Genomic DNA, 57,671 nt, shown 5'->3' on the forward strand with positions numbered 1-57,671 from the left:
CCCCGGCCATTCCTGCGACTTTCCCGCCGATCCGTGGGCGGAGGCGGCGCCCGCTCGGCTGCTGGCCCCGCCCGCCGGCGCCGGTGACGGGCCGGCTGAGGGCGGGAGCATGCCGACGTGGGCGCGGCATGCGGTGACCACGCTGATCGAGGCCGCTCACCGATGGCCCCACCTGGCGCGGCAGCAGTTGTATCCGCTGCTGGCCGCCGCCCCTGACCTGGCTGTGCACGCCGGTGGCGCCGCTTTGACCAGGCTGGCCGACCTGGACGACATCGATGCCCGGCTGCTGGCGGCCATCGCGGCGAGGCTGCCCGGCCATCGGCATATCGATCTCGACATCGGGGCCGCCGCGGTGGTTTCCCGTCTAACCGAAAACCGTCTGGCCGACGCCACCGACCCGGCCACCCGTGCCCGCCTCCACGAAGCCTTGGCCATCCGCCTGTCCTATGCGGGGCTGTGCACACGCGCGCTGGCCGAAGGCCACCAGGCCGTCGGACTCTGGCGCCGGCTCGCCGCGCTGAACCCGGACGCCTACCTGCCCCTACTGGCCGACTCGTTGAACAACCATGCGAACCGGCTGACGGAGGTCGGACAGTGGGGCGAGGCGGTCCCGGTCAGTGAGGAGGCCGTCCGCCTGCGTCGCGAACTGGTCGTGCTGAACCCAGACGCCTACCTGCCCGACCTGGCCGTCTCGGTGAACAACTACGCTCTGCGGTTGACGGAGGTCGGGCGGCGGGCCGAGGCGCTCCCGGTCAATCAGGAGGCCGTCCGCCTCTTCGGTGAGCTGGCCGCGCTCAACCGGGAGGCCTATCTGCCCAACGTGGCCGGCTCGCTGAGCAACCAGGCTGTCTTGCTTGGGGAGGTCGGGCGGCGGGGTGAGGCGGTCTCGGTCGGTGAGGAGGCCGTCCGCCTCTACCGTGAGCTGGCTCAGCTCAACCGGGAGGCCCACTTGCCCGGCCTGGCCTCCTCGTTGAACAATTACGCTCTGCGGTTGGCGGAGGTCGGGCGGCGGGCCGAGGCGGTCCCGGTCGGTGAGGAGGCCGTCCGCCTCTACGGCGAGCTGGCCGCGCTCAACCGGGACGCCTATCTGCCCGACCTGGCCGGCTCGCTGACCAACCACGCTGCCTTGCTGGGGCGGGTCGGGCGGGGGGTCGAGGCGGTCTCGGTCGGTGAGGAGGCCGTCCGCCTCTACGGCGAGCTGGCCGCGCTCAACCGGGACGCCTATCTGCCCGGCCTGGCCGTCTCGTTGACCAACCAGGCAGCCTTGCTGGGGCAGGTCGGGCGGGGGGTCGAGGCGGTTCCGGTCAGTGAGGAGGCTGTCCGTCTCTTCGGTGAGCTGGCTGCGCTCAACCGGGAGGCCTATCTGCCCGACCTGGCCGGCTCGTTGCAGAGCAATGCTCTGCGGTTGGCGGAGGTCGGGCGGCGGGCCGAGGCGGTATCGGTCAATCAGGAGGCCCTCCGCCTTTTCGCGGAGCTGGCCGCGCTCAACCGGGAGGCCTATCTACCCGACCTGGCCTCCTCGTTGAACAACCACGCTGCCTTGCTGGCGCAGGTCGGACGGGGGGTCGAGGCGGTCCCGGTCAGTGAGGAGGCCGTCAGCCTCTACGGCGAGCTGGCCGCGCTCAACCGCGACGCTCACCTGCCCGATGCCCTGAGAAGTCTTACGGCTTGGGGGTATGTGCTGATCGAGAACTCCCGGTTCCGCGCCGCCGTCACACCGCTTACCGCGGCGTTACTGGCGGCGCGGGAACTGCCCGAGTACGTCGCCCAGAGCATCATCGGCTCGGCCGCCGACCTGCTCCGTCTCGCCTATGCGGGAGACGCCGCCGCTGTGGCCGACGAGTTCCGCGTGGTCACCGGCCAGGAGGTCCCGACCTGGATGAAGGAACCACCCTCCGCCACCGAAGGCTGACGAGAGCGACCTCCACAGCCTCCGTGATCCCGGATCCGACTGATCCCGATGTCACGTGCCGGGCCGGATCAGGCCGCTCTCGTAGGCCAGGATGACCAGCTGGACCCTGTCGCGCACGTTCAGCTTGGCGATGGCCCGGGTGATGTGGGTCTTGGCGGTGAGCGGACTGATGACGAGGCGCTCGGCGATCTCCTTGTTGGAGAGCCCGAGCGCCACGAGCCTGACCGTCTCCAGCTCCCGGGAGGTGAGGACGGTCAGCCGCCGCCCCGCGTCGGGCGTGAGGTCCTGCCGGTGGGCGAACTGCTCGATGACGCGGCGCGTCACCCCTGGAGACAGGAGCGCGTCTCCGTCGGCGACGGCGGCGACCGCCCGGCGGAGTTCGGCGGGTTCGACCTCCTTGGTGAGGAAGCCGCTGGCTCCGGCGCGCAGGGCGGCGAAAACGTGTTCGTCGGTGTCGAACGTGGTGAGGATGATGACTCGGCAACCCGGAGCGCCCGGGCCGGTGACGATGCGGCGCGTGGCGGTGATCCCGTCGGTGCCCGGCATGCGGATGTCCATGAGGATCACGTCGGGGCGGGTGCTCGCGGCCAGCCGTACGGCTTCGTCGCCGTCCTGGGCTTCGCCGACGATCGTGATGTCCCGGGATCGGGCCAGCAGGCTGCGGAAACCGGCCCGTACGAGTGCCTGGTCGTCGGCGAGGAGCACCTTGATCGTCACGCTGTCGAGCCTGCCACAGGGATGTCGGCCCGCACGGCGAAGCCGCCGGAGATCGGCCCTGCGGTGAGCGTGCCCCCCAGTGCGCTCACCCGCTCGCGCATGCCGGCCAGGCCATGGCCCTCAGTGACATCGGCGCCGCCTGGAATGCTGCCGCCGTTGTCTGTGATCTCGACGGTGACCGAGCGAGGCCGGTAGCCGATCGTCACCTCGGCCTTGCTCGCCCCCGCGTGCTTGAGCGTGTTGGCGAGGGACTCCTGCACGACGCGGTGAACGGCGATGGCGGTGATGGCGGGGACGACCGCGCGGTCGCCGTGCTCGTCGAGGGTCACCTCAAGCCCGGCGGCGCGGGTGTCGGCGATGAGAGCGTCCAAGGAGGCCAGGTCCGCCTGGGGTGCGGTGTCGGCGGGGTCGTCGCGCAGGACCGTGATGAGGGAGCCGAGGTCGGCCATCGCCCGGTTCCTGACGTTCTTCGCCAGGCGCAGCGCGGCGGCGGCCGCGGCCGGGTCCTCCTCCAGAGCGTCGGCGGCGACATTGAGCTGGACGCCGACGACGGCCAGTGTGTGGGCGATGATGTCGTGAACCTCGTGCGAGACACGCAGCCGTTCCTCGGCCGCGCGCGCACGGCTGTCGGTCTCGCGCAGCCGCTCACGCCAGCGCATCGCGGCGGCGTACGTGAGACCCGCGGCGACGAGGACCGCCAGGAGCAGTCCTTCCCCCGCGACGTGGATCAGGTAGCGGATCGGGTTACGGTCCAGGATCCAGCGGGCGTCGACGGCGGAGTAGACCAGCTGGGCCAGGCCGAGGGCGGGCACCCAGCGCACGCGTGACGTGGTGGCGGCGGTGAAGTAGGCGACCGCGGCCGGCCAGATCCAACCGGCGGGAGACCAGTGTCCGGTGAGGTGATAGACGAGGATCCCGCCGATCGACAGCAGCAGCACGGTCATCGGCCACCTGCGTCTGACCAGCAGGAGCGCTCCGAGAAGCAGACCGAGAGGGATCGTGCCCTGCCAGGGGTCGTGCACCCCGGTGGCGAGGGCCACGGCCACGAAGAAGACCAGCGTGAGGGCGGCGAGCGTGATGTCGGTGATCCGGGCGATGTGCCGGACGGGAGCCGGTTCGCGTCGTGGGGGCAGAGCGGCCATGCGGAGGCCCTTTCTCGAGGGACGACGGATATGAGACCGGGCCGCGTCGCCCAGACGGTCAACTGGGCGACGCCGTGGGCATGTCCGGCTTTCCGTAGCCGCGCGGACCGGCGGACTCAGGGGCTGCGGAAGCTTCGGCCGTCTCGACGAGAAACGCTAGGCCGGGCCGCGGCGGGAGCGCGTCGTCCGTCGATCGTCACCTGGCCTTGCACCGTTCGCCGTACGCGCTACACCGAACGGAGTAGGCATCACGCCTCGACCGGCCGCACGAGGCCGAGGCTCTCAGGGCTTCAGGACGGGCACGTCAAGCAGTGCGGAGGAAGGTCAGGATCACGGGGCCAGCCGGGCGACCGCTCCTGTTTCCAGGGCGGTCCACACAGCACCGTCCGGGCCGACGGCGATGCCGTGGGGTTCCGACGAGGGGGTGGGCAGGTCGTACTCGGTGATCAGCCCGGCGGGGGTGACGCATCCGACGCGGTTGGCGCCCCATTCGGTGAACCAGCACTCTCCGGAGGGCGCCGTGGTGATGGCGTGGGGCCTGGCGCTCCGATCGGGCAGCGGGAACTCCTGGATCGTGCCGTCCGCACCGAGCCTGCCGATCTGCCCCGCGGCGATCTCCACGAACCACACCGCGTCGTCGGCCCCGCACGTGATGCCCACCGGTGCGGCGCCGTCGGTGGGCAGTCTGTGGAGCGTCACCGTGCCGTCCAGGTCGAGCCGGCCGACGGCGTTGGCCTGGTTGAGGGTGAACCACAGTGCGTCGCCGGGGCCGGCGGTGATCATGGAGGGGAACGCTCCCTGTGCGGGGAGGGGGAAGTGGGTGATCTGTCCGTCCGTGGTGATGCGGCCGATCCGGTCGGTGTTCATCTCGGTGAACCACAGGGCGCCGTCCGGGCCCGCGCAGATGCCGAAGGGGCCGGCTCCGGGTTGGGGCAACGCGAACGCCGTGAGGGTTCCGTCGACGGTGACCCGGCCGATGTGGTCGTCCGCGGACCGGGTGAACCACAGTGCCCCGTCCGGGCCCGCGGTGATGATGCTCGGCCTGCAGTCCGCGGAACCCGCGGGATACCGGCTGAGCTCACCGTCGACGGCCAGGCGGGCGATCTCACCGCTGTGGACCAGGGTGAGCCACAACGCGGCGTCGGGCCCGGTCGTGAGGCCGTAGGGGCCGGCCTTCGCATCCGCGACCGGGAGTTCCCGAACCGATGAACGATCGGAGTGTTGCAACTTCTGCTCCAGGGTCAGGGCGCTCGTGCGGCGTCGGGAACGAGGCGGTCGTCGACACCCTGCCCGTCAGCACCAAAGCACGGCAACTCGTTAAAAAGGCCGTTTATGCGATCGGCGACAATCCCCATCGTGACGCCTCCCGATGTGACCATGTGGCTGGCCGGTCCGCGCGGCACGCGCGTGGAGTTGCGACGGCGAGGGTGCCGGGTCAGCGAGCGTCACGGAAACAGAGCCGAGGTGCTGATCGACGACGTGGACGAGGACGTCGCCGCCGTGCACTTCGAACTGGCCGTGGACCGATACGTCGCCGGCGGATACTCCCCCCGGACGCAGGAGGCCGCGCGCAGCGTCCTCGGCACCCCGGCGGACGACGCCGGATACGCGTTCGCGTTCGCCGCGAAGGTCGGCGGCGCCCGGGGCGAGCTCATCAGGGCACAGGCGCTGCGGCTGTGGGAGGACGATCAGGCGGCACGGGACGCCGAGCGGGCGGCGATCGAGGCGATCGACTCCCCGGTGTCCTTCTACGGCCTGCTGGACGACCACCTCCTCCTGATCCCGGACGGACCCGCGATCCACGCGTACGTCGACGGGCACGATGTGGTCTCACTCGTCGACGGGCTGGCCACCGCCAAGGGCATGACACCGGGCCGGCTGGGCTTCGACCCCCGGCGCGAGCCCTGGCGGATCGATCTCACGGGACGGCACCGGCTCCGGAGCCTGCTCGCCGGCGAACACATGAGCCGGCTGCGCTCGCTCCGGATCCGCACCTGGGGTGGCACCGCCCGCCTCGACCCGGTCCTGAGCTCCTACTCCGCCGGTGACCGGCTCAGCCACCTGTGCCTGCCGAGCCAGCGCGACGACCTCGCCGAAGCGCCGGTCGCGGGGCGATACCCCGGCCTGCGCGCACTGGAGTGCCCCGCGTGGCAGGTGGCGCCGCTGCTCCGGGACGGGGCGCCCCGGCTGCACACGCTCGTGGCGTACGGCATCGACGAGCGCGCGCCCTCCCTGCTGGACATGCTGGCCGGCCTCTCCCTGCCCGCCCTCCGCCACCTCGCCCTGTGGGAGACACACGTGGATCCCAGGGGCCTGGGCACCTCTCCGGTCGTCGCGAGGCTGGCCACCCTCGACCTGTGGAAGGTCAACGACGCCCACCGGTTCGACTTCCCCGCCCTGCTACGGCAGCGGCGGGAGCTGGCGCATCTGGAACGGATCGTCCTCCCCGGGCACTGCGTCCCCTCCACCATCCGCAGCCGCTTCGCCGACTGGCCGCAGGTGACCTTCGCCGGCCATGACCGCCGCGAGCTGCTCGCGCTCGACCTCGACACCCGGGGATACCCGCTCGCCATGTGATCCGGGCTCACTCACCGCCGACTCCTCAAGGGCAGGTCAGCGCTGGTTCCGTTCGGTCAGTCGCAGGGTGAGGCCGTGCGGCTCCAGGTGCAGTCGTGGCCGTGGGCGTACGGAGCCGGGGCAGGGGAGCAGGCGCCAGGACCGGATGATGCCGGCGAGGGACAACGTCAGGTCCATGAAGGCGAGTTCGTAGCCGATGCATTTCGACTCTCCTGCCCCGAAGGGCAGCCAGCCCTTGACCTGGTGCGGGTCACGTCCGTCCCACCTGTACGGATCGAAGGCCTCCGGGGAGGGGAACAGGTCGGGCCGGTGGTGCAGCACGTACGGGCTCAGCAGCACCTGCGCGCCGGCCGGGATGCGCCGGGAGCCGATGGCGGTGTCGGTGACGGCCACCCGCGGGAAGATCCAGCTGGGAGAGCGCATTCGCAGGACCTCGGCGACGACGCCTCGGGTGCGGGGGAGCCGGGCCATCACGTCGGCGGCGGTGTGCCCCTGGCCGAGCCGGGTGACGGCCTGCGCTTCGTGGGCCACTTCGGCGTCCAGCGCGGAGTCCTGGGAGAGCTGGTGCAGGGCCCAGGCGTGGCCGACGGCGGTCGCGGTGATCCCGCCGAGGAGCACGGTCATGGCCGTGTCGCGCACCTCCTTGTCGCTGAGCCGGTCGCTGTCGAGGGCGGTGGTGAACATGGACATCAGGTCGCCGTGGTCCGCGCCGTCCCGGCGGTAGGCGGCGATCTCCTCGTCCAGGAAGCGCAGCAGCCTGGCCTCGCTCTCGCGATAGCGGTGATTGCGGCGGGTGGGCAGGCGGTTGAGGCCTGGGGCGATCATCCGCAGGATGGTCTGGTGGTCGACGAAGTCGGTGACGGCCCGCCGTAGCCCGGCGACTTCGGGGCCGAGATCGCGGCGGCAGAACATGGTCGCGAGGGTGGAGCGGGTGGCCAGCGACCGCATCTCCGGCAGTACGTCCAGGATCTGTCCGTGGCGCCAGGTCGCGGTGACAGCGCCAACCTGGGCCTGGACGGTCCGGGCATAACCGGTCATCCGGCCGCTGTGGAAGGCGGGCTGCGCGAGCCGGCGGAGTCGTTTGTGCTTGGCCAGGGGGCAGGTGGCCATGCCGTCACCAACGATCGACCGCATGTTCTCGTAGAACACGCCCCCTTTGTCGAAGGCGTGGTCGGAGTTCCTGAGCACGCGCTGGGCCGCCTCCGGCGAGCACACCACATAGGTCGGCGTCCGGCCGAACCGCAGCTCCACGACCTCCCCGTGGCGTGGCAGCGCCGCCAGCAGGCCCAGCGGATCGGTGAGCAGGGGTTTCATGTGGCCGAGCAGTGGCCGGCCGCCCGGTGCCCTGGGCGGCCGGCCGGCACGTTCCGGCGCCTTCCCGCGCTCGGGTAGCCCGTCGTGATCGAGGCCGCCGCGCGGGGTGCGTCGAAGAGGGGAGCGCATGATCCTCCAGCCACCCTGAGGTCGCTCATCGCCATAGCTCGGCGACTCCACGTAATCACCGCCAAGTCCGGCCGGGAACTGGCGGCACGGTGACAGGCGCATGGCGGGCAGGTCCCGGCCCGTTGCCGCGTACGGGACCCGCCGCCGCCCACCGGCCACCCCGGCGCCGGAAGCGACCCGCCGCACCCTCGGTACCGGGAGCGACCCGCCCACCCCCGGCGCCCGGAGCCGGCACGAGAAATCGGGATGACGGCACCGGTAGCATCGGAGGCATCGGAGCCGCCGCCTCTCCGCGTGCGCGCTACATCGACACTGTCCTAAGGAGCTACCGTGTCCGCCGCCCTTGAGATACGCATCACCCTCGCCGGAGCCGAGCGCGTGGTGGCGGCGGGCACGACGGCCGGGGAGGCGCTCGGCGCCGACGGACGGTCGGTGATCGCCGCCCGGATCAACGGAGAGCTCCGCGACCTCGCCGCCGAGGTGGCCGAGGGCGACCTCGTCGAGCCGGTCGCGATCGACAGCCCCGACGGGCGGGCGATCCTGCGTCACTCGACCGCGCACGTCATGGCCCAGGCCGTGCAGGAGATCTTCCCCGAGGCGAAGCTGGGCATCGGCCCGCCGGTGGAGAACGGCTTCTACTACGACTTCGACGTCCGCGAGCCGTTCACCCCCGACGACCTCAAGCGCGTCGAGAAGCGCATGCGCGAGATCGTCAAGCAGGGGCAGACCTTCCGCCGGCGCCCGGTCGGCGACGACGAGGCCCGCGAGGAGCTGGCCGGCGAGCCGTACAAGCTGGAGCTGATCGGGCTCAAGGGCGGCGCCGCCGAGTCGGCCGACGGCGCGGACGTCGAGGTGGGCGGCGGGCAGCTGACCATCTACGACAACCTCGACCCCAAGTCGGGCGAGCTGTGCTGGAAGGACCTGTGCCGCGGGCCGCACCTGCCCAGCACCCGGGTCATCCCGGCGTTCAAGCTCATGCGGTCCGGCGGCGCCTACTGGCGGGGCAGCGAGAAGAACCCGCAGCTCCAGCGCATCTACGGCACCGCCTGGGAGACCCGCGAGAAGCAGGACGAGTACCTGCGCCTGCTGGAGGAGGCCGAGAAGCGCGACCACCGCAAGCTCGGCGCCGAGCTCGACCTGTTCTCGTTCCCCGACGAGCTGGGCTCGGGGCTGCCGGTCTTCCACCCCAAGGGCGGGGTGATCCGCCGGGTGATGGAGGACTACTCGCGCCGCCGGCACGAGGAGGCGGGATACTCCTTCGTCAACACCCCGCACATCACCAAGGACAACCTGTACAAGATCTCCGGGCACCTCGACTGGTACGCCGACGGCATGTTCCCTCCCATGGAGCTGGAGGGGGCGCGTTACTACCTCAAGCCGATGAACTGCCCGATGCACAACCTGATCTTCCGGGCGCGCGGGCGGTCCTACCGTGAGCTGCCGCTGCGGCTGTTCGAGTTCGGCACGGTCTACCGGTACGAGAAGTCGGGCGTGGTGCACGGCCTGACCCGCGTACGCGGCCTGACCCAGGACGACGCGCACATCTACTGCACCCAGGAGCAGATGCGCGACGAGCTGAAGTCGCTGCTGCGGTTCGTGCTCGACCTGCTGCGCGACTACGGCCTGGAGGACTTCTACCTGGAGCTGTCCACCAAGAACCCGGAGAAGTCCGTCGGCGACGACGAGACGTGGGAGCAGGCCACCGAGACACTGCGGGAGGTGGCCGAGTCCGAGAAGCTGGAGCTGGTCCTCGACCCGGCCGGCGCCGCCTTCTACGGCCCGAAGATCTCCGTGCAGGCCCGGGACGCCATCGGCCGGTCGTGGCAGATGTCGACCATCCAGCTCGACTTCAACCTGCCCGAGCTCTTCGGCCTGGAGTACCAGGCCGCCGACGGCACCCGGAAGCGGCCGGTCATGATCCACCGGGCGCTGTTCGGGTCGATCGAGCGGTTCTTCGGCGTGCTGGTCGAGCACTACGCGGGCGCCTTCCCCGCGTGGCTCGCGCCGGTGCAGGTCGTCGGCATCCCGATCGCCGACGCCCACGCGCCGTACCTCCAGGACGTCGCCAAGAGGCTGCGCGAGCAGGGCATCCGGATCGAGGTCGACGAGAGCGACGACCGCATGCAGAAGAAGATCCGCAACGCGCAGAAGGCCAAGGTGCCGTACATGCTCCTCGCGGGCGACGACGACATCGCGGCCGGCGCGGTCTCCTTCCGCTACCGGAGCGGCGAGCAGAAGAACGGCGTGCCGGTCGACCAGGCGATCGAGGAGATCGTCGACGCGGTCCGCCGCCGCGTCCAGGTCTGACGCCTGCGGGCCCGGCTCCGTCGAGGCCTGGACGGAACGTCGTACGGCGAACCCGGGCGCCCCCTCCGTGGGGACGCCCGCTGCGCCCGATGGCGCTCCGGTACGGTGAACCCGGCGGGCCGGGGGAGATCCGCCGGGTCATATGCTGCTGCACAGTACTGCCGGTGCACAGTGCTGATGGTGCACAGTGCCGCCGGTCGTCGTACGGGCGGCAGCGGCGGTGGCCTGGCGCAGGGGACGGACCGGAGGGAAGCGACGACCGTGGATTCAGAGCCGATCGAGCAGGCCGGCGCCGGGGTTCCGGACAACTTCCAGCGCCTGTGGACTCCGCACCGGATGGCCTACATCAAGGGCGAGAACAAGCCCACCGGCTCCGGCGCGGACGACGGCTGCCCGTTCTGCGAGATCCCCAAGCTCTCCGACGAGGACGGGCTGATCGTGGCGCGGGGATCGGCCGTGTTCGCCGTGCTCAACCTCTACCCGTACAACTCCGGGCACCTGATGGTCTGCCCGTACCGGCACGTGTCCGACTATGCCGACCTCGACGGGCCCGAGACCGCCGAGCTCGCCGAGTTCACCAAGCGCGCCACGCAGGCGCTGCGCAAGGCGAGCGGGGCGCAGGGCTTCAACGTCGGCATGAACCTCGGCGGCGTGGCGGGCGCGGGCATCGCCGCCCACCTCCACCAGCACGTCGTGCCCCGGTGGGGCGGCGACACGAACTTCATGCCGGTGGTCGGGCACACCAGGGTCCTGCCGCAGCTGCTGCGCGACACCCGCGACCTGCTCGCCGGCGCCTGGCCCGCCGACTCCTGACCGCGCCCCGGCCACCGGGGCTCAGCCCGCCAGACCCGCCGGGGGGATCGGCGCGGTGGCCGCCGGGGCGGGCTCGCCGTACTGCAGGGCGCGGATCCCCGCGCTGAGCACCAGCGGTACGGCGAGGGCCAGGGCCATGGACAGCACGGCGGCCCCGGAGTCGTTGACGAGCATGCCGACCACCCCGCTCACGAGCGCGCCGAGCAGGCCCGCCTTGAGCGTGGGCGCCCGCTCGAACGCGACCGGCAGCACCCCGGCGCTGGCCGTGCCGGGGCGCAGCAGCGCGAAGACGAGGAATGCGAAGGCGGCGATCACCACCGGCATCAGGTTGGGGCTGAGCAGCGTGGCGAGCATCGCCCCGAGCTTGCGGGAGATCACCGGCAGGAACGTGCCGTCGGCGACCTGCCCGGCGAACCGCCCGAGATGCGTCTGGCTGGCCGGGGGACGCAGGTAGTCGAGGTAGGCGATCGTCATCACCAGCACGCCGCCCGCCGCGCAGAACGCGCCCAGCTTGACCACCGACACCCGCCTGCCCGCGACGATCATCGCGGTGACCGCGATGCCGGGGACGAAGGCGATGACGCCGCCGAAGTCGCTGCCCACGCCGGGCCAGCCGTCCAGCAGCATGGCGAAGGCCCCGAGCACGGCGATCAGGGCCACCGCGACGGACTTGCGGCCCGACCGCACGAGCCGGTCCGCGACGGCCGTGGTCACGAGCAGCACGGCCGTGGCCAGCAACGCGAAGGGGATGTTCCCCAGGCCGTAGTAGCGGGCGCCGACCACTCCCGTGTAGCCCATCAGGCTGTTGAGCTGCAGGGGCGTGCCGGTCAGCAGGTCGCCGAGCAGCACGGCCGCGGTCACCGCCGCGATCACGGTCAGCGGCCCGAGCACGGCGCGCCGCCACGGCCCAGCGAGGGCCACGAGGGTCAGCGCCGCCGCGATGGCCGCGATCGAGGCGAAGAGCGTGAGCACCGGCTGCGCCGTACGGGCCCACGGGAGAAGGTTGACCAGATAGGTCGAGGCGGGGATCGCCGCCAGCGCCACGGCCGCGGACCGTACGGCGGGCAGCCGGTCGCGGCGGCGCAGCAACAGGAACGCGGTCAGGTAGAACAGCACCTGGAGCACGGCGAGGGTGGTGAAGAAGACGCCGGTGGTGTTCCTGATCGTCTGCCCGGCCACGTCGGCGGTCCGCAGGGCCGCGACGCCCTCCGCGAGACTGCCGCCGCCGGTCCCGTGTGTCTCGACCGGGACGCCGACGACGTTCGGGGGAGCGGCCACTCCGGCCCGGGCGAGGATCGTGGCGGTGAGGTCCGGCAGGATGATCATGTCGTCACGGTGGGTGGACCTGGCGCCGAGCGTGCGTCCCGGCCCGGTCGCGCCCGCGCCGTCCAGGCCGGTGGCCGGGGCGGAGTCCGGGCCGGTTGTGGCCGGGCCGCGCAGCATCGCCACCCGCAGGTGCGGCACCGGCCCGTGGTCACCGACGCCCGCCACCAGCACCGTCGCCTGTCCCAGGCGGGGCAGGAGCGCGCCGAGCTTCGCGTCGGCCGCCTGCGCCGCCGCCCGGCGCGCCTGCGGGGACACCGCCTCCGGCACCTCGCTCAGCCGGTCGGCCGAGATGTAGGGAGCGATGAGATCGGGGATCTCCACCGCGACGACGTCCGCCCGGGTCCAGTCCGAGACCTGCCCGGCGTCGGCGGCGTAGACGTCCACGCGCCCGGCGCGGTCGGCCAGCGCGAGCGCCGCGCCCGGGCCCACGGCCATCGTGGTCCGCCCGGCCGTGTGCAGGGCCTGTCCGAGGGTTCCGGCGTCGCGCTGCTCGCGCACCTCCCACAGCCAGGAGAACTCGGGGACCACCGCGCCCGCGCCGCTCGCCTCGGGCGTGGGCGCCATGCCGCAGCGTCCGCCCACCGCCGAGCGCACCCCGGCCGAGACCGTGAGCCACCCGTCGTAGGGGCAGGTGCCGTCCTTGCGGACGGTCCGGGCGGACAGGGAGCCGATGGCGGACTCACCGGCGAGCCGCCACAGGGCGGGGGTGTCCGCCGGGGTGACGTCGCTCCACATCAGCCCCGGGATCCCGACCAGGACCATCCGCTCGCCGGCCGTCTTCTCGCCGGCGGCCGTCCCGCCCTGGCCGGGCCTCTGCTCCGGTCCGGCCGCGAGTCCGGCGTACGCGGCCGTGGTGGGCGCGAGAGTCACGACCGACACACCGAACACGACGGCGACGAGCGCGCGCCTCACCCACGTGCCACTCACCGGCGACCCCCAGGCCCGTACATGATCTTGGAAAAACCCGCGACCACGCTACCGGACCCGTGGACGTCCGCGCAGCGACTCGGTCCGTCCCGGGCGGCCCGGATCAGGCGGACGGGATCGGGCCGCCGGAGCCGGGCGTACGGGTCATGTCGCCAGGGTGGCGGCGCTCTCGTTGCCGAGGCGGTCGAGCGTGGTGACGTAGTAGGCGCCCGAGCCCGCTGCGGCGTACTGCGGCGCGGCCGAGGCCGGCACGACGGCGAGCAGGTTGCGCGCGTCGGCCGTGGCGCAGGAGGCGTCCTTGCCGGTCACCCGGTACACGGCGTACGCCTGCGCGCCGGGCTGGGCCTGCCAGGTCAGCGCCCCCGAGGCGGCCTTCACCCCGCGCGGGGCGGCCGGCGCGGCGGTGGACCCCGTCCTGAGCACCGGCGGCAGCGCGGGCCGCGTGTAGTGCTCCTTCACGATCCGGTCGAGCACGCCCAGGGGGTTCCGCACGAGCTGGGCGGCGCTGAAGTAGACGTCGCCGGAGATCTCCGGGTGCTTGCGGTTCAGCGTGAGGTGCGCGGGCAGCTCCCCGGCCTTGGTCCAGGCCGGGGTGTCGGTCGCGCCGACCCGGTAGAGCGCCTGCCCGATGTAGAGATCCACGTCGGTGCCCTTCACCGCGTCGGCCCACCACTTGGCGAGGACGGTGTAGTCGGCGGCGGCGAAGCCCCGGGGCCAGTAGAGCTGGGGCATCACGTAGTCGACCGAGCCCTTCTTGATCCACGCCTTCGCGTCCGCGTAGATCGAGTCGTAGGCCGACATGCCCTTGGTGGCCGACCCCGCCGGGTCCTCGGCCTTGTTGCGCCAGATGCCGAAGGGGCTGATCCCGAAGACGGCGTACGGCCTCGCCGCGTGGACCGCGTCCGAGACCTGGGCGACGAGGTCGTTGACGTTGCGCCGCCGCCAGTCGGCGAGGCTCAGGCCCTTGCCGTACTTCTTGTACGCCGCCTGGTCGGCGAACCTCGTGCCCCGGCCCGGGTAGGGGTAGAAGTAGTCGTCGAAGTGGACGCCGTCGACGTCGTAACGCTGCACGACGTCCGTCACGACCTTGGTCACCCAGTCGCGCACCTGGGGCAGCCCGGGGTTGTAGTAGAGCTTGCCCTCGTGCTTGACGACCCAGTCGGGGTGCAGCCGCGCCGGGTGCCCGGCGGGCAGCTTCGCGGTGGCCGAGTCGGCCGCCCGGTAGGGGTTGAACCACGCGTGGAACTGCAGCCCCCGCTTGTGGGCCTCCTCCACGAGGAACGGCAGCGGATCCCAGCCCGGGTCCCGGCCGGCCGTGCCGGTGAGCCACTGCGACCACGGCTCCAGCGACGAGCGGTAGATCGCGTCCGAGGCGGGACGCACCTGGAAGAACACGGCGTTCAGCCGGCGCTTCACCGCGTTGTCGAGGATCCTCAGGTACTCGGCCTTCTGCCGGTCGGGCGACAGCCCGGGCTTCGACGGCCAGTCGACGTTGTGCACGGTCGCGATCCAGACACCGCGGAGCTGGCGCTTGGGATATTTCGCGCTGGTCGCGCAGGCGCCCGTCGCCGTCAGCGTCTCCGCCTTCACCACCTGGGTCCGCCCGTCCTTCGCTTTCGCCGTGCTGCCGACCTTCTCGGCCTGGGCCCCGGGGCCGAACGTGTAGGCGGCGCCGATGGCGGCGGCGGCGATGACGGTGGTGGCGATCAACGGGCGGACGACCTGTCTCCGCTCGGTCACGTGGCTGCCCCTCCGATTTGCCGGTAAGTCCGGCGACCAGTCTTACATCGGCATAAGAGCGGTTTAGCCAGAAAAAACGAAACGCACTTGTGATGCGGATGTGACGCGGGGCACGTCGTGAGGCTCCCCGGGCGGCTGTCCGGTCAAACCCGGCGGTACGGATGAGCTGCGCGAACGGCCCGTCCGGCGGCGGCGCGGCCCGTCCCGGCCGGACGAGGGGCCGCCGGGGCGCGGGGGAATGGTTGTGAGGCGGATTGGTGACATCCGCACGCCCGGCGGCGGGAGGCGTGCCGCCGGGCGTCCGTGTCCGATGGTCGTCCGGACAGTCGTCCAGCTGATCGTCCAGACGGTCGTCCGAGCCGTCGCGCGATGCGGGCCTACTGCTCGCCCGCCGCGGCCACCTTGTCGACCAGGTGCGCGGGCAGCGGCTCGTACCGCAGGAAGGAGCGGGTGAACGTGCCCGTCCCGTGGGACAGCGAGCGCAGGTCGACGGCGTACCGGGTGATCTCCAGCTGCGGGACCTCGGCGCGCACCAGCGTGCGGCCCGTGCCGACCGGCTCGGTGCCGAGCACCCTGCCCCGGCGTGAGGACAGGTCGGACATCACGGCGCCGACGTAGTCGTCGGGCACCAGCACCGCGACCTCGTCCACGGGTTCGAGCAGGTGCGTGGCCACCTTCGCCGCGGCCTCCTTGAGCGCGAGCTGACCGGCGATCTGGAAGGCCATGTCGGAGGAGTCCACCGAGTGGGCCTTGCCGTCGTAGAGCGTGACGCGGATGTCGACCATCGGGTAGCCGGCGACGACCCCCCGTTCCATCTGCGCGCGCACGCCCTTCTCGACCGACGGGATGAACTGCCGCGGGACCACCCCGCCCACGATCTTGTCGACGAACTCGAACCCGCCGCCCGACGGCAGCGGCTCGACCTCGATGTGGCAGATGGCGTACTGCCCGTGGCCGCCGGTCTGCTTGACGTTGCGCCCCATGGCCTGCGCCCGGCCGCCGAACGTCTCCCGCAGCGGCACGCGCAGGCCGACCTTCTCGACCTCCACGCCGTGCCGCTTGGCCAGGCGGTCGAGCAGGACGTCGGAGTGCGCCTCGCCCATGCACCACAGCACGAGCTGGCGGGTTTCGGCGTTGTTCTCCAGCCGCAGTGTCGGGTCCTCGGCGACGAGGCGGCCGAGGGCCTGGCTCAGCTTGTCCTCGTCGGCCTTCGACCTCGCCCTGATCGCGACCGGCAGCAGCGGGTCGGGCATGGTCCACGCCTCGACCAGCAGCGGCTCGTCCTTGGCGGAGAGCGTGTCGCCGGTCTCGGTGCGCGACAGCTTGGCGACCGCGCAGACGTCCCCGGCGACGCACTTGCCCACGGTCCGCTGCAGTTTGCCGAGGGGCGAGGACAGCGCGCCCACCCGCTCGTCGACGTCGTGGTCCTCGTGACCCCGGTCGGCCAGGCCGTGGCCGGAGACGTGGACCGTCATGTCGGGCCGCAGCGTGCCGGAGAAGACCCGGACCAGGCTGATCCGCCCGACGTACGGGTCGCTGGTCGTCTTGACGACCTCCGCCACCAGCGGGCCGTCCGGGTCGGCGGTGATCTCCTTGCACGGCTTGCCGTCGATCGTGGTGATGTGCGGCAGCGGGTGTTCCAGGGGCGAGGGGAAGCCCTGCGTGACGATCTCCAGGAGCTCCAGCGTGCCGACGCCGGGCGCGGTGGCGAGCACCGGGTAGAAGCTGCCCCGGGCCACCGCCTTCTCCAGGTCGTCGATGAGCACCTTGGTGTCGATCGTCTCCCCGGAGAGGTAGCGGTCCATGAGGGACTCGTCCTCGCTCTCCTGGATGATCCCCTCGATGAGGTCGCCGCGGTACTGCTCGATGAGCGCGAGCTGGTCCGAGGCCGGCTCCCGCTCCGACCTGCGGCCGCCGCCGTAGTCGAACAGCCGCTGCGACAGCAGGCCGAGCAGGCCGGTGCCGTCCACCGGCAGGTAGAGCGGCGCCACGCCGTCGCCGAACGCGTCCTGGCAGGTGGCGAGGACGTCGTCGAAGGCGGCCCGCTGGTGGTCGATCTTGCTGATCACCACCGCGCGCGGCATGCCGACGAGCGCGCACTCGTCCCAGATCATCCGGGTGAGCCCGTCGACGCCCTCGACGGCCGAGACCACGAACAGCGCGGCGTCCGCGGCGCGCAGCCCGGCCCGCAGGTCGCCGACGAAGTCCGCGTACCCCGGGGTGTCCAGAAAATTGATCTTGATGCCGTTGTAGACGACCGGGGCGACCGACAGGTTCACCGAGCGCTGCTGGCGCACCTCCACCTCGTCGAAGTCGCTGACCGTGGTGCCGTCCTCGACCCGGCCGGGACGCTGCACGGTGCCCGTCTCCGCGAGCAGCGCCTCGATCAGGGTCGTCTTCCCGGCTCCGGAATGGCCGACCAGCACGACATTGCGCACCATGTCCGGCCGATCGGCCACGGGTGCCCTGCCCGCGGCCCCTGTTGTCGCGCCGGTTGATCTTTCGGCCACATCGCCTCCCGAATCTCGGAGCGGCGGAGAGGGGGCGCACGGACGCGCCCCGCGCCGGCCGCTCGTGCCGTCGCTTCCCGCGCCCGGGGCCCGCCCTCTCACGACCACACGACGGGGTTCACCTCCGCGTCATCTCCGTGCGGTCCTGCGGGCGCGTGCTCTTCACCCTTTACCCATGTGGCGCATATCACAAGACTTTTCGGCGAATGTGCTTGCGAGGTGCGGCGGCCCTGGATGGCCTACGATCGGACGGCGATGTTGAACATCCTGCGCCCCGCCGTCACCCGAGTCATGACCCCCCTGGGACGGGCCCTCGCCCGCCGCGGGATCTCGCCCGATGTGATCACCACGGTCGGCACGCTCGGAGTGGTGGCCTCGGCCCTCGTCTTCTACCCGTCCGGACATCTGTTCGCGGGATCAGCCGTCATCACGTTCTTCGTGCTCGCCGACGCCCTTGACGGGGTGGTCGCCCGGATGACGGGCAAGGGGAGCACGTGGGGCGCCTTCCTCGACTCCACGCTCGACCGCCTCGGTGACGCCTCGATCTTCTCCGGGCTGATCCTCTACTTCGTCCTCGAGGACGAGCCCGAGATCGTCCTCGCGGCCGTCGCGCTCTTCTGCCTGGTCGCGGGAGCATTGGTCTCCTACGCGAAGGCCAGGGCCGAGGGGCTCGGCATGACCGCGAACGTGGGCATCGCCGAGCGGGGGGAGCGCCTGGTGGTCGTGCTCGTCGCGGCCGGACTCTCCGGCCTCGGCGTGCCGTACATCCTGGCGGCCGGGCTCTGGCTGCTCGCCGCGGCCAGCGCCGTCACGGTCGTCCAGCGGATGGTGCACGTCTACAGACAGGCGGTGGACAGATGAGCGACACGGGCGGCCCGCCCGGCCCGCCCCGGCGGCCCCCGCGGCCCCACGGGACGCCGCTCGCCGACCGGGCGGTCGCGGCCGCGTACGCCGCCGGCTGGGCCGTGGTGCGCCACGTGCCGGAGCGGACGGCCGCCTGGTTCTTCCGGGCGCTCGCCGACCGGCTGTGGCGCAGGCGCGGCCGGTCCGTGCGCCGCCTGGAGGCCAACCTGGCCCGGGTCGTCGGCGCGGACTTAGCGGACCCCGCCGTACGGGACCTGAGCCGGGCGGGCATGCGCTCCTACTTCAGGTACTGGATGGAGTCGTTCCGCTTCACCGCCTACACCCGGGAGCGGATCCTCGAACGCACCCGGTTCACCGGCGCCGAGGGCATCTTCGACAACCTCGCCCGGGGCAGGGGAGTGGTGGTCGCGCTGCCCCACATGGGCAACTACGACCTCGCCGGGGCCTGGCTGGTGCACATGGGCCACCCCTTCACCACCGTGGCCGAGCGGCTGAAGCCCGAGTCGCTGTTCGAGCGGTTCGTGGCCTACCGCGAGAGCCTCGGCATGGAGGTGCTGCCGCTCACCGCCAAGGGCGGCGGCAGCGCCATGGCGTTCGGCACGCTCGCCAAGCGCCTGCGCGAGGGCCGCCCCGTCTGCCTGCCCGCCGAGCGCGACCTGACCGAACGCGGCATCGAGGTCGAGTTCTTCGGCGCGCGGACCCGGATGGTCGCCGGGCCCGCGCTGCTGGCCATCCAGACAGGCGCCGCGCTGCTGCCGGCCGTGCTGTGGTTCGAGGAGGACGGCTGGGGCATCCGGGTGCACGAAGAGGTCCCGGTGCCGGCCGAGGGGACCCGGCAGGAGAAGGTCGTGGTCATGACCCAGGCACTGGCGGCGGTCTTCGAGAAGGGGATCGCCGAGCACCCGGAGGACTGGCACATGCTCCAGCGCGTCTGGCTCGACGACGTCGAACCCCCCGCCGGGGCCGGGTCGTGAAGGTCGGGATCGTCTGCCCGTACACCTGGGAGGTTCCCGGGGGCGTGCAGGCGCACATCAGGGACCTCGCCGAGGCGCTGATCGAGGACGGGCACGAGGTGTCCGTCATCGCGCCCGCCGCCGACGACGCCGAACTGCCGGCGTACGTGACCTCGGCCGGCCGTGCCGTGCCCGTGCCGTACAACGGCTCGGTGGCCCGCCTCGCGTTCGGCTTCCTGTCGGCGAACCGGGTGCGCAAGTGGATCAGGGAGGGCGGGTTCGACGTGCTGCACGTGCACGAGCCCGCCGTGCCGTCGCTCGGGGTGCTCGCCTGCTGGGTCGCCAAGGGGCCGATCGTGGCGACGTTCCACGCCTCCTACGAGCGCTCGCGGGCGATGTCCGTGGCCGCGCCGATGCTGCAGAGCGCGCTGGAGAAGATCACGGGCAGGATCGCGGTCTCCGACGCCGCCCGCAAGACGCTGGTCGAGCACCTCGGCGGCGACGCGGTGCTGATCCCGAACGGCGTGACGGTGCGCCGGTACGCCGAGGGCGAGCCGCTGCCGGGCTGGGGGCCCGACGGCAACGTGATCGGGTTCCTCGGGCGGATGGACGAGCCGCGCAAGGGCCTGCCCGTGCTGCTGGAGGCCTTCGCCATGCTCGCCGCCGAGCGGCCCGCGCTGCGGCTGCTGGTCGCCGGCCCGGGGGACGCCGACGACGTGCTCGGCCGGGTGCCCAAGCCGTACCGCGACCGGGTCGGGCTGCTCGGCATGGTCAGCGAGGCCGACAAGGTGCGCGCCTACCACTCCGTCGACGTCTTCTGCGCGCCCAACCTGGGCGGGGAGAGCTTCGGCATCGTGCTCACCGAGGCCATGTCGGCCGGGGCGCCGATCCTCGCCAGCGACATCCCCGCCTTCCGGCGCGTGCTGGGCGAGGGGCAGGCCGGGGCGCTGTTCGCCACCGGCGACCCCGCCGCCCTCGCCCGGGAGGCCGCCCGCTTGCTGGACGACCCCGGGCGGCGGGCCAAACTCTCCGACGAGGCGCGCCAGGCGGTGTGGAAGTACGACTGGTCGACGGTCGCGCGGGAGGTCGTCCGCGTGTACGAGACCGTCGCCCACGCGGAGGCGGGAGTCGTGGAGGACGCGCTGCCGTGACGTCGACCCTGATCACCGTGGTGGCCGTGGCCCTCGTGGCCGTCGTGCTGTTCGCCGTCTACGTCTCCTGGCGGGCCGGGCGGCTCGACCGGCTGCACATCCGGCTGGAGACCGCGCAGGCCGCCCTCGACGCCGCGCTGCTGCGCCGCGCGGCGGTCTGCCTGGAACTGGCCGGCTCGCGCATCCTCGACCCCGCCACCTCCCTGGTGCTCGCCGCGGCCGCCCACGAGGCCCGTACGGCCGGGCCGGACGAGCGCGAGCACGCCGAGAGCGACCTGTCGCGGGCCCTGCGCGTGGTCGCCGACCAGGAGCGGTTCCGCGAGAGGCTGGCGGAGCACCCCACCGGGGAGGCGCTGCTGGAGGAACTGGACACGGCGGTCGCCAAGGTCGTCTACTCGCGCCGGTTCTACAACAACGCCGCCGCGGTCACCCGTACGGCGCAGCGGCGCTGGCTGGCCCGCGCGCTGCACCTCGCCGGGCACACCGACCCGCCCCGGTTCTTCGACATCGACGACGAGCCCCCGGAAGCCCTGATGGCCGCATAGTCGCTATTTGACGGGCATTAGGGGTATTCCCGGTAAGCTCATGCCGTTTCATTGCCATGCTGGGCGACGGTCCGCGTGCCGGTCGCGTCATGCCCGGTGACGGGGGCTCTCCACCGGGAGGAGCGGGACGGTGCGGGCAGGGATCGGCTTCACACTGGCCATGGCGGTCGTCCTCACCGGAGCCGCGTGCTCGGGTGACGACAGGCCCGCCGCCCAGTCGGAAGGGGCCGCGAGCCCGGTGGCCTCGCCGTCGCCGACGGCCCCTCCGGAACACCCGTTCACCGGGCGCCCGGTCGGCTCCCGCAGGCCGGTACTCGCCGTGAAGATCGAGAACACCCACGCGGGCAAGCCGCAGATCGGCCTGCGCAGCGCCGACGTCGTCTACGTCGAGCAGGTCGAGGGCGGGCTCACCCGGCTCATGGCGATCTTCTCCTCCAAGCTCCCCGCGCAGGTGGGGCCGGTCCGCAGCGCCCGGATCTCCGACCTGCACATCCTGCCGATGTTCGGCAAGCCCGCCCTCGCCTACTCCGGCGTGCAGACGAAGATGATCCCCTTCGTCCAGAAGGCCTCGCTGTTCGACGTGTCCGACAGCCGCGCCCCCGGCGCGTACGTCCGCGCGCCGGGCCGGGTCGCGCCGTACAACCTGGTCGGCAGCCCCAGGAAGCTGCTGGCCAAGGCGCCGCAGGCGAGCAAGGCGAAGGACATCGGGTTCGTCTTCTCCGACGAGCCGCCCGCCGGGGGGACGCCGCAGAAGACGGTCAACGTGCGCTACCCGGCCGCCCGCTTCGCCTTCACCTGGTCGGAGGCCCAGAAGCGCTGGCTGGTCACGCAGGACGGCGAGAAGGACATGGCCGCCGAGGGCGGCCAGCAGGGCGCGCCCACGATCGTCGTGCAGTGGGTGAAGACCGATCGCTCGGAGTTCCACGACTTCACCGGGAGCTACACCCCGCTCGTGCACACCGTCGGGAAGGGCACCGGGGTGGTGCTGCGGGACGGCCAGGCGTACCGGGTCAAGTGGTCGCGCGCCTCGGAGAAGGAGGGCACCGTCTACACCACGGCCGACGGGAAGCCGATGCCGTTCGCCCGGGGCCAGGTCTGGGTGGTGCTCGCGTCGCGCAAGCCCGTCGCCCCGTGAGCTCGCGGCCGTGCCTGCACGGCCGCGCCCGGGGTTCGACCTGACGGACAAACGGCGTGATCGGTTTCGACACGTGGGCACTGCAGTCGCGGGAGCGGCCAGCACCTACCATGGAGAGGAATCCGTAGGCCCGCCGTCGTGAGGTAGCACCGTGTCCAGCAGCGCCCCCGAAGTCAACGAGACCGCCGCCGTCGGCACCGCCCGCGTGAAGCGGGGCATGGCCGAGATGCTCAAGGGCGGGGTCATCATGGACGTCGTCACCCCCGAGCAGGCCAAGATCGCCGAGGACGCCGGCGCCGTCGCCGTCATGGCGCTGGAGCGCGTCCCCGCCGACATCCGCGCCCAGGGCGGGGTGTCCAGGATGAGCGATCCCGACATGATCGAGGGCATCGTCAACACCGTGTCCATCCCCGTGATGGCCAAGGCCAGGATCGGCCACTTCGTGGAGGCCCAGGTGCTCCAGGCGCTGGGCGTCGACTACGTCGACGAGTCCGAGGTGCTGACCCCCGCGGACTTCGCCAACCACATCGACAAGTGGCAGTTCACCGTGCCCTTCGTCTGCGGGGCGACCAACCTGGGCGAGGCGCTGCGCCGCATCACCGAGGGCGCCGCGATGATCCGCTCCAAGGGCGAGGCCGGGACCGGCGACGTGTCGAACGCCACCACCCACATGCGCAAGATCCGGGGCGAGATCAAGCGCCTCACCTCGCTGCCCGAAGACGAGCTGTTCGTCGCCGCCAAGGAGCTCCAGGCGCCGTACGAGCTGGTGGCCGAGGTCGCGAAGACCGGCAAGCTGCCGGTGGTGCTGTTCACCGCGGGCGGCATCGCCACCCCCGCCGACGCCGCGATGATGATGCAGCTCGGCGCCGAGGGCGTGTTCGTCGGGTCGGGCATCTTCAAGTCCGGCGACCCCGCCAAGCGGGCCGCCGCCATCGTCAAGGCCACCACCTTCTACGACGACCCCGACGTGATCGCCAAGGTCTCCCGTGGCCTCGGCGAGGCGATGGTCGGCATCAACGTCGACGACATCCCGGTGCCGCACCGCCTCGCCGAGCGCGGCTGGTAGGCGTCGCCGGCAGGCACGGCGTTTCCCGAAAAGGCAAAAGAGGGTCCCGGCGGCGGCGTGTCGGCCGCGGGGGACCGGCGGTGAGGCGATTCGCTCGGCTGGGACGTCCCGGCCGGGCGTTTTCGCTGTGTGCCGGCGATCGCCGAGGCCACGGGCGTCCCACCCGCTGATCGTCTCCCCGCCGATCGTCCCAGGGAGCCCAGTTGCCCGGCCTCGATCGTCGTGCCTTCCTCGTCACCGGACTCGCCGCGGGACTCGGCGCCGCGATTCCCAGGCCCGCCTCGGCGACTGCATCTCCTGAGATCCCTCCGTTCCCGATGCCCGGGGCGAGTGCCGCGCGCGGCCTGTGCTCCGACCCGTTCACGCTCGGCGTGGCCTCGGGCGACCCCGACCACGCGGGTTTCGTGATCTGGACCCGGCTCGCCCCGCGGCCGCTCGCCGAGGACGGCCTCGGCGGCATGCCGCCGGTCGTCGTCCCCGTGGAGTGGCAGGTCTACGACGACGAGTGCTGCCGCCGGATCGTACGGGCGGGCGTGGCCGATGCGAGCCCCGAGTGGGGGCACAGCGTCCACGTCGAGGTCGGCCACCTGGCGGCCGGCAGGGAGTACTGGTACCGCTTCCGCGCGGGGCCGTACCTCTCGCCGGCCGGCCGGGCGCTGACCGCCCCGCACCCGGCGTCGTTCGGCGGGCCGCTGACGATGGCGTTCGTCTCGTGCGCCCAGTACGAGCACGGCTACTTCACCGCCTACCGCCGCCTCGCCGAGGACCACCCCGACCTGGTCCTCCACCTGGGCGACTACCAGTACGAGTACGCCCGGGACACCTACGTCGCCCCCAGCGGCAACGTGCGCGACCACGAGGGGCCGGAGACGGTGACACTGGCGGACTACCGCCGGCGGCACGCGCAGTACAAGACCGACGCCGACCTGCGGGCGGCCCACGCCGCCGCGCCGTGGCTGGTCGTCTTCGACGACCACGAGGTGGACAACAACTGGGCCGGGGAGACGCCGGCGCACCCGGACGAGGGGCCCGCCTTCCGGCGGCGCCGGGAGGCCGCGTTCCGCGCCTACTACGAGAACATGCCGCTGCGCCGCACCTCGATCCCGTGCGGTGCCGGCCTGCGGCTCTACCGGAGGGTCGAATGGGGCAGGATGGCGAGCTTCCACCTGCTCGACACCCGGCAGTACCGCGACGACCAGGCCTGCGGCGACGGCTACAAGAACTGCCCGGAGGCGGCCGACCCGGCGCGGTCGATCCTCGGCGCCGAGCAGGAGGCCTGGCTGCTCGACGGCTTCCGGCGCTCGCGGGCGCGGTGGGACGTCATCGGCCAGCAGGTGTTCTTCGCCCGGCGCGACAGCGACGCCGGGCCCGGCACGCGCACCAGCCAGGACGCCTGGGACGGGTACGCGGCCTCGCGCCGGCGCGTCACGCGGGGCTGGGTGGACGCCGGCGTGCGCAACCCCGTCGTGCTCACCGGCGACGTGCACGCGCACTGGGCGAGCGACCTGAAGCTGGACTACGACGACCCGGCCGGGCCCGCGGTCGGCTCCGAGCTCGTCACGACCTCCGTCAGCACGACCGGCGACGGGGCCGACTCCGACCCGGCCGACCACCCCTTCCTGCGGATCAATCCGCACCTGAGGTTCTACAACAACCAGCGGGGTTACGTCCTGACCCGCGTCGGGCCGGAGGCGATGACCGCGGACTTCAAGGTGGTGCCCCGGGTCAGCGTCCCCGGCGCGGAGGCCTGCACCAGGGCCACCTTCGTCGTCGAGGACCGGGTGCCCGGGGTCCGGCAGGCCTACCTGCGCCCGTACTCGCCGCCGATCGCGGCCCGGACGGCGGACGTCACGGCCGAGGACACGATCCGGCAGGAGACCGAGCGCCCCTGAGCGGCGCGGCCGTACGGCGGTGTCCTTCCGGGCGTGCTCCCGGGGGTCCTCCCCGGCTCCTCGGGGAGACGTCCTCGCGGAGACGCCGCCCGCGTCGTTCCCCGGCGGCGGCGTTATCGTGACCGGCTATGACGACCGACGACACCGGGCGGCTCGCCGAGCATCTGTCGCGTGAGCTGCGTCACCTCGTGATGCTGCTGCGCCGTACGACGGCCGGGCAGCCGGTCACGGCCCAGCAGTACTCCGTGCTCGGCTCGCTGGAGGAGGCGCCCCGCCGGATGACCGAGCTGGCCGAGGAGCACGGAGTGCAGCTCCCGACGATGAGCGTGCAGGTCAACCGCCTGGAGGAGGCCGGCCTGGTGGCGCGGGGCACCGACGCCTCCGACGCCCGGGTCCGCACCGTCGAGCTCACCGACGAGGGCCGCGACCGCCTGCGGGCCGTACGGCGGGCGCGTATCGCGTATCTCTCCCGCCGGCTCGGCGCGCTGACCCCCGAGGAGCGCTCGGCCATCGAGAGCGCCCTGCCCGCCCTGGCCAAGCTGGGACGGACATGACCGCGTTTTGGGCGGGGGAGGCCGGGGCCATACCCTGAACGGGTCACCACAGGAGGGGAAACCGTGACGTCCGCACCGAAGATCGGCGTGCTCGCCCTGCAGGGCGACGTGCGCGAGCACGTCCGCGCACTGGAGGAGTCGGGGGCGGCCGCGGTCCCGGTGCGCCGCCCGGGGGAGCTCGCCGCGGTGGACGCGCTGGTCGTCCCGGGCGGGGAGTCGACCACTATGTGGAAGCTCGCCGTCACCTTCGAGATGCTCGACCCGATCCGGCTGCGGATCAAGGAGGGCATGCCCGCCTACGGGTCCTGCGCCGGGATGATCATGCTGGCCGACCGGATCGAGGGCGGCGTCGAGGGCCAGGAGACCCTCGGCGGCATCGACATGGTGGTCCGCCGCAACGCCTTCGGCCGCCAGGTCGACTCCTTCGAGGCCGATCTCGACTTCGCCGGGCGCGGGGAGATCAGGGCCGTGTTCATCCGCGCGCCCTGGGTCGAGTCGGTGGGGCCGGACGTCGAGGTGCTGGGCCGGACCGCGGCTGGGGATAGGATCGTCGCGGTCCGACAGGGACCGCTGCTCGCGACGTCCTTCCACCCGGAGCTGACCGGCGACGCGCGCGTGCACTCGTATTTTGTCGAAATGGTGAGGGAGTTCTAGGCGATGTCCGGCCACTCCAAATGGGCGACGACGAAGCACAAGAAGGCGGCGCTGGACTCCAAGCGCGGCAAGCTGTTCGCCAAGCTCATCAAGAACGTCGAGGTCGCGGCCAGGACCGGCGGGCCCGATCCGGACGGCAACCCCACGCTGTACGACGCCATCACCAAGGCCAGGAAGAACTCGGTCCCGATCGACAACATCGAGCGGGCCCGCAAGCGCGGCGGCGGCCTGGAGGCCGGTGGAGCCGACTGGCAGACCATCATGTACGAGGGCTACGCCCCGGGCGGTGTCGCGGTCCTCATCGAGTGCCTCACCGACAACCGCAACCGCGCGGCGTCCGAGGTGCGCGTGGCGCTGACCCGCAACGGCGGCTCGCTCGCCGACCCGGGCTCGGTGTCGTACATGTTCAACCGCAAGGGCGTCGTGCTCGTCCCCAAGGGGTCGCTGAGCGAGGACGACGTGCTCATGGCCGTCCTCGACGCGGGCGCCGAGGAGGTCAACGACCTCGGTGACAACTTCGAGGTGGTCTCCGAGGCCTCCGACCTGATCCCCGTGCGCAAGGCGCTGCAGGACGCCGGCATCGACTACGAGTCGGCCGAGATGAGCTTCATGCCGACCCTCAACGTCCCGCTGGACGAGGACGGCGCCCGCAAGGTCTTCAAGCTCATCGACGCGCTGGAGGACAGCGACGACGTGCAGAACGTCTGGGCGAACTTCGACGTCAGCGACGACGTCATGGAGAAGCTGGACGTCTGACCCGGCCCGCCTCAGCCGGTACGCGTGATCGGGCCGCCGGGCCGGGGCCGGCGGAAAACCGCTGGCCCGCCCCACCGGGATAGGCATAGTTTGGCGCGTCGTGGAAATCCGCGATCTGACCGCCGCCGACCTGGACGCCGTGCTCGACGACCGGAGACGCGCCTTCGGCCCGCTGTCCGCCGAAGGCGAGCGGACCTGGCGTGAGCTGGTCGCCCCCATGCTGCCGGAGGGCCGTTACCTGGGCGCGTTCGACGGGCCGAGGCTCGTCGGCGCGGCCAGGATCAACCCGTACCTCCAGTGGTGGCACGGCCGGCCGCTGTCGATGGGCGGCGTGTCCAGCGTGACCGTCGCACCCGAGGACCGCGGCAGGGGAGTGGGCCGCGCGCTCGTGGAGGCGGCCGTCGACCGCTGCGCCGCGCTCGGCCACGTGGTGTCGGCGCTCTACCCGGCGACCACCCCGCTGTACCGGAGCGTGGGCTACGAGCACGCGGGCGGCATGACGAGGATCACGCTGCCCGCGGAGGCGCTGCGCACGCTCGGCCGCACCAGTGGTCACGGCAGCACCGGCGGTCAGGATGGCTCCGGTGGTCAGGGCGGCGCGGCGGGGCTGCGCCGCGCGGGCCCGGGCGACGCGGCCGAACTGGTGGCCCTGATCGGCGGGCTTCACGCCGCCACCCGCGCGAGCGGCCCGCTGTGCTACGACGAGCGCACCTGGCGGCTGTGGCTCGCCGACGAGGACGACTACTGCTACCTCGCCGGCGACGGGTTCGTCGTCTACCGCTGGAGCGACGGCGACGTCGAGGTCGACAACCTGGTGGCGGGGTCGGAGGCGACGGCCAGGGCGCTGTGGTCGCTGGTCGGCAGCGCCTCGTCCGTCGCGAAGTCGGTGCACGCCTGCGTCGACCCGGCCGACCCCGTGCTCTGGTTGCTGCGCGAGCGGTCGGACGACGACGTCACGGTGCGCCGGTGGATGCTCCGGCTGATCGACCTGCCCGCCGCGGTCGCGGGACGCGGCTTCCCCGCCGGGGTATCGATGGAGACCCTCGTCGAGGTGACCGACCTGCGGCGTCCCGGCAACTCGGGAGCGTGGACGCTCAGCGTGGCGGGCGGCTCCGGCTCCGTGACGCCGTCGCGTACGCCGCCGGGCACCGGGCGGGGCATGGAGCCGGGCACGGAGCCGGGCACGGGGCCGGGCGAGGCGACGCGGCTGACGATCGGCGGCGCGTCCGCGCTCTTCGCCGGGGTGCCCACGGCCACGCTGCGGCGCTCGGGCCGGCTGACCGGCGGTTCCCCGGAGATCGACGACGCGCTGGACGCCGCCTTCGCCTGCGCCGCCTACATGATCGACTCGTTCTGACGCCGCGTCGGGGCCCCCGCGCCGCCGGTGATCGCGGTAGAGTGACCGACCGAACTGATGTTCGGCGGAGAGGCGAGCCGGTGCGATTGCCCCACGTGCGGGTGATGGGGGTGGACCCGGGGCTGACGCGATGCGGCCTCGGCGCCGTGGAGGGCAGGCCCGGCGCGCCGCTGAGCCTGGTGTCGGTCGGGGTTGTGCGGACTCCGGCCGACGACGACATCGGCGCCCGGCTGGTCGCCATCGAGGCCGAGATCGAGCGGTGGCTCGACGAGCTGAAGCCGGACGCGGTCGCGGTCGAGCGGGTGTTCGCCCAGCACAACGTGCGCACGGTCATGGGGACGGCGCAGGCGTCGGCCGTCGCGATCGTCTGCGCGGCCCGGCGCGGGCTGCCGGTCGCCCTGCACACGCCGAGCGAGGTCAAGGCCGCGATCACGGGCCACGGCAACGCCGACAAGAAGCAGGTCGGCACCATGGTCACCCGGCTGCTGCGGCTCGACGCCATGCCGAAGCCCGCGGACGCGGCCGACGCGCTCGCCCTGGCCATCTGCCACGTCTGGCGCGGCGGCGTGCAGCACCGCCTGGCCGACGCCCTGGCCCGTGCCCGCTCCGCCCCGCGACCTGCCCCCGTACGCCGGGAGGACGCGTGACCCCGTACGCGGCCCCCAGGGGCTCTGGTAGGACTGGGAGGCCCGGTGCGGTCGCGGCCGGGCGTCCGGTCCGGGGAGGGAGCACGCGGTGATCGCATCCGTTGCGGGGCAGGTGACGGCGGTCGGCGCCGACAGCGCCGTGGTCGAGGTGGGCGGCGTCGGAGTGCTCGTCCACTGCGCGCCGGGGACCCTGGCCGGGCTGCGCGCCGGCGAGCCCGCCCGGCTGTCCACCTCGCTCGTGGTGCGTGAGGACTCGCTCACGTTGTACGGCTTCGCCTCCGACGACGAGCGCGCCGTCTTCGAGCTGCTGCAGACGGCCAGCGGGGTCGGCCCGCGCCTCGCCCTCGCCATGCTCGCCGTGCACGCGCCCAACGCGTTGCGGATGGCCGTGGCGAGCGCCGATCTCAAGGCCCTGACGATGGTGCCCGGGATCGGGCAGAAGGGCGCGCAGCGCATCGTGCTCGAACTGAAGGACAGGCTCGGCGCGCCCGCGCAGGCCGTCGACGCGGCGCTGAACGGCGGCGCCCGCCCCGCGTGGCGCGACCAGGTGCATTCCGGCCTGGTCGGGCTCGGTTACTCGGCCAGGGACGCCGACGAGGCGGTCGCGGCCGTGGCCCCGGAGGCCGACGCGGAGGTCGCGGCCGGTCGCGCCCCGCAGGTGGCCGCGTTGCTGAAGTCGGCCCTGCGCGCCCTGAGCGTCCGGTGAGCATCGGCGGTCACGGGGGAGGCGGGCCCGATGCGGCAACGGGTCCGGCAGCGGGTCTGCCGGCCGGACTCGGGAGGCGGGCTCGGAGGGCGCCGGGCGGGCCGGCCGGGCCGGGTGGTTCGCGAGGGCCGGGCGGTTCGATGAAAGATTCACCGGGAAGCGGATGGTTCCCGGCAGGCCGAGCGGATGGTGCCCAGTGAGTGTGGAGCGGGATCTCGTGTCGCCCGAGCCCGAGGGCGACGAGCGGGCGATCGAGGCCGCGCTGCGTCCGAGGCGCCTCGACGAGTTCATCGGGCAGGGCCGCGTGCGCGAGCAGCTCTCGCTGGTCCTGGAGAGCGCGCTGCGCCGCAACCGGCCGCCCGACCATGTGCTGATGAGCGGCGGCCCGGGGCTGGGCAAGACCACGCTCGCCATGATCATCGCGGCGGAGCTGGGCGCGCCGCTGCGGATGACCTCCGGCCCCGCGCTGGAGCGCGCGGGCGACCTCGCCGCGATCCTGTCCACCCTGACGGAGGGCGAGGTCCTGTTCATCGACGAGATCCACCGGATGTCCCGGCCCGCCGAGGAGATGCTCTACCTCGCGATGGAGGACTTCCGGGTCGACATCGTCGTCGGCAAGGGCCCCGGCGCCACCTCGATCCCCCTCGACATCGCCCCGTTCACGCTGGTGGGGGCCACCACCCGGGCGGGCCTGCTGCCCGCGCCGCTGCGCGACAGGTTCGGCTTCACCGCCCACATGGACTTCTACGAGGTGGGGGAGCTGGAGCGGGTGCTGCGGCGCTCCGCCCGCCTGCTGTCGGTGGAGCTGCCCGACGACAGCGCCCTGGAGATCGCCCGCCGCTCGCGCGGCACGCCCCGGATCGCCAACCGCCTGCTCAGGCGGGTGCGCGACTTCGCCGAGGTCCGCGCGGAGGGCGTGGTGACCAGGGAGATCGCGGCGGCGGCGCTGAACCTCTACGAGGTGGACGCGGAAGGGCTCGACCGGCTCGACCGGGCGGTGCTCGACGCGCTGCTGCGCAAGTTCGGCGGCGGCCCGGTGGGCCTGTCGACGCTCGCGGTCGCGGTGGGGGAGGAGCCGGAGACCGTCGAGGTCGTGGCCGAGCCCTTCCTGGTGCGGCAGGGCCTGCTGGCCCGCACCCCGCGCGGCCGGGTCGCCACCGCCTCCGCGTGGGCGCATCTCGGTCTGACACCGCCTCCTGACAACTTCGGGTCGCCCGCGGCGCCCACGCTCTTCGAGGGCTGATCTCCCTCTCCGTGGAGCGCCCTCCGGACCCCCAGTTGGAAGCGGAAACCGGGGCAAAGAGGTAACAGACCGATTGCGAAGCCCATGAAACGGGAACTTTCCTGCTCGCCGAGCCGTGGGTTCGTTGCCGGGCTTCGGCGGGCTCGCATACACTGCGTGGCTTGACTGGCCGCTCACGCCGGCGCGAGCAGCGCCGCGGTGGCCCGCGTGTCGCAGCGCACCAGACCTCCGGCGTCAGGCCGGTTCATCACGTTACGGAAGGGTGGCCCCCGTGGGTAACAACCCGCTTGGGACGTTCCTGCCACTGATCTTGCTGGTAGTGGTTTTCTACTTCCTGTTGATCCGCCCGCAGCGCAAGCGGCAGCAGGAGCAGGTCCAGATGCAGAACTCCCTCACCCCGGGCGTCCGGGTCATGACCACGACAGGCCTGTTCGCGACGGTGGTCGCCCTTGAGGACGACGACGTCGTGCTGGAGCTCGCGCCGGGCGTCGAGACCCGCTGGGTCAAGGCGGCGATCGGCCGGGTGCTCACTCCGGTGGACGACGTGACCGACGTGGAGACCGAGGAGACCGTGACCGGCGGTCCCGACACGGGGAACGGCGACGATACGAGCACCAAGCAGTCCTGAGTAGGCTGATCGCAACCTTTCGACGAAAGAACTGACCTCCAGTGGCCCCACCGACCAGTAGCCAGAGCAAGCCGGGACGCACACTCCTGCTGCTCCTCGTGCTCATCATTGTCATGGGCGCGACGGTCGCCCTCCAGAAGGCGTTCGTCCCCAAGTTCGGCCTCGACCTCGCGGGCGGCACCACCGTGACGCTCTCGCCGGTGTTGGCGAACGGGAAGACTCCCTCGCAGGAGAGCCTCGACCGCGCCGTGACGATCATCCGGCAGCGCGTCAACGGCACCGGCATCTCCGACGCCCAGGTCGCGAAGTCGAACGACAACATCGTGATCCAGATCCCGGGAGCGGGCCGGGACGAGGCGCTCAAGCTGGTGTCCACCACGGCCGAACTGCGCATGCGGCAGGTGCTCGCGGTGGCCGCGGCCAAGGCGCCGCCGGTCCAGCCGTCCACCGCCGCGCCGGCTCCGAGCGGCTCGGCCGCGGCCTCCCCGGCGGCCTCCCCAGGCGTGGCCTCGACGGCCAAGGCCAGCGCGGCCCCGAGCGGGAACGCCACGCCGGCCGGCCGGGCGCTGTCGAAGGCGCTGACCGCGCCGACGCCGGAGCCGAGCGAGACCAAGCGGGCCACGACGTCCGGCGGCCGTGCCGCGAAGGCCTCTCCCTCGGCCTCCGCCTCCGCCGCGCCGTCGTCGAGCGCCGCGCCCGAGGACGCGAGCGACCCGCTGGCGGGCCAGGACACGAGCGGCATCGACCAGGCGCTGCTCACCGAGTTCCGCAACATCGACTGCAGCGCGAAGAACCGCGGCCAGGGCGCCCTCGACGACCCGAACAAGCAGATCGTCGCCTGCAGCGACGACGGCTCGGCCCGCTACATCCTGGACAAGGCCGCCGTACAGGGCACCGAGATCAGCGGCGCCCAGGCGGGCACGGACCCCACCACCGGTGAGTGGATCGTCCAGGTGAACTTCAAGTCGAAGGGCGCCACGCAGTTCGCCGACATCACCCGGCGCATCACCAGCCTGCCGGCCCCGCGCAACCAGCTCGCCAACGTGCTGGACGGCGTCGTCATCGTCGCACCGACGATCGAGGAGGCCATCCCCGGCGGCAGCGCCCGCATCTCCGGCAGCTTCACCCAGGTGACCGCCACCGACCTGGCCGACCAGCTCAAGTACGGCGCGCTGCCGCTGAAGTTCAAGCAGAGCTCGGTCGTGTCGGTCTCCTCGACGCTCGGCCAGGACCAGCTCCACGGCGGCCTCATCTCCGGCGCCATCGGGCTGATCATCGTCATGCTCTACCTGCTGCTCTACTACCGCGGCCTCGGGCTCATCGGCATGGCCAGCCTGTGCGTGGCGGCGGTCGTCACGTTCCTGACCGTCGACGTCCTGAGCCACAACGCGGGCTTCCGGCTCTCGCTGCCGCACATCATCGGCCTCGTGGTCTCCATCGGCATCACGGCCGACTCGTTCATCGTCTACTTCGAGCGGATCCGCGACGAGATCAAGGAAGGCCGCCGTACGCTGCGCTCGGCGGTGGAGGTGGCCTGGCGGCGCGCCCGGCGCACCATCCTGGTGGCCGACGCCGTCATGTTCATCGCCGCGGTGGTGCTCTACTTCCTCGCGGTGGGCGACGTGGCCGGCTTCGCGTTCGCGATGGGCCTGACGACGCTCATCGACATCGTGGTCGTGTTCCTCTTCACCAAGCCGCTGATGTCCCTCGTGGCGCGGATGCGGTTCTTCGCCAAGGGCCACAAGCTGTCCGGACTCGACGCGGAGCGCATGGGCCGCACCGGCCGCGCCGAGCAGACCCTGCAGGAGGCGTGATGCCGGGAGTGATCAGCCGCCTCTACCGCGGCGACATCGACATCGACTTCGTCGGCAAGCGCAAGACCTGGTACGGCCTTTCGGCACTCCTGCTGGCCCTGTCGATCCTGGGCCTCATCGTCAACCAGGGGCTGAACCTGGGCGTGGAGTTCCGCGGCGGCTCGGTCTTCGACTTCGCCCGCACGCCCGGCTCCAGCATCGAGCAGGTCCGGGAGACGGTCGCGGAGGCCGGGCCCCACCAGGTCATCGTCCAGCAGGCCGGTCCGAACTGGCGGGTCACCACCGAGAGCCTCAAGGCCGAGGAGGTGACCAAGGTCCAGCAGACGGTCTCCCAGAAGTACGGCGTCCCGGAGAACCAGGTCAGCTCACAGGTCATCGGCGCGACCTGGGGTGGCGAGGTCTCCCAGAAGGCCTGGATCGGCCTCGCGGTCTTCATGATCGCGATCATGCTGTACCTGTCCGTGGCGTTCGAGTGGCGGATGGCCCTCGCGGCGATCGTCGCCCTCGTCCACGACCTCGTGATCACGGCGGGCGTCTACGCCTGGTCCGGCTTCGAGGTCACCCCGGCGACCATGCTCGGCTTCCTCACCATCCTCGGTTACTCGCTGTACGACGCGGTCGTCGTCTTCGACATGATCAAGGAGGTGACGGGCAAGCTCGGCACGGGCGCGAAGATGACCTACACGCAGGCCGCCAACAACGCGCTCAGCCACACGCTGATCCGGTCGCTGAACACCTCGCTGGTCGCGATCCTGCCGGTGGCGGCGATCCTGTTCATCGGCACCACGCTGCTCGGCGCGGGCACGCTGAAGGACCTGTCGCTGGCCCTGTTCGTCGGCATGATCGTCGGCACCTACTCCTCCCTGTGCGTGGCGACGCCGATCCTGGTCACGCTCAAGGAGCGGGAGCCCAAGTGGCAGGCGCTCGCCCGGCGGGTGCACGCCAAGGAGGTCTCCACCGCCAAGGCCGCCCGTACGGTCAAGGAGCCGGTCTCGGCGGGCTCGCAGGGCACGACCCCGCCCGACGACAAGCGCAAGAAGCGCTGAGCGCGTCGCGCACACCACGGAGGCGCCCCCGGAACCCGCTCGGGTTCCGGGGGCGCGTTCACGTGCGCCCGGGCCCTCCCATGGCGCCCCTGACGGCCATCCCGTCCACGACGGCCGGATCTTCGCGGCGGACCCCGGCGGCCGCGGCACTAGGGTGAACGTCGTGACTGACTGGACGGCACTCATCAGGGATGTCCCCGACTACCCCAAGCCGGGCATCCTCTTCAAGGACATCACCCCGCTGCTGGCGGACCACGCGGCCTTCACGCAGGTCGTGGACGAACTCGGCGACGGCCTGGCGTTCGACAAGGTGGTCGGCATCGAGGCACGCGGGTTCATCCTCGCCGCCCCGGTGGCCTACCGCAGCGGCGCGGGATTCGTCCCGGTGCGCAAAGAGGGCAAACTGCCCTCGGAGACGTACGAGGCGTCCTATGATCTGGAGTACGGCTCCGCGACGATCGAGGTGCACGCCGACGCCTTCGAGCCCGGCGACCGCGTGCTGATCGTGGACGACGTCCTCGCCACGGGCGGCACCGCCCGGGCCGCCGTGGAGCTGGTCAGGCGGACCGGCGCGCAGGTGGTGGCGGTCTCCTTCCTGATGGAGCTGTCCTTCCTCTCCGGCCGCGACCGGCTGCCCGGGCTGGAGGTGCGCACCCTGCTCACCGTCTGAACGAACCAGACCGAGGGAACAGGGCTGGGCAAACCGGACTGGGTGCACCAGACTGGGCGAACCGGGGGTACGCGGCCGAGAGCGCTGTGGCAGCACGGATACACTGTGGAATCTGGACTCGACGTGAGGAGTCTGTGTGCCCCGTGATGTGGTCGTGCCCGACGACGCGCGGGTCGATCGCGGTGAGACCCCCCGCGACGTCCCCGAGCCCGTCACCGACGTGCCCCCCGAGGAGGCGCGCGACCCCGCGGCGGGCCCTGAGGACAAGCCGGCGTCGCCGGCCACGCGACGTAGGCTCTCCCGTTTCGGGGGGCAGTGGGGTGCTATGAATCCGGTGTTGGAACCGCTCTTCAAGACGGTCCGTGCCACCCATCCCAAGGCCGACCTGCGGCTGATAGAGCGCGCGTACGACGTCGCCGCCTACCACCACCGCGACCAGAAGCGGAAGAGCGGCGATCCGTACATCACGCACCCGCTCGCGGTGGCGACGATCCTCGCGGAACTGGGCACCGACGACGAGACGCTGTGCGCCGCCCTGCTTCACGACACCGTCGAGGACACCGCCTACAGCCTCGACGAGTTACGAGCCGACTTCGGCGACAACATCGCGCTGCTCGTCGACGGGGTGACCAAGCTCGACAAGGTGAAGTTCGGCGACGCGGCGCAGGCGGAGACCGTGCGCAAGATGGTCGTCGCGATGTCGCGCGACATCCGCGTGCTGGTGATCAAGCTGGCCGACCGGCTGCACAACATGCGGACCATGCGCTACATGCCCGAGCACAAGCGCCAGCAGAAGTCGCGCGAGACGCTGGAGATCTTCGCCCCGCTGGCCCACCGGCTCGGCATGAACACCATCAAATGGGAGCTGGAGGACCTCGCGTTCGCCATGCTCTACCCCAAGCGGTACGACGAGATCGCCCGGATGGTGTCGGAGCGGGCGCCGCGCCGTGACCTGTACCTGCACGAGGTGATCGAGAAGGTCTCCGCCGACCTGCGCGAGGCGAAGATCAAGGCGACCGTCCGGGGCCGGCCCAAGCACTACTACTCGATCTACCAGAAGATGATCGCCAAGGCCGTGGCCTTCGACGACATCTACGACCTGGTGGGCATCCGCGTGCTGGTCGACACGGTCCGCGACTGCTACGCCGCGCTCGGAACGATCCACGCCCAGTGGAAGCCGGTGCCGGGACGGTTCAAGGACTACATCGCCATGCCGAAGTTCAACATGTACCAGTCGCTGCACACGACGGTCATGGGACCCGAGGGCAAGGCCATCGAGCTGCAGATCCGCACGCGGGCGATGCACAACCGCGCCGAGTACGGCGTGGCGGCGCACTGGAAGTACAAGGAGGAGATGATCGGGGCGGGCCCCGGGAAGGTGAAGCAGGTCGGCGACATGGCCTGGCTGCGCCAGCTCCTCGACTGGCAGAAGGAGACCTCCGACCCCGGCGAGTTCCTGGAGTCGCTGCGCTTCGACCTGTCGGTCTCGGAGGTCTTCGTCTTCACCCCGCGCGGCCAGGTGATCGCCCTGCCCGAGGGCGCCACCCCGGTCGACTTCGCGTACGCGGTGCACACGGAGGTCGGCCACCGGTGCATCGGCGCACGGGTGAACGGCCGGCTGGTCCCGCTGGAGTCCCGTCTCGGCAACGGCGACACCGTCGAGATCTTCACCTCGAAGTCGCCGGACGCGGGCCCGTCGCGCGACTGGCTCAAGTTCGTCAAGAGCGGCCGGGCCCGCAACAAGATCCGCCAGTGGTTCACCAAGGAGCGCCGCGAGACCGCCATCGAGGCGGGCAAGGAGGCGATCGGGCGGGCCATGCGCAAGCAGGGCCTGCCGCTGCAGCGGCTGATGTCCGGAGAGGCGCTGCTGGCGCTCGCCCGCGACCTGCGCTACGCCGACGTGTCCGCCCTGTACGCCGCGGTGGGCGAGGGGCACGTCGCCGCCCAGTCGGTCGTGGACAAGCTCGTGCAGGCCCTGGGAGGCGTCGAGGGGGCCGAGGAGGACATCGCCGAGGCCCAGGTCCCGACGCGGCTCAAGGGCAGGCCGAGGGCCGGCTCGAACGCCGGGGTGATGGTGGCAGGCGACCCCGACGTGTGGGTGCGCCTGTCGCGCTGCTGCACCCCGGTGCCGGGGGACGACATCGTCGGGTTCGTCACCCGCGGGCACGGCGTGTCGGTGCACCGGGCGAACTGCCCGAACGTCGAGCAGCTCAGCTCCTATCCCGACCGGCTGGTGGAGGTCGCCTGGTCGCCCGGGGACGACTCGGTCTTCCTCGTCGCGATCCAGGTGGAGGCGCTCGACCGGCCCCGCCTGCTGTCGGACGTCACGCGGACCCTGTCGGACCAGCACGTGAACATCCTGTCCGCCTCGGTCGCGACCAGCAGGGACAGGGTCGCCATCAGCAAGTTCACCTTCGAGATGGGCGACCCGAAGCACCTGGGGCACGTGCTCAAGGCGGTGCGGGGCGTCCCCGGCGTCTACGACGTCTACCGCGTGACCAACTGACGCCCGCCGCCGTCCCCGGCGGGCGCCGCGGCCGCGCCGGGGAGGGGAGCGAAAGGGTCAGGAGAACTCGGCGAGGGTGCGCTCGGCCTCCTCCAGCCAGGAGCGGCGGGCGGCCAGGGCCTCCTCAGTCTCCTTGACGTCCTTGTCCCGGCCCGCCGTCTGGGCCTTGGACAGCCGGGTCTCCAGCTGCTCGATGGACCTGCGGAGCTGGTTGACGGTGTCCTGGGCACGCGCCCTGGCCTCGGGGTTCGAGCGCTTCCACTCGTTCTCCTCGGCCCTGCGGACGGCCTCGTCGACCTTGCGTAGCCCGCCCTCCAGGCGGTCGCGCTGGTCGCGCGGCACCGGGCCGGCCGCCTCCCACCGCTCCAGGATGCCCCGCAGCGCCGACCGCGCCGCGCGCGCGTCGCCGACCGGGAGCAGCCGCTCGGCCTCGGTCAGCAGCCCCTCCTTGACCTCGGCGTTGGCGGCGAACGAGGCGTCACGCTCGGCGAACACCGCCGACCGGGCGTGGAAGAACTCGTCCTGGGCGGCCTTGAAGCGCGTCCACAGCTCGTCCTCGGCCTCCCGGGAGGCCCGGCCCGCGGCCTTCCACTGGCGCATCAGCTCCCGGTAGGCCGCCGCGGTGGCGTTCCACTCCGTCGAGCCGGAGAGGGCCTCCGCCTCGTTCACGATGCGCTCCTTGGCGCCCCGCACCGCGTCCCGCTGCTCGTCCAGGGAGGAGAAGTACGCCTTGCGCCGCTTGGCGAAGGCCGTACGGGCCGTGGACAGCCGCTTCCACAGCGTCGCCTCGGTGGCCCGGTCGACCCGCTCGGCCGCCTTCCACTCCTCGACGAGCTGCCGCAGCCGCTCGCCGCCGGACTTCCAGTGGGTCGTCTCGTCGGCGATGCGCTCGGCCTCGGCGACGATGCGCTCCTTGACCTCCCGGGCGTGCACGCGGGCCTGGTCGCGGGCCGCCCGCAACTCCTCGCGCCGCTTGCCGACGAGCTCGCTCAGCGCCCCGAGCCGGTCGTGCAGCGAGCCCAGGTCGCCGACGGCGTGCGCCTCGGCGACCGACTCCCGCAGCTTGGCGATGCTCGCCTCGGCCTGGGCGGGGGCGAGGTCGGTGCCGCGCACCCGCTGCTCCAGCAACTGGACCTGGCCGGCCAGCTCGTCGAACTTGCGGCGGTAATAGGCCAGCGCCTCCTCCGGCTCACCGGCCTGCCAGGACCCGACGGCCCGTTCTCCCTCAGCCGTACGCACGTAGACGGTGCCGTCCTCGTCTACCCGGCCCCACGGGTCGGTGCTCACCGTGTCCTCCCGCACTTGAATCAGCCTCCAGGGCCCGATGTGCCCTTGGTTGTATTACGTCAGCTCTTGCTGGTGATTGTCACGTCTTTGATGACTACGGGCTGCTTCGGGGCTCCGGTGCCATCGCCGGTGGCACCGGCGATCACGCCCTTCTTGGCCACCTTGTCCAGGATTTCGAGTCCTGTGGTCACGGTACCGAAAGGCGTGTAGTCGGGCGACAGCCCGGTGTCCCCGAACACGATGAAGAACTGGCTGCCGTTGGTGTTCGGCCCGCTGTTCGCCATCGCGAGCACGCCGCGCGTGTACTTGGCGCCCGTCAGGTTCTCGTTGGCGAAGCGGTAGCCGGGGCCGCCCTGGCCGTCGGTCGGGTTCTTCCCGTCGGCCTTGGCCAGCGGGTCGCCGCACTGCAGGATCGGGAAGTCCGTGCCCATCCGGTGGCACCTGGTGTCGTCGAAGTAGTCCTTCGACGCCAGGTACTTGAACGAGTTGACCGTGCACGGCGCCTTGGCGCTGTCCAGCGTGGCGACGATGGGACCGAGGTTGGTCCTGATGGTCATCGTCGCCGGGGCCGTGCTCACCTTCTCCGGCGGCACGCCGACGTCCTTGACCTGGCCGCTGCTCTTGTCGGCCACGTACCCGCAGGTGCCGGAGGCCGGATCGTACGGCTTGGGGTCGTTCGCGAGGGCGCTGGCGGTCGGCGCGGCCGAGGCGGCGGGATCGGCTTTGTCGTCACCGCCGAGGAGGGTCGTCGCCGCCACGACGCCGCCGATCACGACCACCACCGCCGCGGTGGTGCCGATGATCGCGTTGCGCCGCGCCTTCTGCTCGCGCTCCACGCGCGCCTGCATCTGCCGCTGGTAGTGCTCCCGGGCCAGCTGCTTCTGCCGGTCCTTGCCGGTGACCACTTCGACCTCCCGACTCGTCGTGTTTCCCATGGTCGTACGCCCGGGCGCGGTCGCGCCCGAACGGCCACCCGCGCCGGAGGGGTCCTCCGGGGCGGTGGCCCGTTCTATAGCATCCGGCTCGACTGCTCCAAGAATGACTATTGAGGTGGGCGAATCGTATCGGCTGACGGGTATCGGTTCGCAGCCTGCCGACCCGCACCGGTACCCTTCGGTTACATTCGCTCGCGCAATCCTTGATTGATCCGTACAGACGCAGAGGCCGCTTCCGTGCTCGTCGCCGGGTTTCCCGCAGGTTCGTTCCAGACCAACTGTTACGTCGTCGCTCCCGCGGCAGGCGCGGAGTGCGTGGTCATCGACCCAGGTCAGGACGCTGTCGGCGACCTCGACGCGCTGCTCGGCGAGCACCGGCTGAAGCCGGTCGCGGTGCTGCTCACCCACGGTCACATCGACCACGTGTGGTCGGTGGCCCCGGTGTGCGGCGCCCGCGACGTGCCCGCGTGGATCCATCCGGAGGACCGCGACCTGCTGTCGGACCCGGCGAAGGGATTTCCGCCGCAGGCCGGTGGGGTGTTCGGCGGTCTGAAACTTTCCGAGCCCGACGACGTGCGCGAGTTGGCCGACGGCGCCGTGCTGAGCCTGGCGGGGCTCGAGTTCACGGTCGAGCACCGGCCCGGCCATACCAGGGGGTCGGTGACGTTCCGGGCGCCCGCCGAGGACATCCAGGTCCTGTTCGCGGGCGACCTGCTCTTCGCCGGCTCCATCGGCCGCACCGACCTGCCCGGCGGCGACCACGCCGCCATACTGCGCAGCCTCGCCAAGACGCTGACGCTGCCGGACGAGACCTTGGTCCTGCCCGGCCACGGACCTCAGACGACAATCGGCCGCGAGCGCGCGACCAACCCCTTCCTCAGGGACACCGCGCCGCCCGTCGGCCCGACCAGGGGATTGTGATGACGTTTCAGGCGCCGAAGGGCACCTTCGACTGGATGCCCCCGCGCTCGGAGTGGGCGCTCACCGTGCGGGACGCGCTGTCCGCGCCCGCCCGCCGCGCCGGCTACGGCTACATCGAGACGCCTGCCTTCGAGGACACCGCGCTGTTCTCCCGCGGCGTCGGCGAGTCGACCGACATCGTCACGAAGGAGATGTACACGTTCACCAGCCGGGGCGGCCAGTCGCTGACGCTGCGCCCGGAGGGCACGGCGAGCGTGGTGCGCGCCGTGCTCGAACACGGCCTGTACGGCGGCCCGCTGCCGATCAAGCTCTGGTACTCCGGCAGCTACTTCCGCTACGAGCGGGCCCAGGCCGGCCGCTACCGCCACTTCTCCCAGGTGGGGGCCGAGGCGCTCGGATCCGAGGACCCGGCGCTCGACGCCGAGCTGATCGTCCTGGCGATGGACGGCTACGCCTCCCTCGGCCTGCGCGGGGTCCGGCTCCTGCTCAACTCGCTGGGCTGCCGCGAGTGCCGGCCCGCCTACCGCGCCGCGCTCCAGGACTTCCTGCGCGGGCTCGACCTCGACGAGGCCACCCGCGCGCGGGTGGAGATCAACCCGCTGCGCGTGCTCGACGACAAGCGCCCGGAGGTGCGGGCACAGCTCACGGGCGCGCCGCTGGTCACCGACCACCTGTGCGGGGCCTGCAAGGCCTACCACGAGGAGGTCAGGGGACTGCTGACGGCCGCCGGGGTAGCCTACGAAGACGACCCCCGGCTGGTCCGCGGCCTCGACTACTACACCCGTACGACGTTCGAGTTCCTGCACGACGGGCTGGGCGCGCAGTCGGCGGTCGGCGGGGGAGGGCGCTACGACGGCCTGAGCGAGCAGATCGGCGGCCCCGCCCTGCCCAGCGTCGGCTGGGCCCTCGGGGTGGACCGAACGGTGCTCGCGATGGAGGCGGAGGGGCTGCTTACCGAGCGGCCGCGCGCTCTCGGCGTGTTCGCAGTCCCGCTCGGCGAGGAGGCGAGGCGGCGGATCTTCCCGCTGGTCAGCGAGCTGCGCCGGGCCGGTCTCGCGGTCGACATGGCCTTCGGCGGCCGGGGCGTGAAGGGCGCGATGAAGGCCGCCGACCGCAGCGGCGCGCGCTACGCGCTCATCCTCGGCGACCGGGACATCGAGGCGGGAGCCGTACAGGTGAAGGATTTGGCAACAGGCGACCAGACCGCGGTCCCGCTCGCGGAGGTCGTCGAGTTCTTGAAGGGGAAAGACTCGTGATCCGCACCCACGAGGCAGGCACACTCCGCAAGGGGCAGGCGGGCCAGAAGGTGACGCTGGCCGGATGGGTGGCGCGCCGGCGCGACCACGGCGGCGTGGTCTTCATCGACCTGCGCGACGCCTCCGGCTCGGCCCAGGTGGTCTTCCGCGAGGAGGACCACGCCCACGACCTGCGCGCGGAGTACTGCGTGAGGGTCACGGGCGAGGTCCGCACGCGGCCGGAGGGCAACGAGAACCCCGACCTGCCCACGGGTGAGATCGAGGTCGTCGCCTCCGAGGTGGAGGTGCTGAGCGAGTCCGCGCCGCTGCCGTTCCCGATCGAGGGCGGCTCCGGCGTGTCGGAGGAGGCGCGGCTGAGGTACCGCTACCTCGACATCCGCCGCCAGCAGGTCGCCCACGCGCTGCGCACCCGGTCGCAGGCGACCTACCTCGCCAACGAGGTGATGCGCGAGCACGGGTTCGTCTACGTCGAGACCCCCGCCCTGACCCGCTCCACGCCCGAGGGCGCCCGCGACTTCCTGGTGCCCGTGCGGCTCCAGCCGGGCAGCTGGTACGCCCTGCCGCAGTCGCCGCAGCTGTTCAAGCAGCTCCTCATGGTCTCCGGCCTGGAGCGCTACTACCAGCTCGCCCGGTGCTTCCGCGACGAGGACCTGCGGGCCGACCGGCAGCCGGAGTTCACCCAGATCGACATCGAGATGTCGTTCGTCGACCAGGACGACGTGATCGCCCTGGGCGAGGCCCTGATCGGGCGCATCTGGAAGGAGACGCTCGGCTACGAGCTGCCCGTCCCGCTGCCCCGGATGACGTATGCCGAGGCGATGGCGCGGTACGGCTCGGACAAGCCCGACCTGCGCTTCGGGGTCGAGCTGACCGACCTCACCGGCTACTTCGCGGACACCGCGTTCCGGGTCTTCCAGGCGCCGTACGTGGGAGCCGTCGTGATGCCCGGCGGCGCCTCGCAGACCCGCAGGGAGCTGGACGCCTGGCAGGAGTGGGCCAAGTCGCGCGGGGCGCGCGGCCTGGCGTACGTGCTGGTGCAGGAGGACGGCACCCTCGGCGGCCCGGTGGCGAAGAACCTCTCGGAGACCGAGCTGGCCGGCCTCGCCGGACGGACCGGGGCCCGGCCCGGCGACGCGGTCTTCTTCGCCGCGGGCGCGCCCGCGGCCTCCCGCGACCTGCTCGGCGCGGCCCGCCTGGAGATCGGCCGCCGCTGCGGCCTGATCGACGAGTCGCGGTGGTCGTTCCTGTGGATCGTGGACGCGCCGATGTTCGAGGAGGACGGGGAAGGGGGCTGGACCCCGGTCCACCACCCGTTCACCGCGCCCAGGCCGGAGTGGGCCGACAACTTCCAGGACCACCCCGGGGAGGCGCTCGCCTACGCCTACGACATGGTCTGCAACGGCATGGAGATCGGCGGGGGCTCGATCCGTATCCACCGGGCCGAGATGCAGCAGCGCGTCTTCGACGTGCTCGGCATCTCCAAGGAGGAGGCCGAGAGCAAGTTCGGCTGGCTGCTGGAGGCGTTCAAGTACGGCCCGCCGCCGCACGGCGGCATCGCCTACGGCTGGGACCGGGTCTGCATGCTGCTGGCGGGCGGCGAGTCGATCCGCGACGTGATCGCCTTTCCGAAGACGGCCTCCGGGTACGACCCGCTGACCGGCGCGCCCAGCCCGATCACGGTGGAGCAGCGCAAGGAGGCCGGCGTGGACGCCGCGCCGAAGGGCGACAGGTCCGGCGCCGACGCCGCCCCCCGCTCGTGATCGTGTAGCACCGGAGCCCGGCGGCTTCGCCCCGCCGGCACGAGAACGGCCCGCGATCACGAGATCGCGGGCCGTTTCCGATCAGGACGGATCAGGACACGATGACGTCCTTGATCCGGACCTTGATCTTGGGGGCGTTGGAGCCGCCGTCGTCGCTGGTGATGTCGACGCCGTCCTTGGCCGTGTTGACACCACCCTTGGCGATCTTGTCGACGATCTCCATGCCCTTGCTGACGATGCCGAACGGCGTGTACGACTGGGGCAGCTGCGCGTTCTCGTCGGTGTAGGAGATGACGAACTGGCTGCCGTTGGAGTTCGACGCGTCGCCCGGCTGGGCCATGAAGACGACGCCCCGGCTGTACTGCGGCCCGAGGTTCTCGTCGTTGAACAGGTAGCCCGGCCCGCCGGTGCCGTCCGTCGGGTTCTCGCCGTCCCCCTTGGCCTGCGGGTCCCCGCACTGCAGGAGGCCGAGGCCGTTCGTCTCGACCGTCGTGAGGCGGTGGCAGACGGTGTTGTCGAAGTAGTTCTTCTTCGCCAGGAACGCGAACGAGTTCACCGTGCACGGCGCGTCGCCGGTGGCCAGGTCGATGACGATGTTCCCCAGGTTGGTCCTGACCGTCATCTTGGACGCCTTGATGACCGCCCTGTTCAGCTTCTTGGGCGGGAAGCCCACGAACTTCGCCGGGCTGCCCGTGTCGTCCTTGCGATACTCGCAGCTGACCTTACGCAGGTCGTTGGGCTTGGCGGACGGCGTCGCCGTCGGCAACTCGGACGGGACCGCGGAGGGGCCCGTCGAAGGGCCCGCCGAGGCGGAGGCCGAGGGGGTCGCCCCGGCCGCTTCCTTGGCCGAGCCGTCACTGCAGGCCGCCAGGCCGCCCACGAGCGCGAGAACCCCCAGTCCGGCGCCGAGGGTGCCCCCCAGACGCCGACGGGGGTTGGTGGTGCGCCCGGTCGTGCTCACGCGCGAAGCCGGCTGCTTCTGCCGATCAGTGTCGGTCACCGCTATGCCTTCCATTTCCCCTTTTGTATGACGCTGGGTCACTCTATCCGCGATCCCGTCGGGTTCGTGTAAAACAGGCGTCGCATGGGTATCACCGGTGTTTGCGCTCATCTAGCTCTCAGAACCGCCTGAGAACCTCCTGACGAACCAAACCCGGACCACGCGCCCGGCCCTCTCGTCTCAGGAGTGACGACCACGATGTTCGACCAGATCTTCGGACTTCCCGTCCACGCCCTCGTCGTCCACGCCGCGGTGATCTTCGCGCCGCTGCTCGCGGCGCTGTCGATCGCGTACGCCGTCCTGCCCCGCGTGCGGCATCGGCTCGACTGGGTACTGGTCGCGACGGCTCTGGCGGCGCTCGCCTCCGTGTTCGCGGCCAAGGAGAGCGGGGAGCGGCTGGAGCACCGGATGTTCGGGGGCCGGGTCTCCGAGGCGATCGAGGTCCACTCGGGGTTCGCCGAGACCCTCCTGCCGCTGACCGCGCTGCTGACCGTCGTCTCCCTGGCGCTGGTGTGGCTCACCCGGGCGCGCCGGTCCTCGGTGGGGACGGGCCCCCGGGCGGCCGTCCTGGTCGCGTCGGCCGTCGCCGTGATCCTCGCCGTGGCCGTCGGCTACTACGCCGTACGCACAGGGCACACCGGCGCGACCGCCGTGTGGGGCGCCTGAGGGTAGTGTCGGCGGCGTGGAGAGCCTGTTCGATTCGGCGGCCGAGGAGGCCCACCGCGGCCAGGAGCCGCTCGCCGTGCGGATGCGGCCGCGCTCGCTGGAGGAGGTGATCGGCCAGCGGCACCTGCTCGGTTCCGGCACCCCGCTGCGCCGCCTGGTGGAGAGCGACGCCCCGATGTCGCTCTTCCTGTGGGGGCCGCCCGGCACCGGCAAGACCACGCTGGCCTACGTCGTCGCGGGCGCCACCAAGCGGAGGTTCGTCGAGGTCTCGGCCGTCTCGGCCGGGGTCAAGGACGTGCGCGCCGCCATCGACCAGGCCCGGCGCGACCTCGGCATGACCGGCAGGCAGACCGTGCTGTTCGTGGACGAGGTCCACCGCTTCAACAAGGCGCAGCAGGACGCGCTGCTGCCGGCGGTGGAGAACCGCTGGGTGACGTTCATCGGCGCGACCACCGAGAACCCCTTCTTCTCGGTCATCTCGCCGCTGCTGTCCCGCTCGCTGCTGCTCACCCTCGAACCGCTGGCCGACGACGACGTGCGCGCCGTACTGGAGCGCGCGGTGACCGACCCGCGCGGCCTCGCCGGGCGCGTCACCCTGCGGCCCGAGGCCCTCGACCAGCTCGTACGGCTGGCCGGCGGTGACGCGCGGCGCTCGCTGACCTATCTGGAGGCGGCGGCGATGCTGGTCGACGACGCCCCGCCGGGCGCCGGGCCGGACGCCACGCCGGAGGTCACGGTCGAGGTCGTCGAGCGGGCAGTGGACAAGGCCGCCGTGCGCTACGACCGGCAGGGCGACCAGCACTACGACGTGACCAGCGCGTTCATCAAGAGCATGCGCGGCTCCGACGCCGACGCCGCCCTGCACTACCTGGCCCGGATGGTCGAGGCGGGAGAGGACCCGCGGTTCATCGCCCGCCGGATCGTGATCTTCGCGAGCGAGGACGTGGGGATGGCCGACCCGACGTGCCTGCAGGTCGCGGTGGCCGCCGCCCAGGCGGTGGACTTCATCGGCCTGCCCGAGGGCAGGATCAACCTCGCGCAGGCCGTCATCCACTGCGCGCTGGCGCCCAAGTCCAACGCGGTCGTCAAGGCCATCGGCGCCGCCTCCGACGACGTGCGGCGCGGCCTGGTCGGGCGCGTCCCCGGCCACCTGCGCGACGCGCACTACCCCGGCGCGAAGAAGCTCGGCCACGGCAGGGGCTACCAGTACCCCCACGACTTCGAACACGGCCTCGTCCGCCAGGACTACGCGCCGGAGGAACTGCGCGAGCGCCGCTACTACGAACCGACCTCCCACGGCGCGGAGGCGCGGTTCGCCGAGCGCTGGGCGAAGATCCGGGCCTTCCTGCGCGGCGGCTGAGCGCCCCGGCACCCCGCCGGCCTGTGCGCCGTCTTCCGTGCTCTCTTCGGTGCGGCTCGTGTGCCGGGTGTGTGCTGCGGAACGGCGGGCAGGGCGTTCGCGATAGGGTCTTGCCATTCCAGCTCCGGTGATCCAGGGAGATCGGCACATGCTTACCGCGGGAGAGCTGGCGGGCCTCGTGGTCGCCATTTTCTGGGCGATCCTGGTCTGCTTCATGGTCGTCGTGCTGGTCAGGCTGGCCAGACTGCTGACCGAGACCCGCAAGTCGGTGGCCGAGCTGAGCGACCGCCTCGGGCCGCTCCTGGACGACATGAGCCAGACCGTCACCGAGGCGAACCGGCGGCTGGTCGCGGCCGAGGCGATCTCGGACAACATGCGGGACGTCAGCGGCAACATGGTCAGGATCACCGGGGTGGCGTCCACGGTGTTCGCCGGCCCGGTGCTCAAGATCGCCGCCTTCCGCGACGGCTTCCGCCTCGCGCTGGCCCGCCGCGCCGCCCGCAGGGCCCCGGCCCGGAGGGTGGCCCGCGGCGGTCCCCGCACCGGTCCCCACACCAGGGACAGGATCAGGGAGCGGCACACCGCCGAGCGCGTGGCCGAGCCGCGCGCCATCGGAAGGGGGCGCGGATGATCCGCCGTCTCTTCTACATGTCCCTCGGCGCGTATCTCGCGGTCTGGGCCATGCGTAAGCTTCAGTCGTTGCGGCCCGACCACGTGGCCAGGCGCACCGCCGGCCGCGCGGCGGCCCTCGCGGACCAGCTCAGGGACTTCGCCGGCGAGGTGCGTCACCTGTCGGCGAGCAGGGAAACCGAGTTGCGCGCCGGGCTCGGGCTGGACACCGTTGATGACACCACTACCGGCAACAGCAGAATCTACGACGTAAAGGATGGCCGCTGAGATGGAGTCGGCAGAGATCGCGCGCCGCTTCCTGCGCTTCTTCGAGGAGCGCGGGCACACAGTCGTGCCCTCGGCCAGCCTGGTCGCCGAGGACCCGACGCTGCTTCTGGTGAACGCGGGGATGGTCCCGTTCAAGCCCTACTTCCTGGCGCAGCAGACGCCGCCGTTCCGGCGGGCGACCAGCGCCCAGAAGGTCATGCGCACCCTCGACATCGACGAGGTCGGCAAGACCACCCGGCACGCCAGCTTCTTCCAGATGCTCGGCAACTTCTCCTTCGGCGACTACTTCAAGGCGCAGGCGATCCCGTTCGCCTGGGAGCTGTTGACCCGCCCCGAGTCCGAGGGCGGCTTCGGTTTCCCCGAGGACCGCCTGTGGGCGACCGTCTACCTGGACGACGACGAGGCCCAGGACATCTGGCACCGCGAGGTGGGGCTGCCGCTCGACCGCATCCAGCGCCGCGACCTCGCCGACAACTACTGGCACATGGGCGTGCCCGGCCCCGGCGGCCCGTGCTCGGAGATCTACTACGACCGCGGCCCCGAGTACGGCCGCGAGGGCGGGCCGATCGCCGACGAGAACCGCTATCTCGAGGTCTGGAACCTCGTCTTCATGCAGTTCCAGCTCAGCAAGGTCCGCACCAAGGTCGACTTCGACGTGGCGGGCGAGCTGCCGGCCAAGAACATCGACACCGGCATGGGCCTGGAGCGCATGGCCGCGATCCTCCAGGGCGTCGACAACATCTACGAGATCGACACCACGTACAAGATCCTCGACACGGCGGCCGAGCTCACCCGGTCGCGCTACGGGCGCGACAAGCGGGCGGACGTCTCGCTGCGGGTGATCGCCGACCACATGCGGGCGGGAGTCATGCTCGTCGGCGACGGCGTGCTGCCGTCCAACGAGGGCCGCGGCTACGTGCTGCGCCGCATGCTGCGCCGCGCGATCCGCAACCTCCGCCTGCTCGGCGCGGGCGAGGAGCGGCACATGCACGCGCTCACCGCCGTCACCATCGAGGCCATGGGCCAGCAGTACCCCGAGCTCAAGGCGGACGCCGCCAACATCCACACGGTCATCGACGCCGAGGAGGCGTCGTTCATCGGCACGCTCCGCACCGGTACGGCGATCTTCGACGTCGCGGTGGAGGAGACCAGGCGCAAGGGCGGCGGCACGCTCGGTGGCGAGCAGGCGTTCCAGCTCCACGACACCTACGGTTTCCCGATCGACCTCACCCTGGAGATGGCGGCCGAGCAGGGCCTCCAGGTGGACGAGGAGGGCTTCCGCCGGCTCATGAAGGAGCAGCGGGACCGCGCCAAGGCCGACGCCGCGGCGAAGAAGACCGGCAACGCCGACATCTCGGTCTTCACCACCATCCTGGAGAAGGCCGGGAAGGTCGACTTCCTCGGCTACGACCACACCACCTCCGAGGCCGATGTCATCGGCCTGCTGGTCGACGGCGCGTCGGTCCCGGCGGCGGGTGCGGGGACCACCCTGGAGATCGTGCTCGACCGCACCCCGTTCTACGCGGAGGGCGGCGGCCAGCTCGCCGACCAGGGCCTGATCCGCACCGGCGGCGCCGAGATCGAGATCGTGGACGTCCAGTCGCCGGTGCCGGGCCTGATCGTGCACCGCGGCAAGGTGCGCACGGGCGAGGTGCGGGTCGGCGACCAGGCGCAGGCCGACATCGACCTGGAGCGGCGCCGGGCGATCTCCCGCAGCCACACCGCGACCCACCTGGTCCACCGCGGGTTCCGCAACGCGCTCGGCGAGTCGGCGGCCCAGGCGGGCTCGGAGAACTCCCCGGGTCGCTTCCGCTTCGACTTCACCGCCGCGGGCGCCGTGCCGGCGTCGATGCTGCGCGACGTCGAGGACGAGGTGAACGCCGTCCTGATCGGCGACCTCAAGGTCAACGCGTTCTACACCAGCCAGGCCCAGGCCCGCGCGATGGGCGCGCTCGCGCTGTTCGGCGAGAAGTACGGCGACGAGGTCCGGGTCGTCGAGGTCGGCGACTACTCCCGCGAGCTGTGCGGCGGCACCCACGTGGCCAGCTCCGGCCAGCTCGGCCTGGTGAAGGTGCTGGGCGAGTCGTCCATCGGCGCGGGCGTGCGCCGGGTCGAGGCGCTCGTCGGTCTCGACGCGTTCCGGTTCCTCGCCCGGGAGAGCGTGCTCGTCGCGCAGCTGAGTGAGCAGCTCAAGACCCGCCGCGAGGAGCTGCCCGAGCGCATCGAGGGCATCGTCACCCGGCTGCGCGCCGCCGAGAAGGAGCTGGAGAAGGTCCGCTCGGCCCAGGTGCTCGCGGTGGCCGGAGAGCTCGCCGCGCAGGCCCGCGACGTCCAGGGCGTCTCGGTGGTCACGCACCGCGCGCCTGATGGCACCTCCGCCGACGACCTGCGTAAACTCGCCCTCGATGTGCGCGGCAGGTTCCCTGGCGACCGCGCCGCGGTCGTCGTCGTCTCCGGCGTCCCCTCCGACCGGCCGGTCGTCGTCGCCGCGGTCAGCGAGGCGGGACGCGAGCGTGGCCTGAAGGCGGGCCGTCTCGTCGGCGTCGCCGCCAAGGCTCTCGGGGGTGGCGGTGGCGGCAAGGACGACGTGGCGCAGGGCGGTGGCACGCGGCCCGAGGCGATCGGTGACGCGCTTCGCGCGGTCGAGGAGGCCATCTCCTCCGCGGTGGCCTGATCCGCCGATGAGACATGGCGTCAGGATCGGGGTCGACGTCGGCTCCGTCCGCGTCGGCGTGGCCCGCAGCGACCCCTCGGGCCTGCTGGCCACGCCGGTGGAGACCGTACGGCGCGGCCGGGGCGACCTGGCGAGGATCGCCGAGATCGCGGCCGAGCACGAGGCGATCGAGGTCGTCGTCGGCCTGCCCACGTCGCTGTCGGGCCGGGAGAGCCACGCCGCGGAGGCCGCGCGGGCGTTCGCCGCGCGGCTGGCCCGGACGGTCGCGCCGGTCCCGATCCGGCTCGTGGACGAGCGGCTCACCACCGTGGGCGCCCAGCAGCGGCTGCGCTCCAGCGGCGTGAAGGCCCGCGACCAGCGTGACGTGATCGACCAGGCGGCCGCCGTCCTGCTGCTGCAGGCCGCGCTCGACGGAGAGCGGGCCACCGGCAATCCCCCCGGCAGGCCTCTCGGACCACCGGGCCCCCCCGCGGGGCCGGGTGAGGAAGCGAGCGGCGGGACCGCCCGGTGAGGCGGGCGGCGCTCGTCACCGGCGGAGGGTTCGCCCTGGTCGCGGCTGCGGTGGCGTACGGCGTGCACGCGGTCGTCGGCCAGCCCGGCAGCCCGCCCGACTACTCCGGCGGCGGTTCGGGGACGGTGACGATCGAGATCACACCGGGGACGAGCGCCGGCGAGGTCGGCCAGACGCTGGCCAAGGCCGGCGTGGTCGCCAGCGCCCAGTCGTTCGTGGAGCAGGTGATCAGCCGGTCCAAGGAGAGCGGCCTGCACCCGGGCCGCTACGTCCTGCGGCGCCGGATGTCGGCCTCCGCGGCGCTCGACCTGCTCCTGGCGCCCGCGAGCCGGGTGGTGCGCAAGGTCACCGTGCCCGAGGGACTGCGCCTGCGCGAGGTGCTGCGCGTCCTCGCGGACGGGACGGGCATCCCGCTGAAGGACTTCACCGAGGCGGCCGGCGAGACCCGGCGCCTGCGCCTGCCCGAGTACGCCGAGGGCGAGGCCGAGGGGTTCCTGTTCCCGGCCACGTACGAGATAGAGCCGGGGGCGACCGCCGGCGACATGCTCAGGAAGATGGTGGCCAGGTTCCGCCTCGCGGCGAAGAAGGTGGGCCTGGAGGATCTGGCGCCGCGCCTGAACCTCACGCCCCGGCAGGCGGTGACGGTCGCGAGCATCGTGCAGGCCGAGGGCGGCGTCCCGGCCGATTACCCCAAGATCGCCAGAGTGGTGTACAACCGCTTGGCGCGGGGCGCGAAGCTGGAGATGGACAGCACGGTCAACTACGCGTTGAACCGGCACACCCTGAAGGTCACCGCCGAGGACACGCGCAACGGCTCCCCGTACAACACCTACGCGCGCCCCGGGCTGCCGCCCGGACCCATCGGCAACCCGGGGGAGAGCGCGCTGCTGGCGACGCTCCACCCCGCCGAGGGTGGCTGGTACTGGTTCGTGACCACCGATCCTCGTCGTAAAATCACCAAATTCACTGACAAAGAGATGGAGTTCAGGAAATATCGGGAGGAGCTGAACAGGTATCTCGGGACGAACTAGCGGTGGCCCAGGTGCGTCCAGGGCGCCGTCCGGACGGCCCGCGGTAGGCGAACGTCCCCCTGTCCGGACTCATACCGGACCCGTACCGGACCCCCACCGGACCCCCTCGGTCTGGCACACTCGCTTGACGGGAGGCCTCTCGTACCGAGAGATTGGCCAGCGCACTATGAACGAACTGGACATGGACTTCCTGCTCGGCGCCGAGGACGACGACGGCTCTCCCCGGCGTCGCCCTTCCGGCGGCCGGGCCCAGCAGCGACGCAGCCGCAGACGCCGCAAGCGGCAGCGGCGCAAGGGCAGGGTCGCCACGCTCTTCGCCATTGTGATCATCGTCGGGGTTCTCGCCGGTCTCGGCTACCTGGGCTTCACCTGGGCGCGCGGCGTCATGATCCCCAAGGACTTCACCGGCGAGGGGACGGGTGAGGTCGTCGTCGAGATCCAGGAGGGCGAGAGCGCCACCGACGTCGCCCAGATGCTGGAGGAGCAGGGCGTCGTGGCCAGCGCGCGGGCGTTCGTCAACGCCATCGGCGCGGCCGGGAAGAGCTCCTCGCTCCAGCCGGGCCAGTACGCGATGCGCAAGGGCATGTCCGCCGCCTCGGCGCTGGCCCTGCTCGACCCGAAGAACCGTGTGCTCAACCGTCTCACCATCCGTGAGGGGCTGCGGCTCAGCAAGATCTTCGAGGAGCTGTCCACCGCCTCGGGCAAGCCGGTCGAGGACTTCAAGAAGGCGGCCCGCGCCGACATCGGCCTTCCCGCCTACGCCAAGGGCCGGCTGGAGGGCTACGCGTTCCCCGCGACGTACGAGATCAACAGCAAGCTCACGCCGCAGCAGATCCTCACCAACATGGTCGACCGGTTCAACCAGACCGCCGACAAGATCGACCTGGAGGGCCAGGCCAGGCAGGTCGGCTTCTCGCCCCGTCAGGTAATGATCATCGCGAGCATCGTCCAGGCCGAGTCGGGCAGCGCCGAGGACATGCCGAAGGTGGCCCGCGTCATCTACAACCGGCTGCTGTCGAACCCCCCGATGAAGCTGGGCATGGACAGCACGGTCATGTACGGCCTGAACAAGTACGGCATCGCCGCGTCGCACGCGGACCTGACCAGCACCTCGCGGTACAACACCTACAAGTACGCCGGCCTGCCGCCCGGCCCGATCAGCAACCCGGGCGACCACGCGATCGAGGCCGCGCTGCATCCGGCGGACGGCAACTGGCTGTACTTCGTGACGGTCGACCCGAAGCGGGGCATCACCAAGTTCACCGACAAGGAGTCGGAGTTCTGGAAGCTGCGCGACGAGTTCAACAGGAACTACCAGTGAGCGGGACCGTCCGCCGGGCCGCCGTCCTGGGCTCGCCCGTCGCCCACTCGCTCTCCCCGGTGCTGCACCGGGCGGCGTACGCGGAGATGGGCCTGGGCGGCTGGCGCTACGACGCGATCGAGTGCGCCGAGGACGGGCTCGCCGGCCTCGTCACCGGGCTGGGCCCGGAGTGGGCGGGCCTGTCGCTCACGATGCCGCTCAAGCGTGCCGTGCTCCCGCTGCTCGACACCGTCTCGGACCTCGCGCTGGCGGTCGGCGGCGCGAACACGGTCGTGTTCCGCGACGGCGGGCGGCACGGGCACAACACCGACGTGTACGGCATCGTCGAGGCGCTCGCCGAGGCGGGCGTGCCCGCGCCGTCCTCGGCGGTCGTCCTCGGCGGCGGCGCCACCGCGGCCTCGGCCCTCGCGGCCCTGCGGGAGACGGGCCTGGCGGAGGCCACCCTGGTCGTGCGCGACCCGGCCCGCGCGGGGGAGACCCTGCGCGTCGCCGAGCGCCTCGGCGTCGCGGTGACCGTGCGCTCCTTCGACGACTTCGACCCCGCGGCCGGCCTGGTCGTCTCCACGCTGCCGTCCGGCGCGGCCGACGCGCTCGCCGAGCGGGTCGCGGCCCGCCTGCCCGACAAGGGGGCCCTGTTCGACGTCGTCTACGCGCCCTGGCCGACGGCGCTGGCCCGGGCCGTCCGGGCGCGTGGGCGCACCGTCGTGGGCGGCTTCCCCATGCTGCTGCACCAGGCGGCGCGGCAGGTCGAGCTCATGACGGGACGGGCGGACGTGCCGGTCGCGGCGATGCGCGCGGCCGGCGAGGCCGAGATCGCCCGGCGCGCGGCCTCCTGAGCGGTCTCCGGGGCGGGGCGGCCCGGCCGGAATACACCGGGGGGCGTCCGGGTTTGTGGTAACGTAGGAACTCGATCGGTCCGGCATGAGTCGGACGCGCAAGCGGAGGTCCTCCTCCCACCTGCTTCGCCGAAAGGCGGACGGGTTCAGGATCACAACGGAGTTTTCGGCAGGAGAGCTCAGTGACCCCGCATGCGTGACGTGCGGGGTTTTCGTTTTTCCCGCACGGTCGAGACAAGCGGAAGTCTTTTGGAGGTCCCATCAGCACCGAGCCCCGCATCAACGACCGTATTCGTGTGCCCGAGGTCCGCCTCGTCGGCCCGAACGGCGAACAGGTCGGCATCGTCTCCATCGGCGACGCGTTGAAGCTGGCGCAGGAGAGCGATCTCGACCTGGTGGAGGTCGCGGCAACCGCCCGCCCGCCCGTCTGCAAGCTCATGGACTACGGCAAGTTCAAGTACGAGTCGGCCATGAAGGCGCGCGAGGCCCGTCGCAACCAGGCACACACGATCATCAAAGAGATCAAGCTCCGGCCGAAGATCGACCCGCACGACTACGAGACCAAGAAGGGTCACGTCGTGCGCTTCCTCAAGGCGGGAGACAAGGTCAAGGTCACGATCATGTTCCGGGGCCGTGAGCAGTCCCGGCCAGAGCTGGGCTTCCGGCTCCTGCAGCGCCTCGCGGAAGACGTCACCGATCTGGGGTTCGTCGAGTCGCAGCCGAAGCAGGACGGCCGAAACATGATCATGGTGATCGGGCCGCACAAGAAGAAGGCCGAGGCGAAGGCCGAGAAGGCCGCCGCGAAGGCGCAGCGTGGCGAGGACCGCCCGGCGGAGGAGTCCGCGCAGGAGCAGCAGCCCGCGCAGGCGCAGTGACGCCCGCCTGAACCACCGGGCAGGGCGCCCGAAACGACACGGAGAATCCGAGACCGGGACGGTCTCGCGGAGTCAGGCAGCCGCCGGCTCGGGTTACCGGCCCGGGCCGTCGGCACGGACCAAAGAGGGAGAGACGGCTGAGATGCCGAAGATGAAGACGCACAGCGGTGCGAAGAAGCGGTTCCGGCTCACCGGATCCGGCAAGGTTGTCCGCCGCCGCGCCAACCGGCAGCACCTGTTCGAGCACAAGCCGTCCACCCGTACGCGCCGTCTCGAGGGTGTCGTCGTCATGTCCGACGCCGACACCAAGAAGATCAAGAAGCTGCTCGCCAAGTAGTAACGACCCGGGGAGATAGAACAACATGGCACGCGTGAAGCGGGCGCTCAACGCCAAGAAGAAGCGCCGGGTCGTACTCGAGCGGGCAAGCGGTTACCGGGGGCAGCGGTCGCGCCTCTACCGCAAGGCCAAGGAGCAGATGCTCCACTCGATGACCTATGCGTACCGGGACCGCAAGGACAAGAAGGGCACGTTCCGCCGTCTGTGGATCCAGCGGATCAACGCGGCGGCCCGCGCCAACGGCATGACCTACAACCGGTTCGTCCAGGGCCTGCGTCTGGCGGGCATCGAGGTGGACCGCAAGATCCTCGCGGACCTCGCGGTCAACGACGCCCCGACCTTCGCCACGCTGGTCGAGTCCGCCAAGAAGGCGCTCCCGTCCGACGTGAACGCGCCGGTCGCCTGAGACCTGCTCCGACGAGGGCCCGCCGCCTGCGGTGGGCCCTCATCGACGTTGAGGGGGAATGAGCAGGGATGGCGGAGCTCACCAACATCAGGTCGCCGCGGGTCAAGGCGGCCCGCAGGCTGACCAAACGCGCCTTCCGCGACCGCGACCGGGCGTTCCTGGCCGAGGGGCCGCAGGCGGTACGCGAGGCGCTCGCGGTCAAGGACGTCACGGCGGAGCTGTTCACGACGGTCGAGGCCGAGGCCCGGCACGCCGACATCGTGGCCGCCGCCCACGCGGCCGGCGTGCCCGTGCACCGCGCGAGCGGCGAGGTCATGGCCGAGCTGACCCAGACCGTCACCCCGCAGGGGCTGCTGGCCGTGTGCCGGTTCGTGCACGTCCCGCTGGCGGAGGCCGTCGTGCCCACGTCCCGGCTGGTGGCGATCCTCGCCCACGTCCGCGACCCGGGCAACGCGGGCACCGTCCTGCGTACGGCCGACGCGGCCGGCGCCGACTCCGTGGTCTTCACCGACGCCTCGGTCGACCCGTACAACGGCAAGTGCGTGCGGGCGAGCGCGGGGAGCCTCTTCCACCTGCCCGTGGTGACGGGCACCTCCGTGGCCGACGCCGTGCGGCACGTACGGGAGGCCGGGCTGCGCGTGCTGGCGGCCGACGGAGCGGGCACCCGGACGCTCGACGAGGTCGCGCTGGACGAGCCCACCGCCTGGCTGTTCGGCAACGAGGCGTGGGGGCTGCCGCCCGAGCTCCTCGCCCTGGCCGACGAGGTCGTCCGCGTCCCGATCTACGGACGGGCCGAGAGCCTCAACCTCGCCACCGCCGCGGCGGTGTGTCTCTACTCTTCCGCGCGGGTTCAGCGACAGACCTTACAAACCGTGGAAGATCCCACCACCCCCGGCGGCTGAGGCTGCTGCCGGGCCGCGGAAACCCGCTATTGTCGGCGAAGGAGCCGTGCAGGAAGGGGCGGCGCGCGCAGTTCCGGAGCGTCAGGAGGCGGTCTCGTGCGAGGTGACGACACCCCCGGTGGCACCCCTGAAGGGGACGCCGGAGGGCGGGCGCGCATCGACGCCGACGACCTTCCCGACGGCCTCGTCGCGACCGACCCCGACGGTGTGATCCTGATGGTCAACCGGGCGGCGGAGCGGCTGACCGGGGTGACCCGGCGGGCGGCCGTGGGCCGGCTCATCGGCGACGTGCTGCCGCTGCGCGACCAGGACGGCCGCGACTGGTGGAAGTGGCTCGACCCGCACGGCGGGCTGCGTACCCGCAGCCGCCAGCCCGAACGGCCGCTGCACCTGCCCGGACGGCAGGAACTGCTGGTCGCCGCGCGCTTCGTCCGGGAGCCCGCGCGCGGCGGCGAGGTGGAGCGGGTCGTCATCACGCTGCGCGACGCGTCGGCGCGCGCGCGGGTCGAACGCAGCCGCGCGGACCTGGTGTCCACGGTCGCGCACGAGCTGCGCTCACCGCTGACCAGCGTCAAGGGGTTCACCGCGACGCTGCTGGCGAAGTGGGAGCGGCTCACCGACGCCCAGAAGCTCGTCATGCTGGAGACGGTCAACGCGGACGCCGACCGGGTGACGCGGCTGATCACGGAGCTCCTCGACGTCTCGCGGATCGAGTCGGGCCGGGTGGAGATCCACCGGCAGGTCGTGGACGTGCCGGCGCGGGCGCGCCGGATCATCGCCGGACGGGTGGCCGCAGGGGAGCCGGAGGACCGCTTCCGGCTGGAGGTCCTCGGCGAGCTGCCCGAGACGTGGCTCGACCAGGACAAGATCGACCAGGTTCTCGGGAACCTGGTGGAAAACGCGGTGCGTCACGGACGCGGTACGGTGACCATAGTGGTGGAGCCGGTCGAGTGGGGTGTGGCGGTGTCGGTGCGGGACCAGGGTGAGGGCGTGGCGCCCGAGCTGGTCGACCGCGTCTTCCGTCAGTTCTGGCGGGGCAACGGCCGCCGCCGCGGGGGCACCGGCCTCGGCCTGTTCATCGTCAAGGGCCTCGTC

Annotated in this window: 50 protein-coding genes (2 of these 50 only partly in view); 40 read left to right on the top strand and 10 right to left on the bottom strand. The window is 71.9% G+C overall.

Translation table 11 applies throughout. The annotated features are described in order from the left end of the window. Window positions 1-1,912, top strand: partial view of a tetratricopeptide repeat protein gene (locus FED44_RS38035; protein WP_138460207.1) — the 3' portion only. 1,220 nt of this gene lie to the left of the window's left edge; only the last 1,912 of its 3,132 coding nucleotides appear in the window; its start codon lies off the left edge, out of view; its stop codon occupies window positions 1,910-1,912. A 51-nt stretch (window positions 1,913-1,963) separates the two neighbouring features. On the opposite strand, the gene FED44_RS07860 is transcribed toward FED44_RS38035, so the two are convergent. The 3 genes from FED44_RS07860 to FED44_RS07870 all read right to left on the bottom strand — a co-directional run bounded on the left by FED44_RS07860 (window position 1,964) and on the right by FED44_RS07870 (window position 4,998). After that, the gene (locus FED44_RS07860) at window positions 1,964-2,629 is read right to left on the bottom strand and encodes a response regulator transcription factor (protein WP_138460208.1); all 666 of its coding nucleotides are present in this window, start codon (window positions 2,627-2,629) and stop codon (window positions 1,964-1,966) included. Then, the gene (locus FED44_RS07865; protein WP_138460209.1) at window positions 2,626-3,771 is read right to left on the bottom strand and encodes a sensor histidine kinase; all 1,146 of its coding nucleotides are present in this window, start codon (window positions 3,769-3,771) and stop codon (window positions 2,626-2,628) included. The genes FED44_RS07860 and FED44_RS07865 overlap by 4 nt, the downstream gene beginning before the upstream one ends. Window positions 3,772-4,101: 330 nt before the next feature. Further along, a complete protein-coding gene (locus tag FED44_RS07870) occupies window positions 4,102-4,998 on the bottom strand; it encodes a Vgb family protein (protein ID WP_138460210.1) in 897 nt (298 codons plus the stop codon). A gap of 129 nt (window positions 4,999-5,127) precedes the next feature. Between FED44_RS07870 and FED44_RS07875 the strand changes: the two genes are divergently transcribed. Further along, window positions 5,128-6,348, top strand: coding sequence for a hypothetical protein (locus tag FED44_RS07875; protein ID WP_138460211.1), 1,221 nt, complete (start codon window positions 5,128-5,130; stop codon window positions 6,346-6,348). A gap of 36 nt (window positions 6,349-6,384) precedes the next feature. Here the strand turns inward: FED44_RS07875 and FED44_RS07880 are convergent, their stop codons facing one another. Then, window positions 6,385-7,893, bottom strand: coding sequence for a cytochrome P450 (locus tag FED44_RS07880; RefSeq protein ID WP_341868635.1), 1,509 nt, complete (start codon window positions 7,891-7,893; stop codon window positions 6,385-6,387). A 228-nt stretch (window positions 7,894-8,121) separates the two neighbouring features. Between FED44_RS07880 and thrS the strand changes: the two genes are divergently transcribed. Both thrS and FED44_RS07890 read left to right on the top strand, forming a co-directional pair. After that, window positions 8,122-10,098 carry a threonine--tRNA ligase gene (thrS, locus tag FED44_RS07885; protein ID WP_111700324.1) on the top strand — a complete coding sequence of 659 codons (1,977 nt, stop codon included), beginning with the start codon at window positions 8,122-8,124 and terminating at the stop codon, window positions 10,096-10,098. A 261-nt stretch (window positions 10,099-10,359) separates the two neighbouring features. Further along, window positions 10,360-10,911 (top strand): HIT family protein, encoded by a 552-nt coding sequence (locus FED44_RS07890; RefSeq protein ID WP_111700325.1) that lies wholly within the window; start codon window positions 10,360-10,362, stop codon window positions 10,909-10,911. A 21-nt stretch (window positions 10,912-10,932) separates the two neighbouring features. Here the strand turns inward: FED44_RS07890 and FED44_RS07895 are convergent, their stop codons facing one another. From FED44_RS07895 to FED44_RS07905, 3 genes are all read right to left on the bottom strand, one after another. Further along, the gene (locus tag FED44_RS07895) at window positions 10,933-13,164 is read right to left on the bottom strand and encodes a hypothetical protein (RefSeq protein ID WP_138460214.1); all 2,232 of its coding nucleotides are present in this window, start codon (window positions 13,162-13,164) and stop codon (window positions 10,933-10,935) included. Window positions 13,165-13,308: 144 nt separating this feature from the next. Further along, window positions 13,309-14,904, bottom strand: coding sequence for a glycoside hydrolase family 10-like protein (locus FED44_RS07900; protein WP_111700327.1), 1,596 nt, complete (start codon window positions 14,902-14,904; stop codon window positions 13,309-13,311). Window positions 14,905-15,281: 377 nt separating this feature from the next. Next, window positions 15,282-17,414, bottom strand: coding sequence for an elongation factor G-like protein EF-G2 (locus tag FED44_RS07905; protein WP_138460215.1), 2,133 nt, complete (start codon window positions 17,412-17,414; stop codon window positions 15,282-15,284). 255 nt (window positions 17,415-17,669) lie between these two features. Between FED44_RS07905 and pgsA the strand changes: the two genes are divergently transcribed. The 19 genes from pgsA (at window position 17,670) to FED44_RS08000 (ending at window position 37,601) form a co-directional block, all read left to right on the top strand. Then, window positions 17,670-18,275 (top strand): phosphatidylinositol phosphate synthase, encoded by a 606-nt coding sequence (gene pgsA / locus FED44_RS07910; RefSeq protein WP_111700330.1) that lies wholly within the window; start codon window positions 17,670-17,672, stop codon window positions 18,273-18,275. Then, window positions 18,272-19,252, top strand: a complete 981-nt coding sequence (locus FED44_RS07915) for a phosphatidylinositol mannoside acyltransferase (protein ID WP_138460216.1) — start codon at window positions 18,272-18,274, stop codon at window positions 19,250-19,252. Before pgsA ends, FED44_RS07915 begins: the two co-directional genes overlap by 4 nt. Further along, a complete protein-coding gene (locus FED44_RS07920; protein ID WP_117408949.1) occupies window positions 19,249-20,382 on the top strand; it encodes a glycosyltransferase family 4 protein in 1,134 nt (377 codons plus the stop codon). Before FED44_RS07915 ends, FED44_RS07920 begins: the two co-directional genes overlap by 4 nt. Then, window positions 20,379-20,927: a hypothetical protein gene (locus tag FED44_RS07925; RefSeq protein WP_117408948.1), complete on the top strand. Its 549-nt coding sequence runs from the start codon at window positions 20,379-20,381 to the stop codon at window positions 20,925-20,927. Before FED44_RS07920 ends, FED44_RS07925 begins: the two co-directional genes overlap by 4 nt. Window positions 20,928-21,057: 130 nt before the next feature. Continuing rightward, a complete protein-coding gene (locus FED44_RS07930; RefSeq protein WP_138460217.1) occupies window positions 21,058-22,062 on the top strand; it encodes a DUF3048 domain-containing protein in 1,005 nt (334 codons plus the stop codon). 151 nt (window positions 22,063-22,213) lie between these two features. Continuing rightward, window positions 22,214-23,128: a pyridoxal 5'-phosphate synthase lyase subunit PdxS gene (gene pdxS / locus FED44_RS07935; RefSeq protein ID WP_117408946.1), complete on the top strand. Its 915-nt coding sequence runs from the start codon at window positions 22,214-22,216 to the stop codon at window positions 23,126-23,128. 317 nt (window positions 23,129-23,445) lie between these two features. Then, complete coding sequence (locus tag FED44_RS07940; protein ID WP_244301779.1) at window positions 23,446-25,020, top strand: alkaline phosphatase D family protein; 1,575 nt, start codon at window positions 23,446-23,448, stop codon at window positions 25,018-25,020. Window positions 25,021-25,148: 128 nt separating this feature from the next. Next, entirely contained in the window at window positions 25,149-25,574 is a 426-nt protein-coding gene (locus tag FED44_RS07945) for a MarR family winged helix-turn-helix transcriptional regulator (protein ID WP_117408944.1), read from the top strand. A 63-nt stretch (window positions 25,575-25,637) separates the two neighbouring features. Next, a complete protein-coding gene (gene pdxT / locus FED44_RS07950) occupies window positions 25,638-26,228 on the top strand; it encodes a pyridoxal 5'-phosphate synthase glutaminase subunit PdxT (protein WP_117408943.1) in 591 nt (196 codons plus the stop codon). 3 nt (window positions 26,229-26,231) lie between these two features. Next, window positions 26,232-26,984, top strand: coding sequence for a YebC/PmpR family DNA-binding transcriptional regulator (locus FED44_RS07955; protein WP_117408942.1), 753 nt, complete (start codon window positions 26,232-26,234; stop codon window positions 26,982-26,984). A 100-nt stretch (window positions 26,985-27,084) separates the two neighbouring features. Next, window positions 27,085-28,341 (top strand): GNAT family N-acetyltransferase, encoded by a 1,257-nt coding sequence (locus FED44_RS07960; RefSeq protein ID WP_138460219.1) that lies wholly within the window; start codon window positions 27,085-27,087, stop codon window positions 28,339-28,341. A gap of 95 nt (window positions 28,342-28,436) precedes the next feature. After that, a complete protein-coding gene (ruvC, locus tag FED44_RS07965) occupies window positions 28,437-28,988 on the top strand; it encodes a crossover junction endodeoxyribonuclease RuvC (protein ID WP_138460278.1) in 552 nt (183 codons plus the stop codon). An 88-nt stretch (window positions 28,989-29,076) separates the two neighbouring features. Beyond that, complete coding sequence (gene ruvA / locus FED44_RS07970) at window positions 29,077-29,694, top strand: Holliday junction branch migration protein RuvA (protein ID WP_117408939.1); 618 nt, start codon at window positions 29,077-29,079, stop codon at window positions 29,692-29,694. A gap of 196 nt (window positions 29,695-29,890) precedes the next feature. Beyond that, a complete protein-coding gene (gene ruvB, locus FED44_RS07975) occupies window positions 29,891-30,937 on the top strand; it encodes a Holliday junction branch migration DNA helicase RuvB (protein WP_244301780.1) in 1,047 nt (348 codons plus the stop codon). A 271-nt stretch (window positions 30,938-31,208) separates the two neighbouring features. Further along, entirely contained in the window at window positions 31,209-31,565 is a 357-nt protein-coding gene (yajC, locus tag FED44_RS07980; RefSeq protein WP_117408937.1) for a preprotein translocase subunit YajC, read from the top strand. A 98-nt stretch (window positions 31,566-31,663) separates the two neighbouring features. Further along, window positions 31,664-33,379, top strand: coding sequence for a protein translocase subunit SecD (secD, locus tag FED44_RS07985; RefSeq protein WP_316246850.1), 1,716 nt, complete (start codon window positions 31,664-31,666; stop codon window positions 33,377-33,379). Further along, on the top strand, window positions 33,379-34,425 hold the full coding sequence (gene secF / locus FED44_RS07990; RefSeq protein WP_117408936.1) for a protein translocase subunit SecF: 1,047 nt from the start codon (window positions 33,379-33,381) through the stop codon (window positions 34,423-34,425). The genes secD and secF overlap by 1 nt, the downstream gene beginning before the upstream one ends. 163 nt (window positions 34,426-34,588) lie before the next feature. Then, the gene (locus FED44_RS07995) at window positions 34,589-35,095 is read left to right on the top strand and encodes an adenine phosphoribosyltransferase (RefSeq protein WP_117408952.1); all 507 of its coding nucleotides are present in this window, start codon (window positions 34,589-34,591) and stop codon (window positions 35,093-35,095) included. Window positions 35,096-35,420: 325 nt separating this feature from the next. Beyond that, window positions 35,421-37,601: a RelA/SpoT family protein gene (locus FED44_RS08000; protein ID WP_117408951.1), complete on the top strand. Its 2,181-nt coding sequence runs from the start codon at window positions 35,421-35,423 to the stop codon at window positions 37,599-37,601. 57 nt (window positions 37,602-37,658) lie between these two features. Here the strand turns inward: FED44_RS08000 and FED44_RS08005 are convergent, their stop codons facing one another. Together FED44_RS08005 and FED44_RS08010 are read right to left on the bottom strand one after the other, a co-directional pair. Beyond that, on the bottom strand, window positions 37,659-38,888 hold the full coding sequence (locus tag FED44_RS08005; RefSeq protein ID WP_117408950.1) for a DUF349 domain-containing protein: 1,230 nt from the start codon (window positions 38,886-38,888) through the stop codon (window positions 37,659-37,661). A 59-nt stretch (window positions 38,889-38,947) separates the two neighbouring features. Further along, entirely contained in the window at window positions 38,948-39,823 is an 876-nt protein-coding gene (locus FED44_RS08010; RefSeq protein WP_165900829.1) for a peptidylprolyl isomerase, read from the bottom strand. Between the two features lie 237 nt (window positions 39,824-40,060). Between FED44_RS08010 and FED44_RS08015 the strand changes: the two genes are divergently transcribed. From FED44_RS08015 to aspS, 3 genes are read left to right on the top strand one after another with little or no spacing between them, the layout of a single operon-like run. After that, window positions 40,061-40,744, top strand: a complete 684-nt coding sequence (locus FED44_RS08015) for an MBL fold metallo-hydrolase (protein ID WP_117408934.1) — start codon at window positions 40,061-40,063, stop codon at window positions 40,742-40,744. After that, the gene (gene hisS, locus FED44_RS08020) at window positions 40,744-42,000 is read left to right on the top strand and encodes a histidine--tRNA ligase (protein ID WP_138460221.1); all 1,257 of its coding nucleotides are present in this window, start codon (window positions 40,744-40,746) and stop codon (window positions 41,998-42,000) included. Before FED44_RS08015 ends, hisS begins: the two co-directional genes overlap by 1 nt. Beyond that, a complete protein-coding gene (gene aspS / locus FED44_RS08025; protein ID WP_117408932.1) occupies window positions 41,997-43,760 on the top strand; it encodes an aspartate--tRNA ligase in 1,764 nt (587 codons plus the stop codon). The genes hisS and aspS overlap by 4 nt, the downstream gene beginning before the upstream one ends. 91 nt (window positions 43,761-43,851) lie before the next feature. Here the strand turns inward: aspS and FED44_RS08030 are convergent, their stop codons facing one another. Next, window positions 43,852-44,760 (bottom strand): peptidylprolyl isomerase, encoded by a 909-nt coding sequence (locus FED44_RS08030; RefSeq protein ID WP_244301781.1) that lies wholly within the window; start codon window positions 44,758-44,760, stop codon window positions 43,852-43,854. A 186-nt stretch (window positions 44,761-44,946) separates the two neighbouring features. Here FED44_RS08030 and FED44_RS08035 point away from each other — a divergent pair, with 186 nt between their 5' ends. From FED44_RS08035 to FED44_RS08100, 14 genes are all read left to right on the top strand, one after another. Beyond that, window positions 44,947-45,426 carry a DUF2231 domain-containing protein gene (locus tag FED44_RS08035; RefSeq protein WP_208758876.1) on the top strand — a complete coding sequence of 160 codons (480 nt, stop codon included), beginning with the start codon at window positions 44,947-44,949 and terminating at the stop codon, window positions 45,424-45,426. Window positions 45,427-45,442: 16 nt separating this feature from the next. Beyond that, window positions 45,443-46,786, top strand: a complete 1,344-nt coding sequence (locus FED44_RS08040; protein ID WP_138460223.1) for a replication-associated recombination protein A — start codon at window positions 45,443-45,445, stop codon at window positions 46,784-46,786. A gap of 148 nt (window positions 46,787-46,934) precedes the next feature. Beyond that, the gene (locus FED44_RS08045; protein ID WP_138460224.1) at window positions 46,935-47,417 is read left to right on the top strand and encodes a DUF948 domain-containing protein; all 483 of its coding nucleotides are present in this window, start codon (window positions 46,935-46,937) and stop codon (window positions 47,415-47,417) included. Continuing rightward, window positions 47,414-47,683: a hypothetical protein gene (locus FED44_RS08050; RefSeq protein ID WP_117408927.1), complete on the top strand. Its 270-nt coding sequence runs from the start codon at window positions 47,414-47,416 to the stop codon at window positions 47,681-47,683. The genes FED44_RS08045 and FED44_RS08050 overlap by 4 nt, the downstream gene beginning before the upstream one ends. A gap of 1 nt (window position 47,684) precedes the next feature. Further along, entirely contained in the window at window positions 47,685-50,357 is a 2,673-nt protein-coding gene (alaS, locus tag FED44_RS08055) for an alanine--tRNA ligase (protein ID WP_117408926.1), read from the top strand. Between the two features lie 7 nt (window positions 50,358-50,364). Then, complete coding sequence (gene ruvX / locus FED44_RS08060) at window positions 50,365-50,868, top strand: Holliday junction resolvase RuvX (protein WP_138460225.1); 504 nt, start codon at window positions 50,365-50,367, stop codon at window positions 50,866-50,868. After that, window positions 50,865-51,899, top strand: a complete 1,035-nt coding sequence (mltG, locus tag FED44_RS08065) for an endolytic transglycosylase MltG (protein ID WP_138460226.1) — start codon at window positions 50,865-50,867, stop codon at window positions 51,897-51,899. Before ruvX ends, mltG (FED44_RS08065) begins: the two co-directional genes overlap by 4 nt. 166 nt (window positions 51,900-52,065) lie before the next feature. Then, window positions 52,066-53,220, top strand: coding sequence for an endolytic transglycosylase MltG (gene mltG / locus FED44_RS08070; protein ID WP_117408923.1), 1,155 nt, complete (start codon window positions 52,066-52,068; stop codon window positions 53,218-53,220). Further along, window positions 53,217-54,056: a shikimate dehydrogenase gene (locus FED44_RS08075; protein ID WP_117408922.1), complete on the top strand. Its 840-nt coding sequence runs from the start codon at window positions 53,217-53,219 to the stop codon at window positions 54,054-54,056. Before mltG (FED44_RS08070) ends, FED44_RS08075 begins: the two co-directional genes overlap by 4 nt. A gap of 278 nt (window positions 54,057-54,334) precedes the next feature. After that, window positions 54,335-54,931: a translation initiation factor IF-3 gene (infC, locus tag FED44_RS08080; protein WP_279633857.1), complete on the top strand. Its 597-nt coding sequence runs from the start codon at window positions 54,335-54,337 to the stop codon at window positions 54,929-54,931. A 142-nt stretch (window positions 54,932-55,073) separates the two neighbouring features. Beyond that, window positions 55,074-55,268 (top strand): 50S ribosomal protein L35, encoded by a 195-nt coding sequence (rpmI, locus tag FED44_RS08085; protein ID WP_030504936.1) that lies wholly within the window; start codon window positions 55,074-55,076, stop codon window positions 55,266-55,268. 25 nt (window positions 55,269-55,293) lie between these two features. Then, window positions 55,294-55,674 (top strand): 50S ribosomal protein L20, encoded by a 381-nt coding sequence (gene rplT / locus FED44_RS08090; protein WP_117408920.1) that lies wholly within the window; start codon window positions 55,294-55,296, stop codon window positions 55,672-55,674. Between the two features lie 68 nt (window positions 55,675-55,742). Then, window positions 55,743-56,576, top strand: a complete 834-nt coding sequence (locus FED44_RS08095; protein WP_138460227.1) for a TrmH family RNA methyltransferase — start codon at window positions 55,743-55,745, stop codon at window positions 56,574-56,576. Window positions 56,577-56,672: 96 nt separating this feature from the next. Further along, window positions 56,673-57,671, top strand: the 5' portion of a protein-coding gene (locus FED44_RS08100) for a sensor histidine kinase (protein WP_117408918.1). Its footprint extends 96 nt past the window's final position; only the first 999 of its 1,095 coding nucleotides appear in the window; the start codon lies at window positions 56,673-56,675; the stop codon falls past the right edge of the window.

This window comes from Microbispora triticiradicis, from assembly GCF_005864065.1.
In the GTDB taxonomy this organism is placed as follows: Bacteria; Actinomycetota; Actinomycetes; order Streptosporangiales; family Streptosporangiaceae; genus Microbispora; species Microbispora triticiradicis.

Coding starts and splice junctions, on each gene's coding strand:
- FED44_RS07865 (WP_138460209.1), bottom strand. CDS start 3,771: ATGGCCGCTCTGCCCCCACGACGCGAACCGGCTCCCGTCCGGCACATC.
- FED44_RS07880 (WP_341868635.1), bottom strand. CDS start 7,893: ATGCGCCTGTCACCGTGCCGCCAGTTCCCGGCCGGACTTGGCGGTGAT.
- pgsA (WP_111700330.1), top strand. CDS start 17,670: ATGTTGAACATCCTGCGCCCCGCCGTCACCCGAGTCATGACCCCCCTG.
- FED44_RS07915 (WP_138460216.1), top strand. CDS start 18,272: ATGAGCGACACGGGCGGCCCGCCCGGCCCGCCCCGGCGGCCCCCGCGG.
- FED44_RS07940 (WP_244301779.1), top strand. CDS start 23,446: ATGCCCGGGGCGAGTGCCGCGCGCGGCCTGTGCTCCGACCCGTTCACG.
- FED44_RS07945 (WP_117408944.1), top strand. CDS start 25,149: ATGACGACCGACGACACCGGGCGGCTCGCCGAGCATCTGTCGCGTGAG.
- FED44_RS07955 (WP_117408942.1), top strand. CDS start 26,232: ATGTCCGGCCACTCCAAATGGGCGACGACGAAGCACAAGAAGGCGGCG.
- secF (WP_117408936.1), top strand. CDS start 33,379: ATGCCGGGAGTGATCAGCCGCCTCTACCGCGGCGACATCGACATCGAC.
- FED44_RS08000 (WP_117408951.1), top strand. CDS start 35,421: ATGAATCCGGTGTTGGAACCGCTCTTCAAGACGGTCCGTGCCACCCAT.
- FED44_RS08010 (WP_165900829.1), bottom strand. CDS start 39,823: ATGGGAAACACGACGAGTCGGGAGGTCGAAGTGGTCACCGGCAAGGAC.
- hisS (WP_138460221.1), top strand. CDS start 40,744: ATGACGTTTCAGGCGCCGAAGGGCACCTTCGACTGGATGCCCCCGCGC.
- FED44_RS08045 (WP_138460224.1), top strand. CDS start 46,935: ATGCTTACCGCGGGAGAGCTGGCGGGCCTCGTGGTCGCCATTTTCTGG.
- FED44_RS08050 (WP_117408927.1), top strand. CDS start 47,414: ATGATCCGCCGTCTCTTCTACATGTCCCTCGGCGCGTATCTCGCGGTC.
- alaS (WP_117408926.1), top strand. CDS start 47,685: ATGGAGTCGGCAGAGATCGCGCGCCGCTTCCTGCGCTTCTTCGAGGAG.
- ruvX (WP_138460225.1), top strand. CDS start 50,365: ATGAGACATGGCGTCAGGATCGGGGTCGACGTCGGCTCCGTCCGCGTC.
- mltG (WP_117408923.1), top strand. CDS start 52,066: ATGAACGAACTGGACATGGACTTCCTGCTCGGCGCCGAGGACGACGAC.
- rpmI (WP_030504936.1), top strand. CDS start 55,074: ATGCCGAAGATGAAGACGCACAGCGGTGCGAAGAAGCGGTTCCGGCTC.
- rplT (WP_117408920.1), top strand. CDS start 55,294: ATGGCACGCGTGAAGCGGGCGCTCAACGCCAAGAAGAAGCGCCGGGTC.
- FED44_RS08095 (WP_138460227.1), top strand. CDS start 55,743: ATGGCGGAGCTCACCAACATCAGGTCGCCGCGGGTCAAGGCGGCCCGC.